This window comes from Dorea hominis (assembly GCF_014287705.1).
GTDB classification, from domain to species: Bacteria; Bacillota; Clostridia; order Lachnospirales; family Lachnospiraceae; genus Dorea_D; species Dorea_D hominis.
In genome coordinates this window covers 57,672-102,185 of the sequence record NZ_JACOOY010000011.1, presented here as the reverse complement: position 1 = coordinate 102,185, position 44,514 = coordinate 57,672, and the positions used below count along the sequence as shown (strand labels likewise).

The window sequence follows — 44,514 nt, the reverse complement described above, 5'->3', positions numbered from 1 at the left end:
TACCATGTTTCAAATAAAAGGCAAGTATTTTTATGCAAGAAATGCTTTTACAACCGTCATAATTATGATGATTGCACCGAGAATGATACGGTAATATCCAAATACTTTGAAGTCATTTTTCTTAATATAATTCATTAAGAACTTGATCGCTACGATGGACAGTCCGAAGGATACGATACATCCGAGCATCAGATAGCCAAACTCAGCTCCTGTAAATGCAAATCCAAATTTGACAAGCTTCAGTAAACTTGCTCCGAACATAACCGGAATTGCAAGGAAAAATGTAAATTCTGCTGCCACTTCTCTGGACACACCGATTAGCAATGCTCCGACGATTGTTGCACCGGATCTGGATGTCCCCGGAATCAGTGCAAGCATCTGGAAGGCACCGATCCAGAGCAACATACGGATATCCAGTTCTGAAATCTTCGTAACCTCTGGTTTTCTGTTTTTATTACGATTTTCAACAACAATAAACAGAATACCATAGACGATCAGCATGATTGAAACCGGAAGTGGTTTATAAAATACAGAATCCAGCCAGTCATTTAACAAAATACCAACAACTGCTGCCGGTACACATGCAATGGCTACTTTGATCCACATCTGCCATGTCAGCAATTTCTGCTTATGAGTCTTCTTCGGTGAAAATGGGTTCAATTTGTGGAAATATAATACAACGACCGCCATAATCGCTCCAAGCTGGATCACGACATTAAACATTTCCATAAAATCATGACTTAAATTCGGTGACAATACATCACCTACCAGAATCAGATGTCCGGTACTGCTGACCGGAAGCCACTCGGTAATTCCTTCTACAATTCCGAGAATAATAACTTTTAATGCGTCTAACATAGTTTCTTTCCTTTCTACTATAATATATAGTAACGTCTGGTGGGAAAGCTCCAAACTTTGCCACCTGTTAATTTCTTCGTGTTTTACAATATATATTTTTCAATAAATGTTGCGACACCGTCTTCGTCGTTCGTTCCGGTAATATAATCGGAAACTGCTTTTACCTGATCGGTCGCATTTGCCATTGCAACTCCAATCCCCGCTTTCTTAAGCAGCTGGATATCATTATTGCCATCGCCGAAACCGGCCACTTCCTCATGCGGGATTCCCAGATGATCTGCAAACCACAAAATTGCGTTGCCTTTATCTACGCCGGCAGCATTTACTTCTATATTATTGGAAAGTGCTCCGGTCACTTCGATACCTTCTACTGCTTCCAGACGCTTACGTGCTTCTGTCCGCTCTTCATCTATCTTAAATACTCCCTGTACTTTGTCTGTGTCCTGCCCTTTTTCACGAATCAGTTGTAAAATATCCGGCACCGGTGTTCTAGTCGCACGTACATATGCCGCCATCTGCGGAGAACGCATATATTCTCCGACTCTGGAAAATTCTTCTGCTTCTGCATATCCTTTTCCACCATAATAGACTTCGCGCAGTGCGTCATAGTCACTGAAAATCTCCATGATCTGCTCAGCTGTCTTCACAGGTACAAGCCGTTCATAGAGACATCCACCTGTCTGTGTCTCCATGATCCTTGCGCCGTTCGCTGTAATCGCATACTGGACTCCCGGAAATTCTACGACTTCTTTTGGCAGTCCGCCAAGTGGTCTTCCTGTGACCGGCAGAATCCAGATTCCCTGTTCGACCGCTCTTGTCAGTACTTCTCTTGTATGCTCTGCGATATGCTTCTCGCTGTTCAGCAATGTCCCATCCAGATCAAATCCGATAATCCTGCACTTAATTCTCATAGGTTGTCAGTTCCTTTCTCTCTTTTGAAAAGAAATACGGCTGCAGACTGATCTTATCGCCTTCTGCTTCATAGGCTCCTTTTGCATGATCGCGAAGCTGCTCTACAACCTTCTGCTGGCTCGCCGGTGCAAAGATTACGGTATCTTTGTGCGGCACATAGATAACCAGATCGTCTTTTAATTTGTCAGCACACACCTGCCAGATATGGCGAAAGCACACAGAACTTGCCTCATGTACGCCATCCGCAATAATTCCAAATCCGCCGTACCATGTATTTCCAATGACAAATTCTACGTCACGCACCAGATTCTCGCATGCTGTGTGATACAGCTCCTCCACTGCGATCTCCGGTGGGAGCATAGCATCTTTTAATACTTCGTAGCTTTCTTCGCCTCTCTTAATTACAAAAATGATCTTCAGATCTCCGACAAACCCAATCACCGGTGTATCTTTCTCTGAGAAATTCTTACCATTAAGTGCCTGCTGATCTGTCAGCTCATTTTTCACCCATGGATAAATCTTATCTTTGATCTTATCATATTGATAGTGTTCTTCTTCGTATTTGCGCATCTCATGAATCCCTTTCTTCTTTATACAAATATAGTTTATCTCTTAATTTGGAATATTTTCTTTAGATTAGTTAAATAATATATAAATTTCCATTATCTTTTATTTTACCAAAGTTTCTTATAGAAAGCAATTACATCCGCCTTTTCCTCTTCTCACTGCCTTGACGCTTCCTCTGTGTTACGGTATAATATACTGACACTTGCACAGAAACAGAAAGGATATGTATATAATGAATAATAGAAAGAAACGAGTTTTACTGGCAGCTACAGGGCTTCTGTGTGCCGTATCCATTGCTTCTGCCCAGACTTTCGTATATGCTGCCCCTTCTACAAAAGATCTTGAAAAAAAGACATCGGATCTCAAGGATGATCTGCATAGCATGAACAGTGATCTTGCTTCACTTAGCAAGAAGCTGGATAAAACATCTGGTAAGATTGAGAAGATGTCCGAACAGGTCGAGAAAGCCAAACTTGATCTGGCCGCTGCGAAGCTAAACGAAGAGGCACAGTTCAAGTCTATGAAAGAACGTATCAAATTTATGTATGAAGGTGGGAGTGTATCTCTGTTCGAGATTCTGCTGACTTCTGAGAATATGGCAGATTTTCTGAACAAGGCAGAGTACGTTTCTAACATCAGTGACTATGACCGCAACATGCTGGATAAGTTCCAGACTGCACGCGAAGAAGTTGCAAAGAAGGAATCCGGATTGAAAAAGCAGCAGGCTGATCTGGCTTCTATGCAGAGTTCTCTGAACGAACAGAAAAGTAACTTAAGTGATAAGATTTCCAATACTTCGAGTAAACTGTCTGATTATAATGCACAGCTTAAGAAGGCAAAGGCTGCCGAAGAAGCGATGCGTACTGCCCGCAACAACGATGTATCCGGCAACACCGGTAAGCAGAGTTCCGGCAATGGCGGCGGTACTTCCAATTCCGGCAAGAAGTTCAATGCGAACACTTCCGATGTTGCGCTCCTCGCCGGTATTCTGGAATGTGAAGCCGGTGCTACTTATGAAGGCATGCTTGCAGTTGGAACAGTCATTATGAATCGTGTGGAGAGTTCCCGTTTTCCAAATACGATTTCCGGTGTTGTTTATCAATCCGGTCAGTTTGCACCGACATGGAATGGTGCATTGAACCGTGTACTTGGACGTGGGCCTTCCTCTTCCGCTTATTCCGCTGCCAAAGCAGTGCTCGGCGGAGCCAGACATAACAAAGTCCGGAATTGTTATTTCTTCTGGGCTGCCTTTACCGGACATGCCGGGATTAATGTAGGTGGCAATGTATTCTGGTAGATTTAATACTATATATTCAATAATCTAATTATAAAAAAAGAAACGAGCAGGCATTCATTTTGCCTGCTCATTTCTTAATTAATTTAATTTCCCTGAATATTTTTGTCAGTTCTGATGGCATTGCTTCTATCAATGCCTCTGCCAGACGATACTTCATCTTTTCGCTTTTGTTCTCTGCCTGCTTCATTTTATATACCTCACTATTACCTCTGCTCCACCTGATGAGCTACGGAATCATCTCCCGGTAGCGCAAATGTCTCTATATCCACCATCCGATTCAGTCTTCCTTCTCTCCATATCATCAGGTACACATGAAATTCAATACTGTCTCTTGCTGTAATAAAAGGCTCTTCCCGGAGAATCACCGTTTCTCTTCCTTCTTTTTTTAATTCCATTTTGCGCTTTCTTGCTGCATCCATGATGAGCTTATATTTTTCCATCGACGCTTCATCGTATTTACGTTTTGGATAAACAGCGCCTGCATGACGGAACTTCCGCATCAAGATATCAATTGTCTTGGCGTGGCTTTTGCGGTGCAGTTTCACAGCAATCCATTTTGCCATCACGCGTGCAAGAACCGGATTCGATACACATTCGGATGCATATTTCCGGTAAGTCTTAAGACTGTGCACGAGGCTCATATCCTCTGCCTCTGCCGCGATCTCTTCCAGAACTTTGATTCCTTCTTCGTCCGGAACCCACAAATGCTCTTTCGGAACAATATATTTCTTCGGCGCTGAAGGATAACAGCCATAACTAAGCGGTGGAAATCCGGCAAGTTTCACAAGCCACTGCTCCCTTTCTGTGCAGTAGGTATCACCCAGGTATTTCCATTTGTCCTGTAAAATAGCAATTTTATATTCCAACTGTCTGAGATATTCATAGCCTCTCACCCAGAAATGCCCGATTTCTCCGTAATCATACAGCATATATTCAAATTCCAGCCGCTGAAAAAATATCGTTACCATTGAATCGCCGCAAAGTACCGCCAGAATATAACGGTCCTTGTCCCGCTTCAAGGTTGCATCAACCGAACCTTCATAACCTTCTTCATAAAATCCGGTCATCTTTGCTTCTTTGAATACAAGAAAGCTCTCGACTGCATCATTCATCAGATAAACAAGTCGAATTTCTTTTTTCTCTTCATTCGGAGGCAACAGCTCAAACTGGTTCTGTGCCAGTAATTCCTCCAACATATCAAATGTATTTAATAACCCCATTTCGACATCCGCTTTCGTAATATTTTTTGATCTTAATATCATTCTAACAAATCATGCCGGAAAATCCAATGAAAAAAACGCACCAGACAGATTTCCTGCCTGATACGTTTAGTTAGTTTTTTAGGAGTTTTATAAATGAGTTTATAATTAATTCTATCTTTCCATACTTGCGATGTGGTCTGTGTGAAGCAGCATATGTGCTTTGTGAGAATTTGGTTTCTCAAAATATTCTTCATACATCTTAAGTACATCTTTGTTCTCATGTGAGAAACGGATATCTGCATTCTTATCCAGATAATACAGATTCTTTCCTCGCTCAAACGCAAGCTCTTCTCCATCGTGGATCGGCTGTCCGCCACCGCCTACGCATCCGCCTGGGCAAGCCATAACTTCTACGAAATCGTAATGGACATCTCCGCGCTCGATCTTCTCAAGCAAGGCTCTTGTGTTTGCAAGTCCACTGACAACTGCCGTCTTTACAGTGATATCGTCAATGGCAAAATCAGCTTCTACAACACCGTCGTTCTCCTGGAATCCCTGGCTTCTGACAACTTTGAATGCGTCAGCTTCCGGATTCTCATTCTTAAGCAGGTAGTAAGCGCTGCGAAGTGCAGCCTCCATCACTCCACCGGTTGCTCCGAAGATCACACCTGCTCCGGAACCTTCCTGCATCGGTCTGTCACTTGCAATATCTTCTAATGTATCCGGACTGATATGAGCAGAGCGGATCATTCTTACCAGCTCTCTTGTTGTAATAACTGCGTCAATATCATGTCCTGCATACTCTTCATAATACAGTTCCATCTCACGCTCGCCCTTCTTAGCCACACATGGCATTACGGACAGTGTGTAGATCTTCTCCGGCTCTACGCCCAGTTTTTCTGCGAAATACGTCTTCATAGCAGCACCGAACATCTGCTGTGGTGATTTTGCAGTTGAGAGCTGTTTTACCAGATGTGGGAACTGTGACTTAATGAAACGAATCCAGCCCGGACAGCAGGATGTGAACATCGGACGTTCTTTTAACTCTCCGGATGTGAAACGTTTCAGGAACTCCGTTCCTTCTTCCATGATCGTAAGATCTGCTGAGAATGTGGTATCAAATACATAATCAACGCCCATTCTCTTCAAAGCATCCAGAATCTTTCCAACTTTGGCATCTTCCGGTGCAAGACCTAACTCTTCACCCCATGCTGTACGAACAGCCGGTGCAACCTGAGCTACTACGATCTTGTCTTTATCCTCAATTGCTTTCCATACTTTCTCTGTATCGTCACGCTCACGAAGCGCTCCTACCGGACAATGTGTAATACACTGACCGCAAAGTGCACAGTCTGCTTCATCAATACTTCTGTGACCTGCAACATTGATCGTTGTTCTGGAACCGGTACCTTCTACATCCCAGATTCCAAGTCCCTGGATCTTATCACAAACCTGTACGCAACGCATGCACTTGATACATTTGGAAGAATCGCGGATCAACGGGAAATGTTTGTCCCATGGCTGTTTCTCCAGCTGCATCTTGAACGGAATATCAAAAATATTCAGATCATTCGCCACTGTCTGTAAACTACAGTTGCCACTTCTTGAGCATGTCACACACTCGCAATCATGCTGAGATAAAATCAGTTCCACTGTTGTTCTTCTATGTCTACGTACCTTCGGGCTGTTTGTATAGATCACCATGCCTTCTTTTACAACATTGTTACAGGATGTGATGAGTTTTTCTTTTCCTTCTAATTCAACAACACAAACACGACAGGCTGCAATCTCGTTAATTCCTTTGAGATAACAAAGTTTTGGAATCGGAATTCCATTTGATGCGGCAGCCTCCATAATTGTGGTATTCTCTTCTACTGAGATCTTTTTTCCATCTATTGTAAGATTTACCATAATGTCTCTCTGCCTCCTTTAAATATTCCGTATCCAAAGTGATCGCAGCGAAGGCATCTGCTTGCCTCCTGTTTTGCTTCCTTCTCTGTCATACAGTTTTCTACGCCTTCAAAATCACAGACTCTCTCACATGCTTCACGCTCTGTCAGATTGACTCTTCCACATGGAGTTCTGTCACGAAGGGCTGCTTCCGGAATCTCAACATCACAGGAAATCTCGTGATGGTATCCCAGATATTCATCAATATTGGCAGCAACAACTTTTGCAGCAGCAATTGCTTTAATAACAGATGCCGGACCACTTGCACAGTCTCCACCGGCAAATACACCTGGCATATTCTCAAATGTTCCTGTACTCTTTGTAACGATCTTACCACGCTCAACCGGGATACCTGCTTCTTCAAAATGACGTGTCTCGATATTCTGTCCGATTGCTACGATCAGTACATCACATGGGATATAAATGTCGTCTTCTCCGGTCGGTTTGATGCTTGCTCTTCCATCTTTGATAGAACTGATCATCTGCGGAGTTACATAAATTCCCTTAATATGGTGCTTCTCATCAATATCGAGTGAAGCAGGTGCTTTGAGTGTCTGTAATTCGATACCTTCTGCTACAGCGCCTTCTATTTCCCCCGGAAGAGCTGTCATATCTGCTACTCGTCTACGATATACGATACTTACCTTCTTAGCGCCCAGTCTCTTAGCTGTACGAACTGCATCCATGGATACGTTACCGCCACCGATGACAGCAACTTCTTTTCCGGTCAAATCCATGATCTCGTTCTTTCCTACATTACGTAAGAACTGCACTGCGGATAAGATTCCATCTGCGTCTTCCCCGTCAAGGCCCAGTTTCTTATCTGTACTAGCTCCGATTGTAATCAGCACTGCATCGTACTGTTCTCTTAATTCCTGAATATTGATATCCTGACCAATCTTCAGACCGTATTTGACTTCTACTCCGGTCTTCAGAATTGCGTTAATGTCATCTTCGAGTCTCTCTTTCGGCAGACGATAGTTTGGAATACCATAACGTAACATTCCTCCCAGTTTCGGAAGCATCTCATATACAGTTGTCTGATGCCCCATTAACTGAAGATAATATGCTGCACTTAATCCTCCCGGTCCTCCACCGAGTACTGCGATCTTCTTACCTGTGCTCTTTGCACACTTCGGCGGCTCTACTTCTCCTGCGAAATCAGCCGCAACACGTTTCAGTCCGCGGATATTTACAGAATCATCTACCATGTTTCTGCGGCATCTTGCCTCACAAGGATGCTCACAGATAAATCCACATGTCGTCGGGAATGGATTATCCTTACGGATCAGGCGGATTGCATCCGCATATCTTCCTTCTCCTACTAATGCAATATATCCCGGAATATCAACATGTGCCGGACATAAAGACACACAAGGTACCGGCTGATTATATGTACAGGTACAACGTCCTCTCTGAATATGCTCTACATAATCATCGCGATATCCGATCAGTCCTTTGTATACCATGTTCGCAGCTTCGTAACCAATCGCACAGTCCGCTGATTCCATAATAGACAATGCTGTCTGCTCCATAGTGTCTAATGTCTCCATTGTTGCTTTACCATCCAGTACATCTTTGATGAACTGGTTTAACTGTCCCAATCCAATACGGCATGGTACACACTTTCCACATGTCTGTGCGTGACATAACTCCAAAAATGCTCTTGCCATATCAACCGGACATAAGCCCGGAGGGCTTGATTCGATTCTTCTCTCCAGATCTTTGTAAAGGCCTTCCATAACGATTTTCGCCTTTTTTGGAGAGGCAATTTCTAACCTACTCATTTCATACATCCCTTCTTTGTATTATTATTGATGCAGTTTTCTTATTATAGCATTTTTTTTCTCATTTGTAATCATGCACAGCAAAAGTAGATAATTTAACGATTTATTGATGATTTTGTCACAATTTATTTATTTCATCTATACTTACTTGTACAGTTTTCTTTAACTTTTTCTAAATTAATCTTCGAATAAGTAACATTTAGCAATAATATAGTTGAAGACAATTACAATTCCCTGCGTAATGATTTTCACAAGAACACCTACAATTTCAACCCTTTCACTTTTTTATGCAAAAAAAGACTATGAAACAACTCTGCTTCATAGTCTTCCGATATTCTTTCAGCAATCTGATAATTAAACCAGTTCGATCAGAACTTCCATTGCTGCATCACCTTTACGCTGTCCGATCTTGATGATTCTTGTGTAACCACCGTTACGATCAGCATATTTTGGTGCAATCTCATCAAAGAGTTTTGCAACAAGGTCAACATCTTTTGTATTTTTCTTTCTTCCAGCCTGTGCTGTCGGAACTTCTTTTACAGGATAGAGAACTTTTAACATCTGACGACGTGCGTGAAGTCTGCTAGGCATATCTTTCTTGATTGTCTTGTCAACTTCATCGTATACTGTAACTTTCTTACCGTCTACAACTTCTTTTACACGTTTTCCGTCTTTGTCTTTGCGAGCAACTTTAGCTTTAACAGTTACTTCTTCAAAGTTGTCTTTTTCTCTGACAGCCATAGCGATCAGACCTTCAGCGATCTTGCGGATCTCTTTAGCTTTAGCTTCTGTAGTCTTGATCTTACCATTGTTAAGTAATGCTGTTACCTGGTTTCTTAATAAAGCTTTTCTCTGGCTTGATGTTCTGCCGAGTTTTCTATACTTTGCCATTATTCATATCCTCCATATTTACACTTGGTTATACTCTTCGGGCTTACTAGCCAAATGCTCTGCTGTGCACTTTCAGACTTATCAGCAGAAGGCACTTTTAGGAAAAACCGTGGAAACCCGATTTATTCCTCTCCTTTGCTTAAGCTTAATCCTAATTCATCAAGCTTAGCAAGTACTTCTTCTAAGGACTTACGTCCAAGGTTACGAACTTTCATCATGTCTTCCGGTGTTCTGTTTGTCAGTTCTTCAACCGTGTTAATACCAGCCCTCTTCAGACAATTGTAAGAACGTACAGATAACTCTAATTCGTCAATGCTCATCTCAAGCACTTTCTCTTTCTCGTCATCTTCTTTTTCGATCATTACTTCTGCAGCCTGAGCTACTTCTGACAGATCAATGAACAGTTTCAGGTGCTCGCTGAGTACCTTAGCTGCCAAACTTACTGCTTCATCCGGGAGCAGTGTTCCGTTTGTGTATACATCTAATGTTAATTTGTCAAAATCTGTAATCTGACCAACACGAGTATTTTCAACGGTAAGATTTACACGTTCAACCGGTGTGTAGATAGAATCAATCGGAATTACCGCAATCGGCAAATCGTCGTTCTTATTCTTATCAGAGCTTACATATCCTCTTCCTTTCGTGATGGTTAATTCCATGTAAAGCTTGCTGTCTGCACCGCCGTTCAGTGTAGCGATTACTGTCTCAGGATTCATGATCTCGATGTCCTGATCCACCTGAATGTCTGCTGCTGTTACAACACCTTCACCCTCGAACTCGATATAAGCTGTCTTAGGCTCATCTGTCTCGGATGTATTCTTGATAGCCAGTGATTTCAAGTTCATGATAATCTCTGTAACATCCTCTTTCACCCCTGGAATGGAGCTGAACTCATGAAGTACCCCATCAATCTTCACCTGGCTGATTGCAGCACCCGGTAAAGATGAAAGCATGATTCTTCTAAGGGAGTTACCTAATGTTGTACCATATCCTCTTTCGAGTGGTTCTACAACGAATCTTCCATATTTCTTATCTTCTGAAATCTCAGTTATTTCAATATTGGGTTTATTAAAATCAAACACTAAGTCCACCTCCTGTGGTGTTACGGGTTATTATTTAGAATACAACTCGACGATTAACATCTCGTCTACTGGAACATCGATTGCTTCACGGTTTGGAAGTTCTTTAACTGTTCCTTTCAGAGCTTCAGCGTCAACTTCTAACCAATCCGGAACCATACGTCCGCCTGTAACTTCTACGATCTCTTTATATCTTGTTGAGCTCTTCTTAGCTTCTTTGATTTCGATCACATCACCAGCTTTGATAAGGTAAGATGGGATGTTTACCTGTTTACCATTAACAAGTACATGTTTGTGGTCAACGATCTGTCTTGCTTCACGTCTTGTTCTTGCAAGTCCCATACGGAATACTACGTTGTCCAGTCTGGACTCAAGAAAAACCATCAGGTTTTCACCAGTCATACCTGACATCTGTTTAGCTTTCTTGTAGTAGTTTCTGAAAGGTTTCTCTAATACACCATAGATGAATTTAGCTTTCTGTTTTTCACGTAACTGAAGACCATACTCGCTCATTTTTCTATTGGATCTTTTTAACTGTCTGTTGGACTTTTTATCAATTCCTAAATATACCGGATCCATTCCGAGAGAACGGCATCTTTTAAGAACCGGAACTCTATTTACTGCCATGTTTTATTTCCTCCTAATTTCAATCAGTTTACGGTAAGCGTATAATAAATCTAAAATAAGTATTACACTCTTCTGCGTTTCGGCGGACGGCAGCCATTGTGTGGTACCGGAGTAACATCCTTGATACTTGTTACGTCAATTCCGCATGCCTGCAGGGCACGAATTGCTGCTTCTCTACCTGAACCTGGTCCTTTAACCATAACGTCAACTGATTTCAAACCATGTACTAATGCTGCTTTAGCTGCTGTTTCAGCTGCCATCTGAGCTGCATAAGGGGTAGATTTTCTTGAACCTCTAAATCCAAGACCGCCTGCACTTGCCCATGAAAGAGCATTTCCCTGAGCATCTGTTAATGTAACGATTGTGTTATTAAAAGATGACTGGATGTGAGCCTGTCCATGTTCAACGTTTTTCTTGACACGTCTCTTTGTCACTTTTTTTGTAACTTTCTTTGCCATAATAAAACTAACCTACACTTTCCTTTTTAATTATTTCTTTTTGTTTGCTACTGTTCTCTTAGGACCTTTTCTTGTTCTTGCATTTGTCTTAGTCTTCTGACCACGAACCGGAAGTCCTTTTCTGTGACGGATACCTCTGTAGCATCCGATCTCCTGAAGTCTCTTAATGTTCAGAGCGATCTCTCTACGAAGATCACCTTCTACTGTCTGTGTCTCATCGATTACTGCACTGATCTTCTTAACGTCTTCGTCTGTCAGATCTCTGCAGCGGATATCAGCATCAACGCCTGCTTCTGCTAAAATACGTGTTGCACTTGCTCTGCCGATTCCATAGATATAAGTTAATCCGATCTCGACACGTTTGTCTCTTGGTAAGTCTACACCTGCTATACGAGCCATGTGATTGTTCCTCCATTTTCTTTTTACTTAGTTTTCATTGTCTTTAATAGGGGATTCTCTTAATGAAATCCCAGGTGTGTCGGTATCCACACCCTTTCCGGCCACCGCTTCATAAAACGGCAATGACGAGCCGGCATTAGAAGCAATATACGAGGATAGTCACCGGCTACAGGTGTTTCCTTGTATATTTCAAATAGTCTACACACCTCCTGGTGTGTCGTCTATCAGCCGCCTTAATTAACCCTGTCTCTGTTTATGCTTCGGGTTCTCGCAGATAATGCGAACGCTTCCTTTTCTTTTGATTACTTTGCATTTTTCGCAAATTGGTTTTACTGATGATCTAACCTTCACGGGGATCCTCCTTTCATCCATTGCTCTGCCTTTTGTATCTTGCGCTTTTTCGCTGTAAAAACCGCAACTCATTCGTCTTTACACATAGAAATGCCCGAAAACGCGCTTATATAGTATAGCATCATTTGTCCAGCAAAGTCAATAGACTTTTTATAATTTATTTATCTCTCCAGATAATTCTTCCTTTTGAAAGATCATATGGGGATAATTCTAAAGTTACTTTGTCACCTGGCAGAATCTTGATAAAGTTCATTCTGAGCTTTCCACTGATATGTGCAAGTACCTGGTGACCATTTTCCAGTTCTACCTGAAACATTGCGTTAGGTAATTTTTCTACTACAGTTCCTTCAATTTCAATTACGTCAGCTTTTGACATCTCTAATCCTCCTGATTTTCTTCTTTCTTATTCCATTCCTTTATGATCCGTCTGATCTTTACATCGTCTGCATCCTGTATATCATATTGCTGCAATATGATCTGCACATGTTTCTTCTTTTTCTTTTTTGGTTTCTGTAACGTGCGTAGTCTTCCATCCGCCAGATATACATATGCATCTTCTGTTCCGGTTATGATAAAGATCTCTCCCGCATCATGTCCGGCTTTCGATCTGACAAGCATTCCTTTTTCAAATCTGTCCATACTATATGCCCTCAGTTAAAGAAAGAAGTTTCGGTTCGTTTTCTGTGATCAATACCGTATTCTCATAATGTGCAGATAACGAATGGTCTCTTGTTACTACAGTCCAGTCATCATCCATCCAGTCAACTTCCCATCCACCGATGTTAATCATAGGTTCAATAGCAAGTGTCATTCCGGCTTTTAACAGTACACCTTTACGCTTCATCTCATAATTCGGTATCTCCGGTGCCTCATGAAGTGCTGTTCCTATGCCATGGCCGCACAGGTCACGCACAACGCCGTATCCTCTCTCTTCAGCGTATCTTCCGATTGCCCCGGATATATCAAATAAATGATTGCCTTCTTTCGCGTATTTTATACCTTCGAAGAAACACTCTCTTGTCACGCGTACCAGATCCTGCGCCTCTTTGGATACTTCTCCAACGCAATGTGTACGTGCTGCATCCGAGTGATATCCTTTATAAATAACTCCTGCATCCAGGCTGACAATGTCGCCTTCTCTGATGATCCTGTGTTCACTCGGAATTCCGTGAACCACTTCATCGTTCACTGACACACAGATTGATGCCGGATATCCATTGTAATCCAGAAATGACGGGATACATCCATAGCTGCGGATGATCTCTTCACCAAGGCGGTCGATTGCCTTGGTCGTCATTCCCGGATGAAGTGCTTTTTCTAATTCCTTATGAACAATTTCCAATATACGTCCGGCTTCTGTCATTAATTCAATTTCTCTGGACGATTTTACTGTAATTGGCATGTTCTTATTCTCCTAAAATCTTTACGATTGTCTGGAATACATCCTCGATATCAATCGTTCCATCGACTGTAGTCAGTATTCCGGCTTTTGTATAATAGTCAATCAACGGCTGTGTCTGCTCATGATATACCCCAAGACGTTTCTTCACTGTCTCCGGCTTGTCATCATCTCTTAAAATTAGCTCTTTTCCGCATGTATCGCAGATACCATCTACTTTGGTCGGAGCATATTCCAGATGATATGTTGCGCCACAACCTACACATGCACGGCGGCCACCCATACGATGAACTATATTCTCATCCGGGACATCTACATCAATCGCATAATCTATTTTCTGTCCCAGTTTTTCAAGTGCAACATCCAATGCTTCTGCCTGCGGGATTGTTCTCGGAAATCCGTCCAGAACATATCCTTCTTTACAATCTTCCTGGTTCACGCGGTCTACAACGAGATCTACAACCAGTTCATCCGGAACAAGAAGTCCCTGATCCATGTACGTTTTCGCTTGTTTACCCAATTCCGTACCATTTTTAATGTTTGCTCTAAAGATGTCTCCGGTTGAAATATGAGGAATGTTATATTTTGCGGCAATTTTCTTTGCCTGAGTTCCCTTGCCCGCTCCAGGGGCTCCTAACATAATAATTTTCATATGAGTTCCTCCTTATAGCATTTTAACCCGCGGATAAAATCCGCGAGTCAAATTGCTTATATGCTTAACTGTTCAAAAATCCTTTGTAGTTACGTACTAATAACTGTGACTCAATCTGTTTGAGTGTTTCAAGTACGACGCTGACAATAATGATCAGTGATGTACCACCAAAGGATACTTTTGCACCTAACCATCCATTAAAGAAAATCGGAATAACCTGTACAATGACAAGTCCGCATGCTCCGATAAAGATGATATAGTTAAGTCTCTTTGTCAAATATTCTACGGTTGGTTTACCAGGACGGATACCCGGGATAAATCCACCGCTTTTTTTCATATTATTTGCAATCTCTAATGGATTGAATGTAATGGATGTATAGAAGTAAGCAAAGAATACTGTCAATATAATGTATACGACTAATCCCCAGCTGTACTGAATCTGATCCGGATTCAACCAGTTACCCTGATTCATTCCCTTTAAGATCTGACTTCCAATTCCGTTACCGTTTCCCTTGCCTGCCAGTGAAGCAATGACAATCGGAAACTGCATCAGAGATGATGCAAAGATGATCGGAATAACACCTGCGGTGTTTACTTTCAACGGGATGTGTGTTGTCTGTCCACCGTATGTTCTTCTTCCTGTCACCTTCTGTGAATACTGTACCGCGATTCTGCGTTCAGCATCTTGAAGCAATGTAGTAAATACTACAAGTGCAAGAATGATTGCAAGAATAATTACTGCCGCGAGTCCGCCTTTGGCAATGCTCTTGCCTTTTACGAACTGGCTGTAAAGTGTTGTCATATCATTCGGTACACGGGAAAGAATATTAATCACCAGAACGATGGAAATACCATTTCCTACGCCCTTCTCTGTAATCTGTTCACCTGCCCACATCAAGAATGCGGATCCGGCTGTCAGTGTTAATACTACGATTGCAGCATTTACAAAGTTGTATTCTTTCAGAAGTCCCTGACGTCCAAATCCAACTGACATCGCAATTGATTCGATCAGAGCAAGTACAACTGTAAGATAACGGGTAATTTTTGTAAGTTTCTTTCTTCCGTCTTCACCATCTTTCTGCATCTCTTCCAACTGCGGAATCGCAATTGTAAGAAGCTGGATAATGATGGATGATGTAATGTATGGTGTAATACTCAGAGCAAATACGGACATCTGCTCAAAAGATCCACCGGTGAAAGCGTTAAATAAATTAAACGCTTCACCTGTGTTCTGTGCAAAAAACTCTTTGATATAGCTTGGGTTAACTCCCGGTGTCGGCAGTTCTGAACCGAGTCTAATCACGATTAACATTAAAAATGTATATCCGATTCTTCTCCGGAGATCCTTAATTTTAAATGCTCTTCGCAATGTATCAAACATTAGATCACCTCTGCTTTTCCACCTAAAGCCTCAATCTTAGCAATTGCTCCTTTGCTGAATGCATTAGCCTGTACTGTAAGCTTTTTAGTTAACTCTCCGTTTCCAAGAATCTTAACTCCATCTCTAGGATTTTTAACGATTCCCTGTTCGATCAGTGTCTCTACTGAAACAACTGCATCGTTCTCGAATACTTCAAGAGCATCTACGTTAATTCCAACGATTGTCTTAGAATTTCTGTTTGTAAATCCTCTCTTCGGAATTCTTCTGTATAACGGCATCTGTCCACCTTCGAAACCTGGTCTTGTGCCTCCTGAACGAGCTTTCTGACCTTTGTGTCCCTTACCGGCTGTTTTACCATTTCCAGATCCGTGTCCACGTCCTTTTCTGAAATTATCACTCTGTTTTGATCCATCAGCTGGTCTTAAGTTAGATAAATCCATTGTAACACCTCCTTATCTGATATCTAAATTCTTACGCTTCTTCAACTTTTACCAGGTGTTGTACCTGTTTTACCATACCTCTGGTAGCTGCATTATCCGGAAGTTCAACTGTTTTGTTGACTTTCTTCAGTCCAAGTGCTTCTACAGTTTTCTTATGCTTCGGTACAGCACCAATTGTAGATTTTACTAATGTAACTTTTAAATTTGCCATTTGGTTCTCCCTCCTTAGCCTAAGATCTCTTCAACAGATTTACCGCGAAGCTTAGCTACTGCTTCCGGAGTCTTAACCTGACGTAATCCTTCGATTGTAGCAAGAACAACATTCTGTTTGTTGTTAGAACCAAGAGATTTTGTACGGATGTTCTTGATTCCTGCCATCTCGATTACGGCACGCGCCGGACCACCGGCGATAACTCCAGTACCTTCCGGAGCTTTCTTAAGTAATACGGAAGCTCCTCCGAATTTACCGATAAAATCGTGTGTAATACTTTCATTTTCATCTAATGCTACATTGATAAGATTCTTTGCTGCATCTTCTTTTCCTTTACGGATTGCTTCCGGAATCTCTGTAGCTTTTCCTAAGCCTGCACCAACATGACCATTTCCGTCTCCGACAACTACTAAAGCTGTGAATCTCATGTTACGGCCACCTTTAACAACTTTGGTTACACGCTTGATTGATACCACTTTTTCATTTAACTCTAACTGACTAGCATCAATACGTTCCTGTCTCATGTGTGCTCCTCCTTATTAGAAATTCAATCCAGCTTCTCTAGCTGCATCTGCTAATGCCTGTACTTTACCCTGGTAAATAAATCCACCTCTGTCGAAAACTACTTCTTTGATTCCTTTTTCAAGAGCTTTCTCAGCGATTACTTTTCCAAGATATGCTGCTGCATCAACGTTGTTTGTTTTCTCTAAGTTTGCCTTCACATCTTTCTGAAGAGTGGATGCGGAAACCAGAGTTGTCTGTGCTACGTCATCGATGATCTGTGCATACATATGATTGTTACTTCTGAACACTGCCAGACGTGGGCACTGTGCTGTACCACTTAAACGGTTACGTAACTTTCTGTGTTTGTTTACACGTACTTCACTTCTAGATTTTTTGCTAACCATTTTCACACTCTCCTTTCTTATTTCTTACCAGTCTTACCGACTTTACGTCTAATTACTTCATCAGCATATTTGATTCCCTTGCCCTTATATGGCTCCGGTCTTCTCTTATCTCTGATCTCAGCTGCATACTGGCCTACTTTTTCTTTATCAATACCTTTAACAGTGATCTTGTTCTGACCTTCAACAACAGTCTCAACACCTTCTGGATCTTCCATCTCTACCGGATGAGAATATCCAAGGTTCAGTGTTAATTTGTTTCCGGATTTAGCTGCTCTGTAACCAACTCCGTTTACTTCCAGAACTTTCTCATATCCTGCTGTAACACCTACTACCATGTTGTTGATCAGTGTTCTTGTAAGACCATGTAAAGATTTCATTTTCTTTAAGTCATTCGGTCTTGTTACGACGATTTCGTCGCCTTCCTGTTTGATTTCCATCTCTACAGGGAGAGCTTTTTCAAGTGTTCCTTTTGGACCTTTAACGGTCACATAGTTATTCTCTGCAATTGTTACTTCAACGCCTGCAGGAATAGCAACTGGATGTCTTCCGATACGTGACATATCCTGTTCCTCCTTAACTTAGATTCTCGGAGTGAGCTTACGCCCACTCTGTTTTCAGTTTGCAGTTACTACCAAACGTAGCAGAGTACTTCTCCACCTACGCCAAGTTTTCTAGCTTCTTTATCTGTGATCACGCCTTTGTTAGTAGAGATGATCGCTGTTCCAAGTCCGCCCATTACTTTCGGAATGTCTGCGCTGTTAGCGTAAACACGAAGACCTGGCTTAGAAATTCTCTTAAGACCTGTGATTACCTTTTCATTCTTGTCTGCACCGTATTTCAGTGTAATATGAATTGTCTTGAAGATTCCGTCTTCGATGACATCATATTTTGTGATATATCCTTCATCTAACAGGATGTTTGCAATCGCAAGTTTCATTTTAGATGCCGGTACATCAACTGTATCGTGTTTCGCAGTATTTGCATTACGAATTCTTGTAAGCATATCTGCAATTGGATCGCTCATAGTCATGAATTGTTTCCTCCTTTACCAACTTGCTTTCTTAACGCCTGGGATCTGTCCTTTGTATGCCAATTCGCGGAAGCAAACACGGCAGATTCCATATTTTCTCAAATATGCATGTGGACGACCACAGATTTTGCAACGATTATATTCTCTTGTGGAGAATTTCTGCTTACGCTGCTGTTTTACTTTCATTGCTGTCTTAGCCATAATTTACCTCCTTATTTTGTGAACGGCATGTTGAACTGTGTTAACAATTCACGAGCCTCTTCATCAGTCTTTGCTGTTGTAACAAAGATGATGTCCATTCCTCTTACTTTATCTACTTTATCGTACTCGATTTCAGGGAAGATGAGCTGCTCTTTAATTCCGAGTGCGTAGTTTCCTCTTCCGTCAAATGCGTTTGGATTAACACCTCTGAAGTCACGTACACGAGGAAGTGCAAGGTTGATCAGACGATCAACGAACTCATACATCTTTTCTCCTCTTAAAGTAACTTTACATCCGATAGCCATTCCTTCTCTTAATTTGAAGTTCGCTACAGATTTTTTAGCACGGCAGATAACTGCTTTCTGTCCTGTAATCTTCTCCATATCAGCGATTGCAGAATCTAACAGTTTTGCATTGTCTTTTGCTTCACCTACACCCATGTTGATAACAACTTTATCGAGCTTCGGTACTTCCATAATATTCTTATATCCGAACTTTTTCGTTAATGCATCAACGATCTCGTTCTGATACTGTTCTTTCAGTCTACTCAAAGTGTATACCCTCCTTTCCAGAATTAATCGATCACTTCGCCTGTTGATTTAGCGAAACGTACTTTTTTGTCTCCGTCCATCTTGATTCCAACTCTTGTAGCTTTTCCTTTGTGGATGTACATTACGTTAGAAATGTCGATAGCAGCTTCCTGCTGGATGATTCCACCAGCCTGGTTTGTTGCACTAGGTTTTGTGTGCTTAGTAACCATGTTTACGCCTTCAACAACAACTCTTGCGTTTTTCTGATCTACGGAAAGAACTTTTCCTTCTTTGTCTTTATCTTTACCAGCGATAACTTTAACTGTATCGCCTTTTTTAATCTTTAACATTGACATCTTCGTTCGCACCTCCTTACAGTACTTCCGGAGCCAAGGAAACAATTCTCATGAACTGTTTGTCACGAAGCTCTCTTGCTACAGGCCCAAAGATACGGGTTCCTCTTGGTGTCTTGTCATCTTTTATAATAACTGCAGCGTTCTCATCAAAACGAATGTAAGAACCATCTTTACGACGAGTGCTGTTTACAGTACGAACAACAACTGCCTTTACAACGTCACCTTTTTTAACAACGCCGCCTGGTGTTGCATCTTTAACAGTAGCAACGATCACGTCTCCGATACTTGCATATCTTCTTGTAGATCCACCAAGTACACGGATACACAGTAACTCTTTCGCACCTGTATTGTCTGCTACTTTCAGTCTGCTTTCTTGCTGTATCATGCAGGTTTCCCTCCTTATACTATTTTGCTTTTTCCATAATTTCAACAAGTCTCCATCTCTTATCTTTAGATAATGGTCTTGTTTCCATAACTTTTACTTTGTCACCAATGTTGCATTCATTTGCTTCATCATGTGCTTTTAATTTGTATGTTCTCTTTACGATCTTCTTATAAAGAGGATGCTTTACATGATCTTCAACTGCAACTACTATGGTCTTATCCATTTTATTGCTGATAACCTTACCAACTCTGGTTTTTCTAAGATTTCTTTCCACAGTCTCTGCTCCTTTCTTTTATTGGATGCTTATTGAGCTGCCTTTTCAGTAATTACTGTCTGAATTCTGGCAATGTTTCTTCTTACTTCTTTGATTCTGCTTGTATTATCTAACTGATTTGTTGCGTTCTGGAATCTTAAGTTGAAAAGTTCCTTTTTAGCAGCTACTAATTCTTCATTCAGCTCTGCAGCTGATTTTGTTTTTAAATCTTCTACAAATGCATTAATTTTCACTGTTATCACCGCCTTCTAAGTCTGCGCGAGAAACTACTTTACATTTACAAGGAAGCTTGTGTGTTGCCAGACGAAGAGCTTCTCTTGCAACTTCTTCTGATACACCGGCGATCTCGAACATTACGCGTCCCGGTTTTACAACAGCTACCCAGTACTCTAAGGTTCCTTTACCAGAACCCATACGTGTTTCAGCTGGTTTTGTAGTTACAGGTTTATCTGGGAATATTTTGATCCAAACTTTACCACCACGCTTGATGTAACGTGTCATAGCGATACGGGCTGCTTCGATCTGGTTGGAACGGATCCAGCATGGTTCCATTGCAACAATACCATATTCACCGTTTGTAATCTTATTTCCGCGAAGTGCTTTACCTTTCATGGTACCACGGAACTGTTTACGACGTTTTACTCTTTTTGGCATTAACATGATTTATTTCTCTCCTTCCTTATGTGCTTTTTCCGGAAGAACCTCGCCTTTGTAAATCCATACTTTAACACCAACTTTTCCGTAAGTTGTGTTTGCCTCGGCGAATCCGTAGTCGATGTCTGCTCTAAGTGTCTGAAGAGGAATTGTTCCCTCGCTGTAGAACTCTGTACGAGCCATATCAGCTCCACCAAGACGTCCAGAAACAGATGTCTTAACTCCGAGAGCTCCTGATTTCATAGTTCTTGACATGCAGGATTTCATAGCACGTCTGAAAGAAATACGGTTCTCAAGCTGAAGAGCGATATTTTCTGCTACTAACTGAGCATCTTTATCCGGTCTCTTAACCTCTTTGATGTCTACGATTAACTTCTTGTCAGTAAACTGTGTAAGTTCACCTTTTACTTTTTCAATCTCTGCTCCACCTTTACCGATTACTACTCCAGGTTTTGCTGTATAAATAATAATTTTAACGCGGTCAGATGCTCTTTCGATCTCGATCTTAGAAACACCGGCGCTGTATAATCTTTTCTTAAGATACGTTCTGATTTCATGGTCTTCTACTAAGTAGTCTGCGAAATCTTTTTCTGCATACCATCTTGAGTCCCAGTCTTTGATAACACCGACTCTCAAGCCATGAGGATTAACTTTCTGTCCCATGTTTGCCCTCCTTATCTTTCATCAAGCACAAGTGTAATGTGGCTCATTCTCTTCTCGATTCTGTAAGCTCTGCCCTGTGCTCTCGGTCTGATTCTCTTCATTGTTGGTCCTTTGTTTGCATAAGCCTCTGCAATATACAGGTTCTCAGCATTCATGCCGTTATTGTTCTCAGCATTAGCAATTGCAGACTCTAATAATTTCTTTATTAAACTAGAAGCATATCTTGGATTGTATGTCAAAATACCAAGTGCTGTTGTTACATCCTTACCTCTGATGGCATCTAATACGAAGCATGCTTTCTGAACAGAAACTCTTGCGTAAGATAACTTAGCAGAAGGTCTTGTATCTTTGTTAGCATTTCTTTCTCTCTTAATCTGGGATCTATGTCCTTTAGCCATGGATGAACCCTCCTTTCACAATCTAATTATCTAACTTTTGATTTCTTTTCGTCTTTTCCATGTCCTCTATAAGTTCTGGTAGCTACGAACTCACCGAGTTTGTGTCCTACCATATCCTCTGTTACATATACAGGTACATGTTTTCTTCCGTCATGAACGGCAATTGTATGTCCAACCATGCTTGGGAAGATTGTAGAACGGCGAGACCATGTTTTAACAACAGATTTTTCTCCCGCAGCGTTCATTGCGTCGATCTTCTTAAGCAGGCTTGCGTCTGCGAATGGTCCTTTTTTAATTGAACGTGCCATAGGTTCTAACCTCCTTAATTATTTGATTGCTTTACCATCTCTTCTTCTTACGATCATCTTGTTAGAAGATTTGTTTTTCTTTCTTGTCTTAAGACCAAGTGCTGGTTTACCCCAAGGTGTACACGGACCCGGACGACCGATTCCTGTCTTACCTTCACCACCACCATGCGGATGGTCATTCGGGTTCATTACAGAACCACGAACTGTTGGTCTGATACCCATGTGACGTTTACGTCCTGCTTTACCAATGTTGATCAGGTTGTGATCTCCATTACCTACAACTCCGATAGAAGCTCTGCAAATGATTGGAACCATTCTCATCTCTCCTGACGGAAGTCTCAGTGTAGCATACTTTCCTTCTTTAGCCATTAACTGTGCGCTGTTTCCTGCGGAACGAACAAGCTGTCCGCCTTTTCCAGGATAAAGCTCGATATTGTGGATCTGAGTACCTACCGGAATCTCAGAAAGTGGCAGGCAGTTACCGATCTTAACTTCGGCTTCCGGTCCGTTCATAACTTTCATTCCGTCTTTCAGTCCTTCTGGTGCAAGGATGTATGCCTTCTCACCATCTTCATAACAGATCAGTGCGATGTTAGCTGTTCTGTTCGGATCGTACTCGATACCAATTACAGTTGCGTGAACATTATCTTTTCTTCTCTTGAAGTCGATAATTCTATATTTCTTCTTAGCTCCGCCTCCGCGGTGTCTAACAGTGATTTTTCCTTGATTGTTACGTCCTGCCTGTCTGCTCTTTGAAGCAAGTAAAGACTTCTCTGGTGTTGTCTTTGTGATTTCTGAGAAATCAGAACCAGTCATCTGTCTTCTGGAAGGCGTATATGGGCGGTATGTTTTAATTCCCATGATTGTTCTCCTTTCGATTGTTTATTGTCACGGTTTCTGTCCGTATGCTTTGTGCGTCTTACAGCCACGTCTCATCCGGCATGCACACCCTCGTTAATTTTAGAGACCTTCGAAGATCTCGATATCAGCGCTGTCCTCTGTAAGCTGAACAACTGCTTTTTTAGTTTTAGCTGTCATACCAAACTGCATAGTTCCACGAACTCTTTTCTTCTTACCTTCGCAGTTCATTGTGTTGACTTTAGCAACCTTTGTTCCTTCGAACATTTTCTCAACAGCTTCTTTGATCTGAGATTTGTTAGCTTCTGGATGTACAAGGAATGTATATTTCTTCTCTCCCATAAGCTCCATACTCTTCTCAGTTACTACCGGTTTAAGGATTACATCATAATACTGAACGTTTGCCATTATGCGTACACCTCCTCAATTTTTGCAACAGCAGCTTTCGTAGCGATTACTGTGTTGTATTTCAAGACATCGTACACATTAATTGTATTGATAGCAGCAGTCTTAACATCTGCAATGTTCTTGGCAGAGATTACTGCGTTGTCATTTCCATCTTCTAATACTACTAATGCTTTGGATACTTCCAGGTTCTTTAAAATGTTTGCGAAATTCTTAGTCTTGATTTCGTCGAATTTGATCTCGTCAACTACTACAAATTTCTTCTCTTCAACCTTAGCTGTAAGCGCAGATTTCAGAGCAGCTCTCTTTTCTTTCTTATTCATCTTGAAAGAATAATCTCTCGGTACTGGAGCGAATACTACTCCACCGCCTGTCCACTGCGGAGCTCTTGTAGATCCCTGTCTTGCATGACCGGTACCTTTCTGTCTCCACGGTTTTCTTCCGCCACCAGAAACTTCAGAACGTGTCTTTGCTTTCTGTGTTCCCTGACGATTATTTGCAAGCTGGTTAACAACTGCCATGTGTACCAGGTGTTCGTTAATTTCAACACCAAATACCGCATCGTTTAAGTCGATTGTTCCAACTTCTTTACCTTCGATATTATAAACAGATACGTTTGCCATCTTAAGTCCTCCTTCCTCGTCTAAGCCTAGTTAGCTTTTACTGCTTCTTTAATAGTTACTAAAGATTTCTTCGGTCCCGGCACAGAACCTTTTACTAAGAGCAGATTGTTCTCAGCATCTACGCGGACAACTTCAAGATTCTGGATTGTGATCTTCTTGCTTCCCATGTGTCCCGGCATCTTCTTTCCTTTGAATACCTTGCTCGGATCAGATGCAGCTCCGTTAGAACCGGCATGACGGTGGAACTTAGAACCGTGTGTCATAGGTCCTCTGTGCTGATTATGTCTCTTAATCGCACCCTGGAATCCTTTACCTTTTGAAATTGCAGTAGCGTCAATCTTGTCGCCTGCTTCAAAAATATCAACTTTAATCTCCTGTGCAAGTGTATATTCGCTTGCATTCTCAAGTTTGAACTCTTTTACAAATCTCTTTCCGGATACTCCAGCTTTTGCAAAATGTCCCTGTTCAGCCTTTGTTACACCGTGACGATGAACGATCTCTTTCTTACCGTTCTTGTCTTTGTTGATGATCTTGTCTTTCTTGTCAACGAATCCAACCTGAACAGCTTCATAACCGTCATTCTCAACTGTCTTGATCTGTGTTACTACACAAGGACCAGCCTGAAGAACTGTAACCGGTGTCAGTGTTCCGTCTTCGCTGAAGATCTGTGTCATTCCGACTTTTGTAGCTAAAATAGCTTTCTTCATTATAATTACCTCCTGTGATTTACAGCGGAACGCTTACGCGTTCATCCTAAATATAGGAATTACTGTGTCGTTATTGTGTCGATGAAGTCTTATTTGTTCTTCATCTTGATGTCGATATAAACACCAGCCGGCATCTCTAATCTTGATAATGCATCAACAGTTTTCTGTGTTGGTGTTACGATATCGATCAGTCTCTTATGAGTTCTCTGTTCGAACTGTTCTCTGGAATCTTTGTATTTGTGAACCGCTCTTAAGATTGTTACTACTTCCTTCTTAGTCGGAAGCGGTACCGGTCCGCTCACCTTTGCTCCATTTTTCTTTACAGTTTCGATGATTTTCTTAGCGGATGCATCTACTAACTGATGATCATACGCTTTCAAAGTGATTCTCATTACTTGACTTGCCATAAAAAAAGTCGCCTCCTTTTCGTACTTTTAACTTCAGTACGACAAGCGGTGACTGTACACTCTCCCGTGTGTGTCGTGAGAAACTCACACGTTGTTTCATACCTTTTACCAGTTGGTAAGCAGTAATCAGTTTTGATTCGTACAGTGACTTGTCGCCAGTTTCCTAACTTGACATTCGCTCCACGGAAAACCTGCCACATTGTGGCAGCAACCTCGCGCTTCTTTGCTATCATGTCACAGCTCTCTTAGTATACAAGATGTTTATATGTTTTGCAAGCTCTTTTTCTATTTTATTGTATTTTTTCGCATACAATTTATTTTATATCTTTTACACGCTCAATCTGTGGTTCAAATACTTTCATGCTCAGCTTTTCCAACGGTCCAAGAAGCAGCATTCCCATCACAGTACCTTCTCTTACTTTAAGGGACACGCCACCGAGGAACGACAACGCCAGAGAAGCTGCGATACATACTCCGTCCAGTCCAATCCGAACCTTTGCGTAATCCACCTTTGCATATCCGCTGAGCACATTACACATTGCTTCACTCGGAATAGTGATCAGATTAAGCAGCAGCATAGGTCCAAGGAACAGACCCAGTCCCAGATAAGACGTGATCACAAGTAAGACTTTTGCCACATAAGCATGTACTTCAAATGTAAGTACATTATAATAGAAGAAATTCAACAACATTCCAAATACAATAACATAAGGAAGCTGGAGAATCTTTCTCTTTTCAAAATCCTTTCTCTGAATCAGAAACTGTACCAGTACACAGATTGCATGTAGGCACATGCTGACCGTTCCGACCTTAATTCCAAATATCTGGTAAACATTCAATCCCACCGCATCCCAGCATGCGCAGACACCAATATTCGCTTTCAACGCCAACGTCTGTGAAAATGCTGTTCCAGCCGTGCAGATACCAAGTAGCACAAACTGTACAACCATGCTCTTCTTTGTCGCTATATTTTTTCTCTTTTCCACTTTCTCTCATCCTTTTCTTCCTTATATTAATACATTCATAGTATATTCACTCTCTCATGCACTCTGCTCCGTCTTTTTTTCCTTATAAATAAAAACAAACAGATTCGCACTATTATATAAAAATACCTGCTGAGCGTTCCCTGTTTCACACAGGCTTACGCACTTTAATTCTTTCTATATTATATATAGACATCTTCTATCTCAGCAACCTTTTCTTTGACATATCATGTTTTTCCTATGTTTTTTCCTCATTGCCCTTGTATTCCCCACCCTTTTGCTTTAGTATTAGAAATATAAATACTTACATAACGTTTTTTAATGCAGAAATGAGGAATGACTATATGGATATAAAAAGATGGAAAGTTATGCTTGCAGTGGATGACTACGGAAGTTTCACGCGCGCAGGCGAAGAATTGGGGTATACACAGTCTGGCATTACACAGATGATGAAATCCTTGGAAAAAGAAGTCGGATTTTCTCTGTTTGTCAAAGACAATCACGGAATGACTCTGACCGCAGATGCCAAATCACTGATTCCTTCCATTCGTGCACTGCTCAATGCAGATGAAGTGATCAATCAGGAAATCGCTTCTTTGAAAGGCGCACAGGTTGGTACTATTAAAATAGGAACCTATTTGAGCTGTTCTATTCACTGGATCCCGAAGATCATCCGGGAATTCCAGCATGAGCATCCGGATATTCATTTTAAAATAGTAGAAGGAGTCGAGGGTGAACTTGCCGACTGGATCCAGGAGCGGCGTGTAGACATTGGCTTTATCAGCCATCAGAAGGGACATAATTATCAATTTCTCCCGGTAATGGACGATGAACTCTTTGCAGTCATTCCAAAGAACCATCCTTTTGCTGAATGTGATGCTGTGCCAATCGAAGCTTTTGAAGGGCAGCCATTTATCATTACAGAATATACTCCGGGAAGTGATGTTCACCGGATTCTGAAACAAGCGAAAGTCAAACCGGATATCCGTTATATCACTATCAATGAGTTCTCTATCATTTCCATGGTAGAACATGAACTTGGTCTTTCTATTCTTCCAGGACTGCTTCTGCGTGGTCAGGTCGGCGACTTTATAACACGCCCGATCAAGCCAACGGTATCACGCCAGCTCGGACTCGCATACACCTCCAAAGAAGAACTCTCTCCGGCATCGAAGATCTTTCTTGAATATGCGAAGGACTTTTTACTGGATGATGAGTAAGTATTTGTCATCAAATGCATTTACGCAAACGCGTGCACTTTCCTTGTCGCCATAACAAAAAACAAGGAGCAACCTTTACTGCGAGGAAAGTTGCTCCTTGTTTTTATATAACATTTCTTTATTATTCACTTGATTTTTCTGAAAATTCGCTTTTTAGAAAATGATTATTTATGCATTTCATCCTGTGCTACAGTTACTACTCCGTAAAGCGCTACTGCTCCAACGATTGTCCATCCGATCATTTCTTACACCTCCCACATAACCAAGAATGTTTTATTTCTTTATCTGCCTTGAGTATAGCCCTTTTTTCACTGTTTGTGAAACGAGTATTCTTTATATTCCTATTACAGTTTCTTATACCTTCCCGTTTTTATGATTGTGCTTCCTCCCCTATACATATTGTCCGTTTTTCAATCATTGATTCAGATTTTATACAGCATTATTCATATTATTAGCATAAATATTTCTAATGTAGGTATAAGTATTTGTAATATTTGTATTGACTTTCTATTCTCCTGTGGTTACAATAAAAGAGAGGATTGAGATAGGCAAAGGTGCTCTCGCATACATGCAGAGTACCTTTTTTTATATCCATGACACCCAAAAAGAAGATCCGGATCCCGGTTGTCATGTGGAATCTCAGCAGAAACTTCAGGACAATTTAGATGATCGTCCAGTAATTAATAAAGATAGGAGCGTGAAATTATGGGTAACAATACAAATCAAGCACCTCAACAATGGAACTCCCGCTTTGGCTATATTATGGTTGCTGCCGGAGCTGCAATCGGTCTCGGAAACATCTGGAAATTTCCGTATCTTGCTTACCAAGGCGGCGGTGGAATCTTTCTGATCGTTTACATAATTGTTATTGCATTGATGGCACACCCAATGGTCGAGATGGAAACCGCAATCGGTCGCCACAGCGCTTCTGACACCGTCACCTGTTTTGAGCGGATCAACAAGAAATGGGGCTTCATCGGCTGGATTGCCAACATCTGTACATGGATGATTAATATGTACTATGTTGTTGTCGGCGGCTGGGTATTAAAATATGCTGTACAGTATATCATCAGCGGTGACTTCGGTGAAGACAAACAGGCGTACTTCAACAATTTTACATCTTCTACTGTTGAACCAATCATCTGGGCACTGGTTATATTAGTATTTGTATCCATAATGCTTTTATTTGGAATTACAAATATTGTTGAAAAGCTTACTAAGTTCATCATGCCACTGTTGTTTGTATTTCTAATCGTCTGTGGTATATGGGCATTATTTGTAACCGATAATGCAATGGAAGGATTAAAATTCTACCTTCTTCCAGACTTTAGCAAATTCAGTTTTTCCGTATTTGCCAAAGCTGCTACACAGGTGCTCTTTTCTGTTGGTATTGGCTGGGGTATATACGAAACTTTAGGAGCTAACATTCCGAAAGAAAATAACTTAAAAAGCGACGCAATCCTCGTATCCATCTGCGATACCGGAGCCGCTATTTTAGCTGGATTCGTTATTATTCCTTCTGCATTTGCAGGCGGCGTTGACGTGCAGAGCGGTCCGGGACTTGTGTTCCTTGTTATGACTGGCATCTTCGGCAAACTTCCAGGCGGACGTATTATTGGATGTTGTTTCTTCCTCGCGCTGATATTTGCCGTTATTTCTTCTTTATTTACATTCTTCGAGATTTCTACAAGAACATTCGAAGACAACTGTAAAATGGGACGTAAGAAAGCAACTGTTGTAACTGCACTGATTATCGGTATCGGCAATATCATCGTATCTCTCGGCTTTGGTGTGTTAAGCGGTGTGAAGCTTCCATGGATCGACGCAACCGGCATTTCACATCTTGGTCTTTACGACTGGCTGGATACATTCACAGGATATATCTTACTACCACTTGGGTGCTGGTTAGTTTGTGTTTTCGTAGCTAAAATTTGGGGATTTAAAAATTACGAAAAAGAATTAACAAATGATGGAAAATATGGTAAACTATCATTATATGATAAGATATTAACAATTGTAGTTGTACCTGCTTTTATGGTAATTGTCATTTTGAATGTCTTTGGATTTATCCAATAGATATATATTTTTCCAAAAGGGGGATTCTTATGAACGTAGCAACAATCTTACTCGTCGTTATGTGGGTATACGCAGCAGTTTATTTTATCTTTCTGCTTAAAGATGTTATCGCACACAAAGACGAAATCAACAACGAAAAACTGCCACACAACATTATCATCAGTCTGGTAGCAAACTTCTTCGACACGCTGGGGATTGGAAGTTATGCAATTGCAACTTCTGCCTGGAAGTTCACCAAATCTAATAGCGATGACCTGATTCCAGGATCCTTGAATGTAAGCTTTGCTATTCCGATCTGTGTGGAGGCAACCATTTTCATTAAGAAAGTGCAAGCCGACTCCTTGACACTGGTCCTTATGATCGCTGCATCTGTTGTCGGCGCAGTCATTGGTGCTAAGATGGTATCCAAGCTCGACATTACGAAGATCCGTACAGTTATGGGTGTTGCACTGATTCTGGTAGCAATCATCACTTTATGCAAGATCAATGCTTTTGGTCCTTTCGGTATCATCGGGACAGCACGAGGACTTACTGGCACAAAACTTGTGATCGGTATCGTAGCGAACTTCATTCTTGGCATTCTGATGACTGTAGGTATCGGACTGTACGCACCTTGTATGGCTGTTGTCCTGTTATTGGGTATGAGTACAGATGTAGCTTTCCCGATTATGATGGGATCTTGTGCTTATCTGTGTCCTGCTTCCGGTTTTGAATTTATCAAGAGTGGTAAATATCACCGCGGAGCTGCAATCCCGATGGTTATTAGTGGATCTATCGGTGTATTGATTGCAGGACTCATCGTTACTAGCCTGCCACTTACCGTACTTACTTATTTGGTATGTGTAGTTATGGTAGTTTGTGCATGTATGTTCTTCCATGATGCAAGAAAAGCAGCGAGATAATTCTAAACGATAAGATTTTTGGTACAATTGAACAGGGGAATCATTCAAAGAAGCGCATGAAAATGCGCTTCTTTGCGTTTACCGAAAACCATCCCTATTATTTGGCATATCTTTATTTGCAAGTTTTGTTCTTGAAAATTGCACAATATCTCTTTTCATTTTAATATTTATTCGTTACAATTCATAAAAATATTATTAATTCTTGACGTTAATACACAAAAGTGGTATATTAAAAACAACTTAAAAGAACATAACTTGATAACCAATGGCGGTTTCCTATAGCGAAGAAGATGGGAACTGCTATTTTAGAATATCGAGTACTTTTAAGTTTGATAACCATTATGGTTGTTATTGCAGTTATGTCGATGCCGATTGTTTCCCCCAAGAACAATCCTGCAGAGATAAACTCCAATTAATATATACCTTCCGGAAGGAAGGAGCATTCCCCAGCTTTGTATATTAACAAAACTGCAATGCAACGAGGAAAACCTCTCAATGACATACCAAAAAGAAAAAACACAGCGCATCGGTGCTGTGTTTTTTCTTTGCCATATTCTGTCGGTTGTTTTGTTATTTTGTTCATATTTTTTCATACTTTTCTATCCCATTGATTGACTTTTAACAAATTAACTGATAAACTAGTGAAAAGAGGCATTTTACGGAATATGAATTGTAATACAAATCGGGGTGTGTTCAATTCAACTGGAGGGACGTATTATGTCTGTAGTACATTTACAATTTAATATTATTTTATAATCTGAAGGAGGAGTAATATGTTATTAGCTATCCAAATTTTACTCGGTGTCTTATTCGCAGGTACAGGTGTCGGACTCGTTGTTGACGTTGCCAAGAATCGAATGGACAAAATCAAAGATGCGACTGGTAAACAGTGGGCTTCTGCTTTCGTAGTAGGTATCATTGCCAACTTCCTTGATACGTTAGGATGTGGTTCTTATGCACCATCTACATTCATGTATAAGTTATTCAACCAGATTGATGATATCGATATTCCTGGTACACTGAATGTTGGAGATACTTTCCCTGTTATTTTCGAGGCATTCATCTTCACAACATCAGTTAATTGTGATCCTATGTTTCTGATCGTAATGTATGTTTGTGCTGCAGTTGGTTCGTTTGGTTTTGCTTCTATTGTTACCAAATGGCCTCGTAACAAAATCAGAATCGCTCTTGGTACAGTTATGATTCCACTTGCTGCTGTTATGCTCTGCAAGAATACAGGTGTTGGACCTTTCGGTCTCGTAGGAACTTTAACAGGTCTTACAGGCTGGAAATTAATCGTAGCCGCAGTTCTTAATATTCTGTGGGGTGCTCTGATGGATATCGGATTTGGTCTGTATGCTCCGTGTATGGCTACTTGTCTTCTGCTCGGAGTTGATGCGCAGGCTTGCTTCCCTGTATTCATGGGATCTTGTGCATGTCTGATGCCAGCTTGCTCTATCGAGTTTATTAAGACAAAGAGATACGATGTTCCACATACAATCGGTAACGCTCTCGGCGGATGTATCGGTGTATTTATTGCCTGGAAAGTGGTTACAGGACTTCCGATGTTCTGGCTGATCAACCTGATCTGTGTTGTTCTTCTGTGGACATCTTACACACTGTTAAGCTCAGCTAGAAAAGACGCTAAAGCAGGTGTTGCTTAAACAATAATTGAATATTAATTACAACAATAATATAAGGCGGTTCTTAAATTAAGAACTGCCTTATATATTTTAGCAATATTTTTTTATAAGTCTTATTGCTTAAACTTCTTTAAAAATACAATAATAAAACTACGGAGATTATTTACATGTTTATTAATGAGTATACAATGACTCGCAAGCGTTATGACAAATGGTCTGTTCCAAAGTTCTGGAAATCAGGTCCTATGTTTTTCATTTGGTGTTTTATTTTTATCGTCGGAACTCTGAGTTGGATTTACTTCAATACAATAACTGTACCGCTCAGATGGAAAACCGTATGTGCATTTCTTGTCTTTATATCCGTTTACCGCGGTGTATTTTTCAAATGGATGCACGCTGATAAAACATTTCGCGTAACACGCGGTCAATACTTTAACGGAAAAGACTGGACCTGCAAAGTAATTATCGGCGACAAAAATATCACCCTTTATATCAACAATAAGCTAAACAACAAAGTGGACTGGAAAGATATTAACAGATTTGAAGAGGCAAAATCCTATTACAAACTTGCTTCTGGAGATCAAAACGAAGGTGTTATGCTAGACAAGGATTCTTTTACAGAAGGTGATTCTGAACAGTTTAAAACCTGGATGCAGGAACATCATCCGGATATCCCTTACGGACCAATTCATCCGGCATATGACAAATAGATATTTTTTGCAATTTTATGCGATATTTTACAAGAGCGAAAAAGACCTGAAACATTTATATTATGATTCAGGTCTTTTCTTACCACAGTTCTAATATTTTTCTAATACATACAAATTCTAACCGAAAATTCTATTTTCATTGTTCCTAAAACATTCAAGGAACAAGCTCTGCAGATTATTCGTTTTTTTCCGGCTGCTTATTCATCTGGCGTCTGATCATTCTTGCTTTATAAATATTTTTCCATTTCATTGGCATCCATATATATTTCGCATTACTTTTCTCTATGATAAATAATTTAAACGCCTCTGCTTCCCCAGTCAGAAATCCATTTTTGGGAAGTATGACCAGTTCATCGTTTTCAATTCCCAGATAAAATGTCTTCTCATCTTCCCACAAACTATATACGTTCTTATAATATCCTACACGTTCTTCGGAATGTTCTTTCTTTGCACGGATATCCTCATTTCCAAATAAATAATTAATTTCTTCGTTTAAAGCAATATCCGAATTTCTCTTCATCAAAGCTATCGTTATATATTGTCTTCCTATTCCCAAAAGCGTCAGAAATGCCCCAAGAAGGGCGCTGACAGCAACACCTGAGATTCCTATATCCTTCTTTATCTCCGGTCTCACAAATGGCAATAGAATGAATGTAATGCCTATCAGAATCAAGCCCGGTGTTACCGTTGGATGTTCTACTCGATTTTTAAAATTGATGAATCTCTTCATTAGTTTCGTATCACGTCTTGTCTGCACCTCATAATGCACTCGCCTGCGATCCTGTGATGTCTTCTTTTCCATCTTGTCACCTCTCATAACATGAAAAAAGGGGATACAGATTCTTAATCCGGAAACTGCATCCCTCCATTATATACTTATGAAATACCAGTAGATAAATTAAAATCACCCATTTTATACATCTTTTGTTCGAACGGCATTCCATATATATATCTACTCCCGGCGCTGCTCTTTCTGGCGCATCTTCAATTTCAGCAAAGCTTTCGCTTTCAGGCAGTCCAGTTTGACCATATTATTCTCGCCTACAACGTCTGTCTCTGTACCATCCGCACTCTTATTGATATCCACGATACCATCCAGATAGTCATTAACAACAACAAACTGTGCTACAGTTCCGCTGAAATTCAGTCCAGTAACCGGAATATCACGGATACCTAACTGCTCACATGTATTTGTAAAGTCTACATCACTGTTGCCCCATCCATCAGATGAAATAATTACGCCATCTGCCCGCATCATCTCTGCCATAGCAGCAGCTCTTGTACCCACACGGATCTTGTCTTTGTTATCATCCGGTGTACCTACAATAATAAGTCCCATCAGGTCCAAATCTGTATCTTCAGCCACTACTTCCAATAACGGATCTCTGAAGTGATGTAACGATGTTTCCTTTGTTGACGGTCCAATTCCCATACTAACACCTCCTACTGCATAGAGCGAATAATACCATCACGATACTCATTCGGAGTGATCATGACCGGCATATTGCCCATTTCAATGATTGATTTACCACCTTCAACCCCTGACGGTTCATCCGGAAACAGATGCGTATCGTACATTGCTCCCTGGCCTGCTACTTGACGAATAATCACCACTCTCTTCTTTCCAGGTCTTACTTTATCATGATATTCATGTCTTTCTGTGCATTTCTCACCTTTAAACTTTTTCAGTTTTTCACGATAGGTCTGAATAAATTTATCGCAAAGTCTGTGTGCAGTAAATGGTCCGTGTCTTTCTTGCCCCATACCTGATGCAAATGTAACGTCAAAGGAAATAATATAATCATCATCTCCCGGTGTACCAGCTCGATTCAAATATAACTGATCTTTCAGATTACCCTCTGACGATCCGAATTCATGACATTGCTTGCCATCCACATCTACACCTGTCAACATTACATATACACCTGTTACCGTATGTGTAATACCTTCTCCCAGCTTTCCAAGAACCTTTGTAGAAATCGGGATAATATCCATAATCGTGTTCGTCCAGCGATCATGATCTCCCGGTTTGATAATCTGGATATCAATCTTCTCAATGCAATCATCTTCTGCTGTCAACTGTTCCAGCATCCCCTTGCTGACAGTCATATGGCCATCCGTTGTAATATTGTTTTCATCGCCCCATTCAACATCCGTCATATGAAAGGCTTTGATAACAAGGCGACGTAAATTAATCTCTTTTTCAGCCATCTTCGTTACCTCCATATTTTTCTCGTCAATGTTTTCACATTATATATTTATTATACAATAAATTCTACGAACTTCCAACAAATTATCATGCAATTATTTTTTCTTTTTTAATGTATTCATTATATTTTTATAAAAGCAAATGTGTCTTTATAAAAAAGGCAGATGCGCTAAACGCATCTGCCCCTTTTAGCTTAAATTAGATTTTAGCTACATACTCGTATGGCAACGGAACAATAGTTCCAGGTGTCTGGATTTTCTCTAACTGCTCCAGAGTTGCTTTTACAATCTGTGTCTGCTGTTCTACATTGTGCGGTCCACCAGCATTAGCACCCATAGGTACCAGCGGAGCTACTGCACGAGGAGTACCAGTCTGACGAACAACTGGTGGAAGAGCTGCAATAATAATTGTAGGAATTCCAGCTTCTTCAATCGCTCTCTGCACCAATACTGCAGAGCGGTGGCAAGTACCTCAACCAGCTGTGAGGATTACTGCATCAACATCCTCATTTTTGAACATTTCAGCGACAGCCGGACCAGTTTCATGTTTAAATTTCTCCTGGTTTCCGCCACCACCCATGAATCCAGCATGTACCGGAGCACAAGCTCTGATAAATCCTTCTGCTGCTAATTCATGAATTCTGTCAATCGGGAACATACAGTTGATGTCTTTGTTAACATCACTGTTATCATATCCACCATGGGATACCATCAGATCGCTTGATGGTGTAGTGTTCTCTATCTTTCTCCAAGTGAAGTCACCTGCAAGGTTGAATCTCTCCTGACTCTTCTTATGAACACCTGCTGCTGTAGCAAGAGCGATAGACATATCTTTCAGCTCTTTTGTTACAGGAGTCCATACAGCCGGTGGAGTAATAGGAACGAATATTTCAGACTGTAAGCCTTTAACAACCGTTAAACTCATTTTTAATCCTCCTTATTATCATCCAAACGTGCGCGCATTTCTTCTTGTTTGCGTCGTTCTTTTTCTATGTTACTGACATATTTATCATTTACTTCAGGTCCTAATTGTTCCGGAAAACTCATGTTCCATCCGAATTCCTGACCAACTTTTGGCTCGGTATCACAGATAAACATTCTCTTCGGAGCTTTGAAGAATCCCAAACGACCTTTCAGGTCTATGCTGATGCTGCAATCATCAACGTCAACTACAACACCCTCCATATAAATGATTCTGTCTCCATAATTCAAACGCTCATTATTCATTCACGGTCACCCGGAATTAATCGTATTTCTCTTTACGTTTCTGGCTCATCGGAAGTGCCTGCTCATTGTCAACAAGATCAACTTTCTTGCCATAAGCTTCTTCAATCAGCTCAACGTTTGTAGATTTAACGTTTGGATTCCATTTCTTCTCAGCAGCTTTTACTTCTTCACCAGCCATTGCTGTCTTCAGCATAGCAAGTGCACGGATTGCATCTTCCTGGCAAAGAGTATTGCAACCAAGTACTTCGTTCTCAATACCGGACTCAGATTTGTTGTTATCAACCATGTACTGCATGTGTTTATTACCAACAACAAGTGCTCCCTGTACTGCACAGTAAGACATACCTACTGTCGGAACACCTCTCATACCGATCTGCTCGATATGACTTGCGAAGTCAATGTGGTTATTTCCGAAACCTTCTGTTGTAACGAAAGCTCCATCCGCATCCATCATCTCTACTGTATGACCTACACGACGAGATACATAGAACTTCTCAGCATTGATCTGAGGAGATCCTACAAATACAACTCCGCAAAGGTCAACTTCCGGATCATGAAGTGCTTCCAGTACAAGAGGCTCTCTCCAATAATGTCTGGACATCTCTTTAGATGCAGGTCCGATACATGTTAATGCATGGATACATCCATCCAGTACTTCCAGCGGAGATACGCAGATCGGAACGTTTCCTAAGTCTACGTTAGCTCTTGCGCCAAGGATACCAACAGGTTCTACAGGAAGGATGAAGTTATCATGCATAGCTCCCTGTCCCATGATTTCCTTAACAATTACAACTTTTTTCTTTCCAGGACGACGGATAGATTTCAATTCCTCTGTATCTGTTACAAGGCTTTCATCTAACTCTTTCATTACTTCACGGATTTCCTGTGTAATGATGTCAAATGCTGTATGAGCAGCCATAGGTCCACGACGCTCCATGTTTGTCTTCTCCTGGATTACGATATTACCTTTGATAAAGATCTCTCCTTTATCTGGGCAACCCGGACGTCCCCACATGATGTTCTCATCAAGGTATCCTTCTGAAGAACCGAACTCACCGATCTGAACTCCGCCTTCATCTGTACCAGTCAGCATCATAACAACGCCATCAAGTACTCTTGTAACACCTTCACCGATGATTGAATCGCCTTCTTTTGTAGCGATTGGCTGAACATCCATGATAGTTTCTGAATATGTGTGATATTTATCAGGAGTGATAATTTCCAGATGGAAATCTTTAACTAATTCCTGATCAGCAATAACGTCTGCTTCAATTCCTTCACGGATGTAAAGAGTTGTTCCTTCGATCTTTGTCTCCGGTCCTCTCTTAACTTCTGTGATCTTGAAATGTTTTCTTGTTAATTCACCAGCAACTTTTTCTACGTCAGCGTCTGCTGCAGCTGCTGTGTCTGCTGTAGCTGCTCCTGCTGGAACTTCTGCTACCGCTGCTCCTGATGCTCCAAGAGCTCCAACCGGGATCTCAAGATTGATATCTTTTCCTTCTCCGATATGAATCTTTAATGTTCCACCTGCAACCGGTGCTGCAACTGGTGCTGCTTCCTCTGCCGGTGCCTCTGCAACTTCCTCTGCCTCTGCTGCCGGTGCCTCTGTTGTAGGTGCTTTCACACCATCCAGGACATCATTTGTTAACGGGCAAAGAGAATCACAAGTTTTTGTAAGTTTTGCTCCTAATACCTCTTCGATTGTCAGGCATCCATCCAGAGTTAATAATCCTGAATCTACCAAATCATCAAAGATAGCCGGATCTTCCAGATTAGCTGGTTCAATTGTGATGCCAGCTTCTGCTCTACAGCATAATACCGCAGGATCATGAGCATGTTCTTTAGCTGTTTCAGCTGTGATTGACATATTGTTTCCCTCCTTGTATTGGTTGAAAAAATCTACCTGTGCTTTATCGCACATAGTAATGTATATATACAGCCACGCCCGGCAGAGAGATTAGTCTCTTTTTCCCCAGGCCGAAGAATCGGGGGTCTAAGGCCCTTGCCTGTACGTGACGGTATTACCTAAAATAGAATGTGATTAAAAGTCAATATCCTGACTTACCTGTTTAGAAACTCTCAGAGTTCTGTACAGTGGATGTCCGACTGTTCTCATAACATGGTCTGTCTGATGGAATACTTTCAAGCCCATCTTCGGTCCGGATGCCATAACTGTGTTAGAGCAGTCAGAGCAGTTACCGATGATGATATATTCACATTTGTCTTTCTTGAACTGCAGGTTGTTCTTAACCTGTCCAGGGCAGTTACCAGGTCTTAAGCACTTAAGCGGTGCTCCTGGTTTATTCTCGATTGCCTGTTTACATCTGCACATAGAAACAACGTTTCCATTCATCTTCTTAGCAATCTCTCTCATACGTTCTTCGCTTCCGCCGCAGGCACAAACTAAGATACCTACATTTGCTCCGTGAAGATCTGGGAATTCAACAGTTACAAGAATTGCTCCTGTTGTCTTAGTTATCGGTGCGTCTAATTCTGTAGATTTACCTGTGAAGGCTCCTCCCATAATGATCTCACCGTAAGGCTCTTCAATTCCGCCTGCTTTTTCGATCATCTCTCCAACGCTTACACCGATCGGCACATCCATAAATACGTGTGCTTCGTTACCGCCATTTAATTTTCCACGAACAGTCATGTTCTTGCTGATACATGGTCTCTTCTCATCGATCGCTTCTGCTACTCGACAGGCAGTCTCTACGTTAACAACTACTGCTCTTGCAGCTGATGGAAGCTGAGTTGTATCAAGGTTCACACCCAGACACTCTCTTACTACCGCACGTTCTTCTCCCATTGGATAAATATCCGGAAGCAGATGCATTGTAATAGCAGACTCCTTCTCAAGAGCTTTCTGCAGAGCTTTGATTGCTTTGTGATGTTTTTTCTTAATTGCGATAATCGTCTTCTCAGCATGTGTGATTTCCATGCAGTATTTGATACCGCGGATTACTTTATCTGTCTGTGTCTCAATCTGCTGTGTATTGTGCTCCAGTCCCGGTTCACACTCAGCAGCATTGATCAGGATATATCCACAGTCGATACTGAAATCCTTTGGCAGTTCCGGGTTGATCTCCGGATTAATCTCTCCCATCGGAGTCTCTGCCAAGTTAATGTTAAGCTTAACTCCTGTCGGGAATCCAGCTCCTCCCATTCCAACTACTCCGGCTGCTTTTACCATATCCAGTTTACTTGCATCTTCCGGCACATCGATCGGCACGAATTCATCCGGCTGCTCATCTGCAGCTTCAATGATGATTCTGTCATCTGTAATCTCTGTTACTTTTCCGTATACACTGGCATAGATGTTAGCTCCAAGTCCAGTTGGTGTAGCAATCAGTGTACCTTTTTTTACATCTGCCCCAACTTCAACGCACGGTGCACACGGTGCGCCAACATGCTGACGTAATAAAATCTGTACTTTTCCCATGACACTATTCTCTCCTTTTCTTTTATATATAAGTAAAAAACGAAACCTATACCATGGTTCGTTTACTTATTCTGACTTAACTTCGCTGTTACATTCTGTTCTTCTGACTTTTAAACTTTTAATATAATATGTAGATAATGCATACTCTCCAGCTTTCTGCTGTGAGAATATAAATCGTATAATCATTATTATTCTTTTTTTATCCGTTGTTCAGCTCGCCACATTCCTTTATTCATAGACGCTTTCTATAAGTTATTTTTTTAACGTAACTTAGCTGCACTTCTTCTGGCGGAGGCATGTGGGAATCGAACCCACCCAGGACGCTCTTAACGCCCCACACTAGTTTTGAAGACTAGGAGGCACACCAGTCACCCATCTACCCCCATATTATGCGCTTTTCATTCGCTTGTTAAGAATAGCACAATATTCGTTATTTTTCAACACTTTTTATTTAAATTTATAATATCAAAAAAGCATTGACTTTTCAAGGGTTTTCATAGATAATAGAAGCAAGAGATTAAACGCGGTACTAGAATACGGTCTATTTGTTAATTTTATGTCGTACTTTTGTATAATTATTCGTGTTTATCACTGAATTTGCTCTCATTTTTTTGAGTCTATTTTAAAAAAGGCACATTGCAAACTCGGGGTTTCTATGTGTTTTTATAAAATTTATAGAGGTTTTCTATAAATAATAATTATTCAATATCTCATATTAAGGAGGGACTAATTATGGAGTTAAAAGCAAATGTGAATTTTGCAAACTACGAGGCAGCACTTCAGGTTGTTGACGCACATACAGCCGGAGAATTTTGCCGTATGGTAATCGGGGGATTTCCAGAGCCGGAAGGCAACACCATGATTGAAAAGAAAAAATGGATGGAGGAGAATTACGATCACGTTCGTACAGCTCTGATGCTGGAGCCTAGAGGACACCACGATATGTTTGGTGGTTTCTTATGCAAACCAGTCAGCGACGAAGCAGATCTGGGAGTTATCTTCATGGATACAGGCGGATATCTGAACATGTGCGGACATTGTACAATCGGTTCCGTTACTGTTGCAATCGAAGCAGGACTCGTTGAATCCCACGAAGGTGAAAACGAAGTTGTTCTGGAAGCTCCTGCAGGAATCATTCGTACAACAGCTGTGGTAGAGAACGGAAAAGTTACAGGTGTTACACTTACAAATGTACCTGCATTCGTTTACAAAGACAACTTAACAGTTAATATTGACGGAGTAGACATTCCTTATACTATTTCATTCGGTGGAAGTTTCTTCGCATTAGTTGATACAACCAAGCTTGACATCGGAGAGATCAATGCCAAGACAGTTCCGGCATACACAGCTCTCGGAATGAAGATGCGTGATAAGATCAATGCTGAAGTTAAGATTCAGCACCCAACACTTGACATCACAGAAGTTGACCTTGTTGAGTTCTACGGACCAACACCAAATCCGAATCAGGCTACTATGAGAAACGTTGTAGTATTCGGTGATGCTCAGGCTGACCGCTCACCTTGCGGAACAGGTACAAGCGCTAAACTTGCTACACTTCATAAATGGGGTGAGCTTGGCGTTGGAGAAGAATTCATTTACGAAAGCTTCATGGGAACACGTTTCAAAGGTGTAATCAAAGAAGAAACTAAGATCGGTGATTACGATGCAGTTATTCCAATGGTTACAGGTACAGCTTACCTGACAGGTGTTGCTACATATATTATCGATGGAGACGATCCGTTAAAATACGGTTTCCTTATCGGATAATTATTCATCAGATTATATTTACGGGAGAGAACCTGTTTCTTGGTTCTCTCTTGTTTTATTATAGCAGTATGGAAAATGTATCATGACAGCACGGTTACATCTCCACTGCTAACCAGCGATAAATCACATTTCACGGAATTTAACGCTCATATAACAACGAGGAAAGGAAACATCGTATGCCAAGGAAAAGACAATCCACAAAGAGCCGCATTGTTAAAGCTGCATGGAATTTATTTTTCAAAAATGGTTATGAAGATACCACTGTCGAGGATATCATAGCAGCATCCAAGACTTCCAAAGGTACTTTTTATCATTATTTCAAAGGGAAGGAAGCTTTGTTAAACAGTTTATCTTATCTCTTTGACCAGAAATACGAAGAATTATATGGTGTGATCGATCCTGCATTGTCTGCTTATGACAAATTGCTTTTCCTGAATCATGAATTATTTTATATGATCAAGACAAGTGTGGATATCAAGCTTCTTGCTTACCTGTATTCTTCTCAGTTGATCACCAAAGACCAAAAATCTCTGTCTGATCACAAGCGTTTTTATTTCACATGGATCTCAGAGATTATTCAGACAGCTTTAGATAATGGAGAGTTCAAGAACACCAGCACCACTGAAGAATTAGTAAATATCTATGCTATGTATGAACGCGCCATTCTTTACGACTGGGCATTATTTAAAGGCAAATTTGATCTGACAGACTATAGTGACAAACTGTTACCACATGTCTTAGATACCTTTGTCGAAGGAGTTTAAAATTTTATAACAACAGGAAAAGAGCAGATGGTTTTCCATCTGCTCTTTTCCTGTTGTTAGTTATGTTGTAGTATACTTATACAAGACACTCATGCATATTTTCTTCCTGAATCCCGTTCTTCTCCATCATCGCTTTGATCTGGTCACGTTCATTCAGGTTCGCGCACCAGGAAAGTCCGCATCCCGCTGATATCGCACGTGGCACCGGAATAATCCTTCCCGGAACATTCTGCTCTTTACAAGCCTTTTCCATAGCCATAGCATCTGCTGTTGTATGGAATGTAATTATAAGTTTCATTTCTTTTTTTCTCATGTCAGTCTCACTTCTCCTCTTACTCGTCTTCTGCCAGTTCGTGAATCGCACGAATTGCAGTATCCACTTCCTCGTCTGTATTATAATGGGAAAAGCTGAATCTTACAGCTCCCTGTTCAACCGTTCCAAGTGCTTCATGCATAAGCGGTGCACAATGCCCACCTGGTCTTGTTGAAATACCGTATTCAGTAAGAAGTTCATCACTGACTTCTGCGGAATCATAATCACCGATATTCAGTGTCACGATCGCGCAACGCTCCTTCGTATCGAAGTCGCCGTATATTGTTACACCCGGCACATCTTTTACGCCATAATAAAAACGCCACATCAGTTCTTGTTCACGGGCGCGTATTGCATCCACGCCTGTTCTCTCCAGATAGTCCATGGCTGCATGAAGGCCTGCAATTCCATGTCCATTGAGCGTCCCCGCTTCAAGCGCAGTCGGCATCTGCACCGGATGTTTTTTATTGTATGTCTGCACACCACTTCCCCCAACTTTCAGCGGTCTGACTTCCAGTCCTTCTCTCACATAAATTCCACCTGTTCCCTGTGGTCCCAGCAGACCTTTATGTCCCGTAAAGCAAAGAACATCGATATGCATCTTCTGCACATCTATCGGAAATATTCCTGCAGTCTGTGACGCATCAACAACAAACAATACACCATGTTCTTTCGCCATATCGCCAATCGGTTGTAATGGGATATAATTTCCTGTCAGATTCGATCCATTTGTACAAATAATCATCTTCGTCTCAGGTGTGATCGCATCTTCTATATCACGGATATCAAGAGTCCCTTTCGGATTGCTTTTCACAATCGTAAGTTTCACTCCCTTTTCCTGCATCTCATACAGAGGACGTAATACTGAATTATGCTCCAACATCGTTGTAATCACATGATCTCCCGGATTCAGCAATCCTTTGATCGCAATGTTAAGACTCTCCGTTGAATTTGCTGTAAATGCAATCTGCTTCGGATTCTCTGCACCAAAGAAACGGCATAACTGATCTCTCGTATCATAAATCACTCTTGCCGCACTTAAGGACGCTTCATTTGCCCCTCTTCCGGCATTACCCATTGAACTCATTGCCTGCACAACTGCATCAATCACTTCCTGTGGCTTATGCATTGTTGTAGCTGCATTATCCAAATAAATCATAATCCTTATCCTCTCATACAGGCGGATAACCGTCTGCTCTTAGTATACTTGTTTTTAATTCTCCCGTCTAATAGATATATTACATGTTCGTATCGCTTTATAGATTCCATCTATTAGTCTTGTCATTATACTGCTTTCTCGCCCTGTTCTTTCTTAAGTTCATGGCTTTCAAGCCCATAAACTTCTTTTACAATTTTCACAAAACGCTCTGCACTTCTTGATAGCTGATAATTCTTATTATATACAAGATTGATATCTCTGCCGTCATCACTCTCCGGAATAGGGAATGCAAGGAGAAACCCTGCTGCCACTTCATCTTTTGTTGCCAGCTTTGATAATACAGAAATTCCCATTCCCTGTCTGACAGACTTCTTGATTGTCTCCTGATTCTCAATACTTGCAATGATGTCCAGGTCTGTCATCTTGATTCCGGCATCTTTTAACTGATTCTCTGCTTCTTTACGTGTTCCGGATCCTTCCTCGCGCATGATCACATGTTCCTCTTTCATCCAGGAAATATCTTCCGGATCCATCTTCTGCAGTTTCTGATATCTTTCTGTATTCGGCGTAATAATTACCAATTCGTCCTTATAGAACGGAATATATTTGCAATGTTTCTTTTCCAGAACCGTTCCGGTAAATCCGACATCTGCCATATGATCAATAATCTGCTGTACCACTTTGCTGCTATCTGTCTCAACAATTTTAATTTGTTCATCCGGATAACGCGTATTAAAACTCATAAGTGCTTTTGGGAGAAGATACTGTGCCGGAATTGTGGAAGCTGCAATTGTAATTCCATGTTTTTTCTCACCTTTTTCCGTTCCAAAACTCTCTTCTATCTTCTTCTGCAGATCGATCATCTGCTTTGCATATTTGTATAATTCTGTGCCGTCATCAGACAGACTTACTTCTTTTGTATTTCTTACGAA

General features: G+C 41.0%; 57 protein-coding genes and 1 tRNA gene (1 of these 58 cut by a window edge). 8 read left to right on the top strand and 50 right to left on the bottom strand.

Annotated features, from left to right (window positions below; translation table 11 throughout):
• Positions 1-30 precede the first annotated feature (30 nt).
• From H8S07_RS09705 to H8S07_RS09695, 3 genes are all read right to left on the bottom strand, one after another.
• Complete coding sequence (locus H8S07_RS09705; protein WP_118288381.1) at positions 31-858, bottom strand: undecaprenyl-diphosphate phosphatase; 828 nt, start codon at positions 856-858, stop codon at positions 31-33.
• Between the two features lie 83 nt (positions 859-941).
• On the bottom strand, positions 942-1,769 hold the full coding sequence (locus tag H8S07_RS09700; RefSeq protein WP_186855942.1) for an HAD family hydrolase: 828 nt from the start codon (positions 1,767-1,769) through the stop codon (positions 942-944).
• Complete coding sequence (locus H8S07_RS09695; protein ID WP_021860947.1) at positions 1,759-2,340, bottom strand: DUF1444 family protein; 582 nt, start codon at positions 2,338-2,340, stop codon at positions 1,759-1,761. The genes H8S07_RS09700 and H8S07_RS09695 overlap by 11 nt, the downstream gene beginning before the upstream one ends.
• Positions 2,341-2,569: 229 nt before the next feature.
• On the opposite strand from H8S07_RS09695, the gene H8S07_RS09690 reads away from it, so the two are divergent.
• Positions 2,570-3,634 carry a coiled-coil domain-containing protein gene (locus H8S07_RS09690; protein WP_021860948.1) on the top strand — a complete coding sequence of 355 codons (1,065 nt, stop codon included), beginning with the start codon at positions 2,570-2,572 and terminating at the stop codon, positions 3,632-3,634.
• 203 nt (positions 3,635-3,837) lie between these two features.
• Here H8S07_RS09690 and H8S07_RS09685 read toward each other — a convergent pair whose 3' ends face one another.
• The 36 genes from H8S07_RS09685 to H8S07_RS09510 form a co-directional block, all read right to left on the bottom strand.
• Positions 3,838-4,854, bottom strand: coding sequence for a DUF3878 family protein (locus H8S07_RS09685; RefSeq protein WP_186855940.1), 1,017 nt, complete (start codon positions 4,852-4,854; stop codon positions 3,838-3,840).
• Positions 4,855-5,007: 153 nt separating this feature from the next.
• Complete coding sequence (locus H8S07_RS09680) at positions 5,008-6,747, bottom strand: [FeFe] hydrogenase, group A (RefSeq protein ID WP_021860950.1); 1,740 nt, start codon at positions 6,745-6,747, stop codon at positions 5,008-5,010.
• Complete coding sequence (locus H8S07_RS09675; RefSeq protein WP_117537801.1) at positions 6,741-8,573, bottom strand: NAD(P)-binding protein; 1,833 nt, start codon at positions 8,571-8,573, stop codon at positions 6,741-6,743. Before H8S07_RS09675 ends, H8S07_RS09680 begins: the two co-directional genes overlap by 7 nt.
• A gap of 354 nt (positions 8,574-8,927) precedes the next feature.
• Positions 8,928-9,464 carry a bL17 family ribosomal protein gene (locus tag H8S07_RS09670; protein ID WP_021860952.1) on the bottom strand — a complete coding sequence of 179 codons (537 nt, stop codon included), beginning with the start codon at positions 9,462-9,464 and terminating at the stop codon, positions 8,928-8,930.
• 122 nt (positions 9,465-9,586) lie between these two features.
• A complete protein-coding gene (locus H8S07_RS09665; RefSeq protein WP_021860953.1) occupies positions 9,587-10,546 on the bottom strand; it encodes a DNA-directed RNA polymerase subunit alpha in 960 nt (319 codons plus the stop codon).
• 30 nt (positions 10,547-10,576) lie between these two features.
• Entirely contained in the window at positions 10,577-11,170 is a 594-nt protein-coding gene (rpsD, locus tag H8S07_RS09660; RefSeq protein ID WP_117537800.1) for a 30S ribosomal protein S4, read from the bottom strand.
• Between the two features lie 62 nt (positions 11,171-11,232).
• On the bottom strand, positions 11,233-11,628 hold the full coding sequence (gene rpsK / locus H8S07_RS09655) for a 30S ribosomal protein S11 (protein ID WP_117537799.1): 396 nt from the start codon (positions 11,626-11,628) through the stop codon (positions 11,233-11,235).
• Positions 11,629-11,658: 30 nt separating this feature from the next.
• Positions 11,659-12,027 carry a 30S ribosomal protein S13 gene (rpsM, locus tag H8S07_RS09650; protein ID WP_117537798.1) on the bottom strand — a complete coding sequence of 123 codons (369 nt, stop codon included), beginning with the start codon at positions 12,025-12,027 and terminating at the stop codon, positions 11,659-11,661.
• Positions 12,028-12,264: 237 nt separating this feature from the next.
• Positions 12,265-12,378: a 50S ribosomal protein L36 gene (gene rpmJ / locus H8S07_RS09645; RefSeq protein ID WP_005339020.1), complete on the bottom strand. Its 114-nt coding sequence runs from the start codon at positions 12,376-12,378 to the stop codon at positions 12,265-12,267.
• 157 nt (positions 12,379-12,535) lie between these two features.
• Positions 12,536-12,754, bottom strand: coding sequence for a translation initiation factor IF-1 (gene infA, locus H8S07_RS09640; RefSeq protein WP_004607275.1), 219 nt, complete (start codon positions 12,752-12,754; stop codon positions 12,536-12,538).
• A 2-nt stretch (positions 12,755-12,756) separates the two neighbouring features.
• Positions 12,757-13,017, bottom strand: coding sequence for a KOW domain-containing RNA-binding protein (locus tag H8S07_RS09635; RefSeq protein WP_021859534.1), 261 nt, complete (start codon positions 13,015-13,017; stop codon positions 12,757-12,759).
• 1 nt (position 13,018) lies between these two features.
• Positions 13,019-13,780 (bottom strand): type I methionyl aminopeptidase, encoded by a 762-nt coding sequence (gene map, locus H8S07_RS09630; protein ID WP_021859533.1) that lies wholly within the window; start codon positions 13,778-13,780, stop codon positions 13,019-13,021.
• Between the two features lie 4 nt (positions 13,781-13,784).
• A complete protein-coding gene (locus H8S07_RS09625; RefSeq protein WP_021859532.1) occupies positions 13,785-14,429 on the bottom strand; it encodes an adenylate kinase in 645 nt (214 codons plus the stop codon).
• 64 nt (positions 14,430-14,493) lie between these two features.
• Positions 14,494-15,810 (bottom strand): preprotein translocase subunit SecY, encoded by a 1,317-nt coding sequence (secY, locus tag H8S07_RS09620; protein WP_021859531.1) that lies wholly within the window; start codon positions 15,808-15,810, stop codon positions 14,494-14,496.
• The gene (rplO, locus tag H8S07_RS09615) at positions 15,810-16,250 is read right to left on the bottom strand and encodes a 50S ribosomal protein L15 (protein ID WP_021859530.1); all 441 of its coding nucleotides are present in this window, start codon (positions 16,248-16,250) and stop codon (positions 15,810-15,812) included. Before rplO ends, secY begins: the two co-directional genes overlap by 1 nt.
• A gap of 31 nt (positions 16,251-16,281) precedes the next feature.
• On the bottom strand, positions 16,282-16,461 hold the full coding sequence (gene rpmD, locus H8S07_RS09610) for a 50S ribosomal protein L30 (protein ID WP_021859529.1): 180 nt from the start codon (positions 16,459-16,461) through the stop codon (positions 16,282-16,284).
• A gap of 14 nt (positions 16,462-16,475) precedes the next feature.
• Positions 16,476-16,985, bottom strand: coding sequence for a 30S ribosomal protein S5 (gene rpsE, locus H8S07_RS09605; RefSeq protein WP_021859528.1), 510 nt, complete (start codon positions 16,983-16,985; stop codon positions 16,476-16,478).
• 15 nt (positions 16,986-17,000) lie between these two features.
• On the bottom strand, positions 17,001-17,369 hold the full coding sequence (rplR, locus tag H8S07_RS09600) for a 50S ribosomal protein L18 (protein WP_021859527.1): 369 nt from the start codon (positions 17,367-17,369) through the stop codon (positions 17,001-17,003).
• 17 nt (positions 17,370-17,386) lie between these two features.
• Positions 17,387-17,929 carry a 50S ribosomal protein L6 gene (gene rplF, locus H8S07_RS09595; RefSeq protein ID WP_021859526.1) on the bottom strand — a complete coding sequence of 181 codons (543 nt, stop codon included), beginning with the start codon at positions 17,927-17,929 and terminating at the stop codon, positions 17,387-17,389.
• A gap of 68 nt (positions 17,930-17,997) precedes the next feature.
• Complete coding sequence (gene rpsH, locus H8S07_RS09590; RefSeq protein WP_118288376.1) at positions 17,998-18,399, bottom strand: 30S ribosomal protein S8; 402 nt, start codon at positions 18,397-18,399, stop codon at positions 17,998-18,000.
• Between the two features lie 15 nt (positions 18,400-18,414).
• A complete protein-coding gene (locus tag H8S07_RS09585) occupies positions 18,415-18,600 on the bottom strand; it encodes a type Z 30S ribosomal protein S14 (RefSeq protein WP_021859524.1) in 186 nt (61 codons plus the stop codon).
• Between the two features lie 11 nt (positions 18,601-18,611).
• Positions 18,612-19,151: a 50S ribosomal protein L5 gene (rplE, locus tag H8S07_RS09580; RefSeq protein WP_117537797.1), complete on the bottom strand. Its 540-nt coding sequence runs from the start codon at positions 19,149-19,151 to the stop codon at positions 18,612-18,614.
• Between the two features lie 23 nt (positions 19,152-19,174).
• Positions 19,175-19,486, bottom strand: a complete 312-nt coding sequence (gene rplX / locus H8S07_RS09575) for a 50S ribosomal protein L24 (protein ID WP_118288375.1) — start codon at positions 19,484-19,486, stop codon at positions 19,175-19,177.
• Between the two features lie 16 nt (positions 19,487-19,502).
• The gene (gene rplN / locus H8S07_RS09570) at positions 19,503-19,871 is read right to left on the bottom strand and encodes a 50S ribosomal protein L14 (RefSeq protein WP_006427393.1); all 369 of its coding nucleotides are present in this window, start codon (positions 19,869-19,871) and stop codon (positions 19,503-19,505) included.
• A 19-nt stretch (positions 19,872-19,890) separates the two neighbouring features.
• Positions 19,891-20,145 carry a 30S ribosomal protein S17 gene (gene rpsQ / locus H8S07_RS09565; RefSeq protein WP_021860016.1) on the bottom strand — a complete coding sequence of 85 codons (255 nt, stop codon included), beginning with the start codon at positions 20,143-20,145 and terminating at the stop codon, positions 19,891-19,893.
• Between the two features lie 29 nt (positions 20,146-20,174).
• The gene (rpmC, locus tag H8S07_RS09560; protein WP_021860015.1) at positions 20,175-20,378 is read right to left on the bottom strand and encodes a 50S ribosomal protein L29; all 204 of its coding nucleotides are present in this window, start codon (positions 20,376-20,378) and stop codon (positions 20,175-20,177) included.
• On the bottom strand, positions 20,368-20,805 hold the full coding sequence (gene rplP, locus H8S07_RS09555; RefSeq protein WP_117537796.1) for a 50S ribosomal protein L16: 438 nt from the start codon (positions 20,803-20,805) through the stop codon (positions 20,368-20,370). The genes rpmC and rplP overlap by 11 nt, the downstream gene beginning before the upstream one ends.
• 3 nt (positions 20,806-20,808) lie before the next feature.
• Positions 20,809-21,462 (bottom strand): 30S ribosomal protein S3, encoded by a 654-nt coding sequence (gene rpsC / locus H8S07_RS09550; protein ID WP_021860586.1) that lies wholly within the window; start codon positions 21,460-21,462, stop codon positions 20,809-20,811.
• Positions 21,463-21,473: 11 nt separating this feature from the next.
• Positions 21,474-21,860, bottom strand: coding sequence for a 50S ribosomal protein L22 (gene rplV / locus H8S07_RS09545; protein WP_004607294.1), 387 nt, complete (start codon positions 21,858-21,860; stop codon positions 21,474-21,476).
• Between the two features lie 26 nt (positions 21,861-21,886).
• Positions 21,887-22,168: a 30S ribosomal protein S19 gene (gene rpsS, locus H8S07_RS09540; RefSeq protein WP_021860954.1), complete on the bottom strand. Its 282-nt coding sequence runs from the start codon at positions 22,166-22,168 to the stop codon at positions 21,887-21,889.
• A gap of 18 nt (positions 22,169-22,186) precedes the next feature.
• Positions 22,187-23,029 (bottom strand): 50S ribosomal protein L2, encoded by an 843-nt coding sequence (gene rplB / locus H8S07_RS09535; RefSeq protein ID WP_117537795.1) that lies wholly within the window; start codon positions 23,027-23,029, stop codon positions 22,187-22,189.
• Positions 23,030-23,128: 99 nt separating this feature from the next.
• Positions 23,129-23,434 (bottom strand): 50S ribosomal protein L23, encoded by a 306-nt coding sequence (rplW, locus tag H8S07_RS09530; RefSeq protein ID WP_021859837.1) that lies wholly within the window; start codon positions 23,432-23,434, stop codon positions 23,129-23,131.
• Entirely contained in the window at positions 23,434-24,054 is a 621-nt protein-coding gene (gene rplD / locus H8S07_RS09525) for a 50S ribosomal protein L4 (RefSeq protein ID WP_117537794.1), read from the bottom strand. The genes rplW and rplD overlap by 1 nt, the downstream gene beginning before the upstream one ends.
• Before the next feature lie 26 nt (positions 24,055-24,080).
• The gene (rplC, locus tag H8S07_RS09520; protein WP_117537793.1) at positions 24,081-24,761 is read right to left on the bottom strand and encodes a 50S ribosomal protein L3; all 681 of its coding nucleotides are present in this window, start codon (positions 24,759-24,761) and stop codon (positions 24,081-24,083) included.
• An 89-nt stretch (positions 24,762-24,850) separates the two neighbouring features.
• A complete protein-coding gene (gene rpsJ / locus H8S07_RS09515; protein WP_117537792.1) occupies positions 24,851-25,168 on the bottom strand; it encodes a 30S ribosomal protein S10 in 318 nt (105 codons plus the stop codon).
• A 314-nt stretch (positions 25,169-25,482) separates the two neighbouring features.
• Complete coding sequence (locus H8S07_RS09510) at positions 25,483-26,154, bottom strand: YczE/YyaS/YitT family protein (RefSeq protein ID WP_117537790.1); 672 nt, start codon at positions 26,152-26,154, stop codon at positions 25,483-25,485.
• A 341-nt stretch (positions 26,155-26,495) separates the two neighbouring features.
• Between H8S07_RS09510 and H8S07_RS09505 the strand changes: the two genes are divergently transcribed.
• The 5 genes from H8S07_RS09505 to H8S07_RS09485 all read left to right on the top strand — a co-directional run bounded on the left by H8S07_RS09505 (position 26,496) and on the right by H8S07_RS09485 (position 32,702).
• A complete protein-coding gene (locus H8S07_RS09505; RefSeq protein WP_117537789.1) occupies positions 26,496-27,371 on the top strand; it encodes a LysR family transcriptional regulator in 876 nt (291 codons plus the stop codon).
• 705 nt (positions 27,372-28,076) lie between these two features.
• The gene (locus tag H8S07_RS09500; protein ID WP_117537788.1) at positions 28,077-29,447 is read left to right on the top strand and encodes a sodium-dependent transporter; all 1,371 of its coding nucleotides are present in this window, start codon (positions 28,077-28,079) and stop codon (positions 29,445-29,447) included.
• 29 nt (positions 29,448-29,476) lie between these two features.
• Positions 29,477-30,349 carry a sulfite exporter TauE/SafE family protein gene (locus tag H8S07_RS09495; protein ID WP_117537787.1) on the top strand — a complete coding sequence of 291 codons (873 nt, stop codon included), beginning with the start codon at positions 29,477-29,479 and terminating at the stop codon, positions 30,347-30,349.
• 773 nt (positions 30,350-31,122) lie between these two features.
• Positions 31,123-32,013: a permease gene (locus H8S07_RS09490; RefSeq protein WP_117537786.1), complete on the top strand. Its 891-nt coding sequence runs from the start codon at positions 31,123-31,125 to the stop codon at positions 32,011-32,013.
• A gap of 146 nt (positions 32,014-32,159) precedes the next feature.
• Positions 32,160-32,702, top strand: coding sequence for a YcxB family protein (locus H8S07_RS09485; protein ID WP_117537785.1), 543 nt, complete (start codon positions 32,160-32,162; stop codon positions 32,700-32,702).
• 175 nt (positions 32,703-32,877) lie between these two features.
• Here H8S07_RS09485 and H8S07_RS09480 read toward each other — a convergent pair whose 3' ends face one another.
• The 8 genes from H8S07_RS09480 to H8S07_RS09445 all read right to left on the bottom strand — a co-directional run bounded on the left by H8S07_RS09480 (position 32,878) and on the right by H8S07_RS09445 (position 39,963).
• Complete coding sequence (locus tag H8S07_RS09480; RefSeq protein WP_158549902.1) at positions 32,878-33,504, bottom strand: YcxB family protein; 627 nt, start codon at positions 33,502-33,504, stop codon at positions 32,878-32,880.
• A 150-nt stretch (positions 33,505-33,654) separates the two neighbouring features.
• Positions 33,655-34,134 carry a glycine/sarcosine/betaine reductase component B subunit gene (locus tag H8S07_RS09475; protein ID WP_021859778.1) on the bottom strand — a complete coding sequence of 160 codons (480 nt, stop codon included), beginning with the start codon at positions 34,132-34,134 and terminating at the stop codon, positions 33,655-33,657.
• 11 nt (positions 34,135-34,145) lie between these two features.
• Positions 34,146-34,913, bottom strand: a complete 768-nt coding sequence (prdD, locus tag H8S07_RS09470) for a proline reductase cluster protein PrdD (RefSeq protein ID WP_021859779.1) — start codon at positions 34,911-34,913, stop codon at positions 34,146-34,148.
• Between the two features lie 196 nt (positions 34,914-35,109).
• Positions 35,110-35,835 carry a D-proline reductase (dithiol) protein PrdB gene (prdB, locus tag H8S07_RS09465; RefSeq protein ID WP_117537783.1) on the bottom strand — a complete coding sequence of 242 codons (726 nt, stop codon included), beginning with the start codon at positions 35,833-35,835 and terminating at the stop codon, positions 35,110-35,112.
• A 2-nt stretch (positions 35,836-35,837) separates the two neighbouring features.
• Positions 35,838-36,137, bottom strand: a complete 300-nt coding sequence (locus H8S07_RS09460) for a CBO2463/CBO2479 domain-containing protein (RefSeq protein WP_021859781.1) — start codon at positions 36,135-36,137, stop codon at positions 35,838-35,840.
• Positions 36,138-36,153: 16 nt separating this feature from the next.
• Complete coding sequence (gene prdA, locus H8S07_RS09455) at positions 36,154-38,004, bottom strand: D-proline reductase (dithiol) proprotein PrdA (RefSeq protein WP_117537782.1); 1,851 nt, start codon at positions 38,002-38,004, stop codon at positions 36,154-36,156.
• A 174-nt stretch (positions 38,005-38,178) separates the two neighbouring features.
• The gene (locus tag H8S07_RS09450; RefSeq protein WP_117537781.1) at positions 38,179-39,579 is read right to left on the bottom strand and encodes a proline reductase-associated electron transfer protein PrdC; all 1,401 of its coding nucleotides are present in this window, start codon (positions 39,577-39,579) and stop codon (positions 38,179-38,181) included.
• A gap of 286 nt (positions 39,580-39,865) precedes the next feature.
• A tRNA-Sec gene (locus H8S07_RS09445) sits at positions 39,866-39,963 on the bottom strand.
• A gap of 348 nt (positions 39,964-40,311) precedes the next feature.
• Here H8S07_RS09445 and H8S07_RS09440 point away from each other — a divergent pair.
• Together H8S07_RS09440 and H8S07_RS09435 are read left to right on the top strand one after the other, a co-directional pair.
• Positions 40,312-41,346 (top strand): proline racemase family protein, encoded by a 1,035-nt coding sequence (locus H8S07_RS09440; protein WP_186855939.1) that lies wholly within the window; start codon positions 40,312-40,314, stop codon positions 41,344-41,346.
• Positions 41,347-41,522: 176 nt separating this feature from the next.
• On the top strand, positions 41,523-42,110 hold the full coding sequence (locus tag H8S07_RS09435; RefSeq protein WP_117537779.1) for a TetR/AcrR family transcriptional regulator: 588 nt from the start codon (positions 41,523-41,525) through the stop codon (positions 42,108-42,110).
• A gap of 76 nt (positions 42,111-42,186) precedes the next feature.
• Here the strand turns inward: H8S07_RS09435 and H8S07_RS09430 are convergent, their stop codons facing one another.
• The 3 genes from H8S07_RS09430 to H8S07_RS09420 form a co-directional block, all read right to left on the bottom strand.
• The gene (locus H8S07_RS09430) at positions 42,187-42,423 is read right to left on the bottom strand and encodes a DUF3343 domain-containing protein (protein ID WP_117537778.1); all 237 of its coding nucleotides are present in this window, start codon (positions 42,421-42,423) and stop codon (positions 42,187-42,189) included.
• A gap of 19 nt (positions 42,424-42,442) precedes the next feature.
• Positions 42,443-43,582, bottom strand: coding sequence for an aminotransferase class V-fold PLP-dependent enzyme (locus tag H8S07_RS09425; protein ID WP_118660608.1), 1,140 nt, complete (start codon positions 43,580-43,582; stop codon positions 42,443-42,445).
• A 125-nt stretch (positions 43,583-43,707) separates the two neighbouring features.
• Positions 43,708-44,514, bottom strand: partial view of a selenium metabolism-associated LysR family transcriptional regulator gene (locus H8S07_RS09420; protein WP_117537777.1) — the 3' portion only. The gene runs 141 nt beyond the window's last position; the window shows 807 of its 948 coding nt (coding positions 142-948); its start codon lies beyond the right edge, outside the window; the stop codon is at positions 43,708-43,710.

What these genes read in the sequence shown, in the direction of transcription:
- H8S07_RS09500 (WP_117537788.1), top strand. Translation starts at nt 28,077, where the DNA reads ATGGGTAACAATACAAATCAAGCACCTCAACAATGGAACTCCCGCTTT.
- prdA (WP_117537782.1), bottom strand. Translation starts at nt 38,004, where the DNA reads ATGTCAATCACAGCTGAAACAGCTAAAGAACATGCTCATGATCCTGCG.
- infA (WP_004607275.1), bottom strand. Translation starts at nt 12,754, where the DNA reads ATGTCAAAAGCTGACGTAATTGAAATTGAAGGAACTGTAGTAGAAAAA.
- rplC (WP_117537793.1), bottom strand. Translation starts at nt 24,761, where the DNA reads ATGAAGAAAGCTATTTTAGCTACAAAAGTCGGAATGACACAGATCTTC.
- rplF (WP_021859526.1), bottom strand. Translation starts at nt 17,929, where the DNA reads ATGTCACGTATCGGAAGACATCCAGTTGCTATTCCTGCAGGCGTTGAA.
- rplO (WP_021859530.1), bottom strand. Translation starts at nt 16,250, where the DNA reads ATGGATTTATCTAACTTAAGACCAGCTGATGGATCAAAACAGAGTGAT.
- map (WP_021859533.1), bottom strand. Translation starts at nt 13,780, where the DNA reads ATGCCAATTACAGTAAAATCGTCCAGAGAAATTGAATTAATGACAGAA.
- H8S07_RS09690 (WP_021860948.1), top strand. Translation starts at nt 2,570, where the DNA reads ATGAATAATAGAAAGAAACGAGTTTTACTGGCAGCTACAGGGCTTCTG.
- H8S07_RS09480 (WP_158549902.1), bottom strand. Translation starts at nt 33,504, where the DNA reads ATGGAAAAGAAGACATCACAGGATCGCAGGCGAGTGCATTATGAGGTG.
- H8S07_RS09675 (WP_117537801.1), bottom strand. Translation starts at nt 8,573, where the DNA reads ATGAGTAGGTTAGAAATTGCCTCTCCAAAAAAGGCGAAAATCGTTATG.
- H8S07_RS09440 (WP_186855939.1), top strand. Translation starts at nt 40,312, where the DNA reads ATGGAGTTAAAAGCAAATGTGAATTTTGCAAACTACGAGGCAGCACTT.
- H8S07_RS09585 (WP_021859524.1), bottom strand. Translation starts at nt 18,600, where the DNA reads ATGGCTAAGACAGCAATGAAAGTAAAACAGCAGCGTAAGCAGAAATTC.
- rplD (WP_117537794.1), bottom strand. Translation starts at nt 24,054, where the DNA reads ATGGCAAACGTATCTGTTTATAATATCGAAGGTAAAGAAGTTGGAACA.
- rpsJ (WP_117537792.1), bottom strand. Translation starts at nt 25,168, where the DNA reads ATGGCAAGTCAAGTAATGAGAATCACTTTGAAAGCGTATGATCATCAG.
- H8S07_RS09460 (WP_021859781.1), bottom strand. Translation starts at nt 36,137, where the DNA reads ATGAATAATGAGCGTTTGAATTATGGAGACAGAATCATTTATATGGAG.
- H8S07_RS09625 (WP_021859532.1), bottom strand. Translation starts at nt 14,429, where the DNA reads ATGAAAATTATTATGTTAGGAGCCCCTGGAGCGGGCAAGGGAACTCAG.
- H8S07_RS09450 (WP_117537781.1), bottom strand. Translation starts at nt 39,579, where the DNA reads ATGGGAAAAGTACAGATTTTATTACGTCAGCATGTTGGCGCACCGTGT.
- rpsH (WP_118288376.1), bottom strand. Translation starts at nt 18,399, where the DNA reads ATGACTATGAGCGATCCAATTGCAGATATGCTTACAAGAATTCGTAAT.
- rplR (WP_021859527.1), bottom strand. Translation starts at nt 17,369, where the DNA reads ATGGTTAGCAAAAAATCTAGAAGTGAAGTACGTGTAAACAAACACAGA.
- rplW (WP_021859837.1), bottom strand. Translation starts at nt 23,434, where the DNA reads ATGGCAAACGTTCAGTATTATGATGTAATCCTTAAACCGGTAGTAACT.
- prdD (WP_021859779.1), bottom strand. Translation starts at nt 34,913, where the DNA reads ATGGCTGAAAAAGAGATTAATTTACGTCGCCTTGTTATCAAAGCCTTT.
- H8S07_RS09475 (WP_021859778.1), bottom strand. Translation starts at nt 34,134, where the DNA reads ATGGGAATTGGACCGTCAACAAAGGAAACATCGTTACATCACTTCAGA.
- rplP (WP_117537796.1), bottom strand. Translation starts at nt 20,805, where the DNA reads ATGTTAATGCCAAAAAGAGTAAAACGTCGTAAACAGTTCCGTGGTACC.
- H8S07_RS09705 (WP_118288381.1), bottom strand. Translation starts at nt 858, where the DNA reads ATGTTAGACGCATTAAAAGTTATTATTCTCGGAATTGTAGAAGGAATT.
- H8S07_RS09430 (WP_117537778.1), bottom strand. Translation starts at nt 42,423, where the DNA reads ATGAGAAAAAAAGAAATGAAACTTATAATTACATTCCATACAACAGCA.
- rpsK (WP_117537799.1), bottom strand. Translation starts at nt 11,628, where the DNA reads ATGGCAAAGAAAGTTACAAAAAAAGTGACAAAGAGACGTGTCAAGAAA.
- H8S07_RS09485 (WP_117537785.1), top strand. Translation starts at nt 32,160, where the DNA reads ATGTTTATTAATGAGTATACAATGACTCGCAAGCGTTATGACAAATGG.
- H8S07_RS09700 (WP_186855942.1), bottom strand. Translation starts at nt 1,769, where the DNA reads ATGAGAATTAAGTGCAGGATTATCGGATTTGATCTGGATGGGACATTG.
- H8S07_RS09435 (WP_117537779.1), top strand. Translation starts at nt 41,523, where the DNA reads ATGCCAAGGAAAAGACAATCCACAAAGAGCCGCATTGTTAAAGCTGCA.
- H8S07_RS09635 (WP_021859534.1), bottom strand. Translation starts at nt 13,017, where the DNA reads ATGGACAGATTTGAAAAAGGAATGCTTGTCAGATCGAAAGCCGGACAT.
- rpsE (WP_021859528.1), bottom strand. Translation starts at nt 16,985, where the DNA reads ATGAGACAGGAACGTATTGATGCTAGTCAGTTAGAGTTAAATGAAAAA.
- H8S07_RS09680 (WP_021860950.1), bottom strand. Translation starts at nt 6,747, where the DNA reads ATGGTAAATCTTACAATAGATGGAAAAAAGATCTCAGTAGAAGAGAAT.
- H8S07_RS09695 (WP_021860947.1), bottom strand. Translation starts at nt 2,340, where the DNA reads ATGCGCAAATACGAAGAAGAACACTATCAATATGATAAGATCAAAGAT.
- secY (WP_021859531.1), bottom strand. Translation starts at nt 15,810, where the DNA reads ATGTTTGATACATTGCGAAGAGCATTTAAAATTAAGGATCTCCGGAGA.
- H8S07_RS09425 (WP_118660608.1), bottom strand. Translation starts at nt 43,582, where the DNA reads ATGATTTATTTGGATAATGCAGCTACAACAATGCATAAGCCACAGGAA.
- rplN (WP_006427393.1), bottom strand. Translation starts at nt 19,871, where the DNA reads ATGATACAGCAAGAAAGCAGACTGAAAGTAGCAGACAATACAGGTGCG.
- rplX (WP_118288375.1), bottom strand. Translation starts at nt 19,486, where the DNA reads ATGTCAATGTTAAAGATTAAAAAAGGCGATACAGTTAAAGTTATCGCT.
- rpsM (WP_117537798.1), bottom strand. Translation starts at nt 12,027, where the DNA reads ATGGCTCGTATAGCAGGTGTAGACTTACCAAGAGACAAACGTGTCGAG.
- rpsS (WP_021860954.1), bottom strand. Translation starts at nt 22,168, where the DNA reads ATGGCACGTTCAATTAAAAAAGGACCATTCGCAGACGCAAGCCTGCTT.
- H8S07_RS09505 (WP_117537789.1), top strand. Translation starts at nt 26,496, where the DNA reads ATGGATATAAAAAGATGGAAAGTTATGCTTGCAGTGGATGACTACGGA.
- rplB (WP_117537795.1), bottom strand. Translation starts at nt 23,029, where the DNA reads ATGGGAATTAAAACATACCGCCCATATACGCCTTCCAGAAGACAGATG.
- rpsD (WP_117537800.1), bottom strand. Translation starts at nt 11,170, where the DNA reads ATGGCAGTAAATAGAGTTCCGGTTCTTAAAAGATGCCGTTCTCTCGGA.
- H8S07_RS09670 (WP_021860952.1), bottom strand. Translation starts at nt 9,464, where the DNA reads ATGGCAAAGTATAGAAAACTCGGCAGAACATCAAGCCAGAGAAAAGCT.
- H8S07_RS09490 (WP_117537786.1), top strand. Translation starts at nt 31,123, where the DNA reads ATGTTATTAGCTATCCAAATTTTACTCGGTGTCTTATTCGCAGGTACA.
- rplV (WP_004607294.1), bottom strand. Translation starts at nt 21,860, where the DNA reads ATGGCTAAAGGACATAGATCCCAGATTAAGAGAGAAAGAAATGCTAAC.
- rpmD (WP_021859529.1), bottom strand. Translation starts at nt 16,461, where the DNA reads ATGGCAAATTTAAAAGTTACATTAGTAAAATCTACAATTGGTGCTGTA.
- H8S07_RS09495 (WP_117537787.1), top strand. Translation starts at nt 29,477, where the DNA reads ATGAACGTAGCAACAATCTTACTCGTCGTTATGTGGGTATACGCAGCA.
- rpsC (WP_021860586.1), bottom strand. Translation starts at nt 21,462, where the DNA reads ATGGGACAGAAAGTTAATCCTCATGGCTTGAGAGTCGGTGTTATCAAA.
- H8S07_RS09685 (WP_186855940.1), bottom strand. Translation starts at nt 4,854, where the DNA reads ATGGGGTTATTAAATACATTTGATATGTTGGAGGAATTACTGGCACAG.